The sequence below is a fragment of the Pseudomonas sp. NFACC37-1 genome, from assembly GCF_900101575.1.
Lineage (GTDB): Bacteria > Pseudomonadota > Gammaproteobacteria > Pseudomonadales > Pseudomonadaceae > Aquipseudomonas > Aquipseudomonas fluorescens_AA.
This window is the reverse complement of the sequence record NZ_FMUZ01000010.1, coordinates 1-55,946: the sequence shown is the minus strand read 5'-3', so window position 1 is coordinate 55,946 and position 55,946 is coordinate 1. Positions and strand designations below refer to the sequence as shown.

At 61.3% G+C, this 55,946-nt stretch carries 58 protein-coding genes (1 of these 58 running past the window's edge); 16 read left to right on the top strand and 42 right to left on the bottom strand.

Annotation, left to right across the window (positions count from 1 at the left end; genetic code table 11):
• From mltG to BLP82_RS13435, 9 genes are all read right to left on the bottom strand, one after another.
• Window positions 1-712, bottom strand: the 5' portion of a protein-coding gene (gene mltG, locus BLP82_RS13475; RefSeq protein WP_092168516.1) for an endolytic transglycosylase MltG. 449 nt of this gene lie to the left of the window's left edge; only the first 712 of its 1,161 coding nucleotides appear in the window; it begins with the start codon at window positions 710-712; the stop codon falls past the left edge of the window.
• A gap of 3 nt (window positions 713-715) precedes the next feature.
• A complete protein-coding gene (pabC, locus tag BLP82_RS13470) occupies window positions 716-1,531 on the bottom strand; it encodes an aminodeoxychorismate lyase (RefSeq protein ID WP_092168513.1) in 816 nt (271 codons plus the stop codon).
• A complete protein-coding gene (gene fabF / locus BLP82_RS13465; protein ID WP_060741232.1) occupies window positions 1,531-2,775 on the bottom strand; it encodes a beta-ketoacyl-ACP synthase II in 1,245 nt (414 codons plus the stop codon). The genes pabC and fabF overlap by 1 nt, the downstream gene beginning before the upstream one ends.
• A gap of 108 nt (window positions 2,776-2,883) precedes the next feature.
• Window positions 2,884-3,120, bottom strand: a complete 237-nt coding sequence (gene acpP, locus BLP82_RS13460) for an acyl carrier protein (protein ID WP_003175607.1) — start codon at window positions 3,118-3,120, stop codon at window positions 2,884-2,886.
• A gap of 191 nt (window positions 3,121-3,311) precedes the next feature.
• A complete protein-coding gene (fabG, locus tag BLP82_RS13455; protein WP_092168510.1) occupies window positions 3,312-4,055 on the bottom strand; it encodes a 3-oxoacyl-ACP reductase FabG in 744 nt (247 codons plus the stop codon).
• Window positions 4,056-4,070: 15 nt separating this feature from the next.
• Complete coding sequence (gene fabD / locus BLP82_RS13450; RefSeq protein ID WP_072406322.1) at window positions 4,071-5,009, bottom strand: ACP S-malonyltransferase; 939 nt, start codon at window positions 5,007-5,009, stop codon at window positions 4,071-4,073.
• Between the two features lie 123 nt (window positions 5,010-5,132).
• Window positions 5,133-6,143 carry a phosphate acyltransferase PlsX gene (gene plsX, locus BLP82_RS13445; protein ID WP_092168507.1) on the bottom strand — a complete coding sequence of 337 codons (1,011 nt, stop codon included), beginning with the start codon at window positions 6,141-6,143 and terminating at the stop codon, window positions 5,133-5,135.
• Window positions 6,144-6,147: 4 nt separating this feature from the next.
• Complete coding sequence (rpmF, locus tag BLP82_RS13440; RefSeq protein WP_003179396.1) at window positions 6,148-6,330, bottom strand: 50S ribosomal protein L32; 183 nt, start codon at window positions 6,328-6,330, stop codon at window positions 6,148-6,150.
• Window positions 6,331-6,343: 13 nt separating this feature from the next.
• Window positions 6,344-6,871, bottom strand: a complete 528-nt coding sequence (locus BLP82_RS13435) for a YceD family protein (RefSeq protein WP_003204262.1) — start codon at window positions 6,869-6,871, stop codon at window positions 6,344-6,346.
• A 105-nt stretch (window positions 6,872-6,976) separates the two neighbouring features.
• Between BLP82_RS13435 and BLP82_RS13430 the strand changes: the two genes are divergently transcribed.
• The gene (locus BLP82_RS13430; RefSeq protein WP_092168504.1) at window positions 6,977-7,555 is read left to right on the top strand and encodes a Maf family protein; all 579 of its coding nucleotides are present in this window, start codon (window positions 6,977-6,979) and stop codon (window positions 7,553-7,555) included.
• 211 nt (window positions 7,556-7,766) lie between these two features.
• Here BLP82_RS13430 and BLP82_RS13425 read toward each other — a convergent pair whose 3' ends face one another.
• The 3 genes from BLP82_RS13425 to rluC are packed head-to-tail and all read right to left on the bottom strand — an operon-like array spanning window position 7,767 to window position 10,385.
• Entirely contained in the window at window positions 7,767-8,756 is a 990-nt protein-coding gene (locus BLP82_RS13425) for a S49 family peptidase (RefSeq protein WP_060741227.1), read from the bottom strand.
• A 20-nt stretch (window positions 8,757-8,776) separates the two neighbouring features.
• The gene (locus BLP82_RS13420; protein ID WP_092168501.1) at window positions 8,777-9,439 is read right to left on the bottom strand and encodes an HAD-IA family hydrolase; all 663 of its coding nucleotides are present in this window, start codon (window positions 9,437-9,439) and stop codon (window positions 8,777-8,779) included.
• Window positions 9,429-10,385 (bottom strand): 23S rRNA pseudouridine(955/2504/2580) synthase RluC, encoded by a 957-nt coding sequence (gene rluC / locus BLP82_RS13415; RefSeq protein WP_060743156.1) that lies wholly within the window; start codon window positions 10,383-10,385, stop codon window positions 9,429-9,431. Before rluC ends, BLP82_RS13420 begins: the two co-directional genes overlap by 11 nt.
• A gap of 699 nt (window positions 10,386-11,084) precedes the next feature.
• Between rluC and rne the strand changes: the two genes are divergently transcribed.
• Window positions 11,085-14,282: a ribonuclease E gene (rne, locus tag BLP82_RS13410; protein ID WP_092168498.1), complete on the top strand. Its 3,198-nt coding sequence runs from the start codon at window positions 11,085-11,087 to the stop codon at window positions 14,280-14,282.
• A gap of 206 nt (window positions 14,283-14,488) precedes the next feature.
• Here the strand turns inward: rne and BLP82_RS13405 are convergent, their stop codons facing one another.
• The 12 genes from BLP82_RS13405 to BLP82_RS13350 form a co-directional block, all read right to left on the bottom strand.
• On the bottom strand, window positions 14,489-15,079 hold the full coding sequence (locus tag BLP82_RS13405) for a nucleotidyltransferase family protein (RefSeq protein WP_092168495.1): 591 nt from the start codon (window positions 15,077-15,079) through the stop codon (window positions 14,489-14,491).
• Between the two features lie 20 nt (window positions 15,080-15,099).
• Entirely contained in the window at window positions 15,100-16,071 is a 972-nt protein-coding gene (locus BLP82_RS13400) for an XdhC family protein (protein ID WP_092168492.1), read from the bottom strand.
• A complete protein-coding gene (locus BLP82_RS13395; RefSeq protein ID WP_092168489.1) occupies window positions 16,071-18,386 on the bottom strand; it encodes a xanthine dehydrogenase family protein molybdopterin-binding subunit in 2,316 nt (771 codons plus the stop codon). Before BLP82_RS13395 ends, BLP82_RS13400 begins: the two co-directional genes overlap by 1 nt.
• Entirely contained in the window at window positions 18,383-18,853 is a 471-nt protein-coding gene (locus BLP82_RS13390; RefSeq protein ID WP_092168486.1) for a (2Fe-2S)-binding protein, read from the bottom strand. Before BLP82_RS13390 ends, BLP82_RS13395 begins: the two co-directional genes overlap by 4 nt.
• 279 nt (window positions 18,854-19,132) lie before the next feature.
• Complete coding sequence (gene murB / locus BLP82_RS13385; RefSeq protein WP_092168484.1) at window positions 19,133-20,152, bottom strand: UDP-N-acetylmuramate dehydrogenase; 1,020 nt, start codon at window positions 20,150-20,152, stop codon at window positions 19,133-19,135.
• Entirely contained in the window at window positions 20,149-20,613 is a 465-nt protein-coding gene (locus BLP82_RS13380; protein ID WP_092168481.1) for a low molecular weight protein-tyrosine-phosphatase, read from the bottom strand. Before BLP82_RS13380 ends, murB begins: the two co-directional genes overlap by 4 nt.
• A complete protein-coding gene (gene kdsB, locus BLP82_RS13375) occupies window positions 20,613-21,377 on the bottom strand; it encodes a 3-deoxy-manno-octulosonate cytidylyltransferase (protein WP_092168478.1) in 765 nt (254 codons plus the stop codon). Before kdsB ends, BLP82_RS13380 begins: the two co-directional genes overlap by 1 nt.
• Window positions 21,374-21,559 (bottom strand): Trm112 family protein, encoded by a 186-nt coding sequence (locus BLP82_RS13370; RefSeq protein ID WP_003179363.1) that lies wholly within the window; start codon window positions 21,557-21,559, stop codon window positions 21,374-21,376. The genes kdsB and BLP82_RS13370 overlap by 4 nt, the downstream gene beginning before the upstream one ends.
• Before the next feature lie 23 nt (window positions 21,560-21,582).
• Window positions 21,583-22,593, bottom strand: coding sequence for a tetraacyldisaccharide 4'-kinase (lpxK, locus tag BLP82_RS13365; RefSeq protein ID WP_092168476.1), 1,011 nt, complete (start codon window positions 22,591-22,593; stop codon window positions 21,583-21,585).
• The gene (locus BLP82_RS13360; protein WP_053123850.1) at window positions 22,593-23,021 is read right to left on the bottom strand and encodes an ExbD/TolR family protein; all 429 of its coding nucleotides are present in this window, start codon (window positions 23,019-23,021) and stop codon (window positions 22,593-22,595) included. Before BLP82_RS13360 ends, lpxK begins: the two co-directional genes overlap by 1 nt.
• A complete protein-coding gene (locus BLP82_RS13355) occupies window positions 23,018-23,653 on the bottom strand; it encodes a MotA/TolQ/ExbB proton channel family protein (RefSeq protein ID WP_170842311.1) in 636 nt (211 codons plus the stop codon). The genes BLP82_RS13360 and BLP82_RS13355 overlap by 4 nt, the downstream gene beginning before the upstream one ends.
• A 95-nt stretch (window positions 23,654-23,748) precedes the next feature.
• On the bottom strand, window positions 23,749-25,995 hold the full coding sequence (locus tag BLP82_RS13350; RefSeq protein WP_092168473.1) for a DNA internalization-related competence protein ComEC/Rec2: 2,247 nt from the start codon (window positions 25,993-25,995) through the stop codon (window positions 23,749-23,751).
• A 146-nt stretch (window positions 25,996-26,141) separates the two neighbouring features.
• Here BLP82_RS13350 and BLP82_RS13345 point away from each other — a divergent pair, with 146 nt between their 5' ends.
• Window positions 26,142-26,657 (top strand): DUF2062 domain-containing protein, encoded by a 516-nt coding sequence (locus BLP82_RS13345; RefSeq protein WP_046063671.1) that lies wholly within the window; start codon window positions 26,142-26,144, stop codon window positions 26,655-26,657.
• A gap of 171 nt (window positions 26,658-26,828) precedes the next feature.
• On the opposite strand, the gene BLP82_RS13335 is transcribed toward BLP82_RS13345, so the two are convergent.
• The 4 genes from BLP82_RS13335 to BLP82_RS13320 form a co-directional block, all read right to left on the bottom strand.
• Window positions 26,829-27,608 carry an ABC transporter permease gene (locus tag BLP82_RS13335; RefSeq protein ID WP_170842314.1) on the bottom strand — a complete coding sequence of 260 codons (780 nt, stop codon included), beginning with the start codon at window positions 27,606-27,608 and terminating at the stop codon, window positions 26,829-26,831.
• 2 nt (window positions 27,609-27,610) lie between these two features.
• Window positions 27,611-28,543, bottom strand: a complete 933-nt coding sequence (locus BLP82_RS13330) for an ABC transporter ATP-binding protein (protein ID WP_092168464.1) — start codon at window positions 28,541-28,543, stop codon at window positions 27,611-27,613.
• A 135-nt stretch (window positions 28,544-28,678) separates the two neighbouring features.
• The gene (locus BLP82_RS13325; protein ID WP_092168738.1) at window positions 28,679-29,302 is read right to left on the bottom strand and encodes a glutathione S-transferase family protein; all 624 of its coding nucleotides are present in this window, start codon (window positions 29,300-29,302) and stop codon (window positions 28,679-28,681) included.
• Between the two features lie 44 nt (window positions 29,303-29,346).
• Window positions 29,347-30,006, bottom strand: coding sequence for a transglutaminase-like domain-containing protein (locus BLP82_RS13320; RefSeq protein WP_092168461.1), 660 nt, complete (start codon window positions 30,004-30,006; stop codon window positions 29,347-29,349).
• A gap of 372 nt (window positions 30,007-30,378) precedes the next feature.
• On the opposite strand from BLP82_RS13320, the gene BLP82_RS13315 reads away from it, so the two are divergent.
• Together BLP82_RS13315 and BLP82_RS13310 are read left to right on the top strand one after the other, a co-directional pair.
• Complete coding sequence (locus tag BLP82_RS13315) at window positions 30,379-32,826, top strand: acyl-CoA dehydrogenase (protein ID WP_092168458.1); 2,448 nt, start codon at window positions 30,379-30,381, stop codon at window positions 32,824-32,826.
• Between the two features lie 116 nt (window positions 32,827-32,942).
• Complete coding sequence (locus tag BLP82_RS13310) at window positions 32,943-33,350, top strand: PA2817 family protein (RefSeq protein WP_003204309.1); 408 nt, start codon at window positions 32,943-32,945, stop codon at window positions 33,348-33,350.
• A gap of 168 nt (window positions 33,351-33,518) precedes the next feature.
• On the opposite strand, the gene BLP82_RS13305 is transcribed toward BLP82_RS13310, so the two are convergent.
• A complete protein-coding gene (locus BLP82_RS13305) occupies window positions 33,519-34,517 on the bottom strand; it encodes a LysR family transcriptional regulator (protein ID WP_092168455.1) in 999 nt (332 codons plus the stop codon).
• 90 nt (window positions 34,518-34,607) lie between these two features.
• On the opposite strand from BLP82_RS13305, the gene BLP82_RS13300 reads away from it, so the two are divergent.
• The 5 genes from BLP82_RS13300 to BLP82_RS13280 all read left to right on the top strand — a co-directional run bounded on the left by BLP82_RS13300 (window position 34,608) and on the right by BLP82_RS13280 (window position 38,524).
• Window positions 34,608-35,234, top strand: coding sequence for an alanyl-tRNA editing protein (locus BLP82_RS13300; protein ID WP_092168452.1), 627 nt, complete (start codon window positions 34,608-34,610; stop codon window positions 35,232-35,234).
• Window positions 35,235-35,429: 195 nt separating this feature from the next.
• Window positions 35,430-35,759 (top strand): hypothetical protein, encoded by a 330-nt coding sequence (locus tag BLP82_RS13295; RefSeq protein ID WP_092168449.1) that lies wholly within the window; start codon window positions 35,430-35,432, stop codon window positions 35,757-35,759.
• Window positions 35,760-36,238: 479 nt separating this feature from the next.
• Complete coding sequence (locus tag BLP82_RS13290; protein WP_060741210.1) at window positions 36,239-37,462, top strand: type II and III secretion system protein family protein; 1,224 nt, start codon at window positions 36,239-36,241, stop codon at window positions 37,460-37,462.
• 56 nt (window positions 37,463-37,518) lie between these two features.
• Entirely contained in the window at window positions 37,519-38,232 is a 714-nt protein-coding gene (locus tag BLP82_RS13285) for a tetratricopeptide repeat protein (RefSeq protein ID WP_092168735.1), read from the top strand.
• 22 nt (window positions 38,233-38,254) lie between these two features.
• A complete protein-coding gene (locus BLP82_RS13280) occupies window positions 38,255-38,524 on the top strand; it encodes a DUF3613 domain-containing protein (RefSeq protein WP_053123871.1) in 270 nt (89 codons plus the stop codon).
• Window positions 38,525-39,452: 928 nt separating this feature from the next.
• Here BLP82_RS13280 and BLP82_RS13275 read toward each other — a convergent pair.
• From BLP82_RS13275 to BLP82_RS13220, 12 genes are all read right to left on the bottom strand, one after another.
• Window positions 39,453-40,418 carry a type II secretion system F family protein gene (locus BLP82_RS13275; RefSeq protein ID WP_072406368.1) on the bottom strand — a complete coding sequence of 322 codons (966 nt, stop codon included), beginning with the start codon at window positions 40,416-40,418 and terminating at the stop codon, window positions 39,453-39,455.
• Window positions 40,419-40,445: 27 nt separating this feature from the next.
• On the bottom strand, window positions 40,446-41,432 hold the full coding sequence (locus BLP82_RS13270; RefSeq protein ID WP_092168446.1) for a type II secretion system F family protein: 987 nt from the start codon (window positions 41,430-41,432) through the stop codon (window positions 40,446-40,448).
• Window positions 41,429-42,871 carry a TadA family conjugal transfer-associated ATPase gene (locus BLP82_RS13265; protein ID WP_092168443.1) on the bottom strand — a complete coding sequence of 481 codons (1,443 nt, stop codon included), beginning with the start codon at window positions 42,869-42,871 and terminating at the stop codon, window positions 41,429-41,431. The genes BLP82_RS13270 and BLP82_RS13265 overlap by 4 nt, the downstream gene beginning before the upstream one ends.
• A gap of 3 nt (window positions 42,872-42,874) precedes the next feature.
• On the bottom strand, window positions 42,875-44,095 hold the full coding sequence (locus BLP82_RS13260; protein ID WP_092168440.1) for an AAA family ATPase: 1,221 nt from the start codon (window positions 44,093-44,095) through the stop codon (window positions 42,875-42,877).
• Window positions 44,089-44,583, bottom strand: a complete 495-nt coding sequence (locus BLP82_RS13255) for a TadE family protein (RefSeq protein ID WP_060741203.1) — start codon at window positions 44,581-44,583, stop codon at window positions 44,089-44,091. The genes BLP82_RS13260 and BLP82_RS13255 overlap by 7 nt, the downstream gene beginning before the upstream one ends.
• Window positions 44,583-45,062 (bottom strand): TadE/TadG family type IV pilus assembly protein, encoded by a 480-nt coding sequence (locus BLP82_RS13250; RefSeq protein ID WP_060741202.1) that lies wholly within the window; start codon window positions 45,060-45,062, stop codon window positions 44,583-44,585. The genes BLP82_RS13255 and BLP82_RS13250 overlap by 1 nt, the downstream gene beginning before the upstream one ends.
• Before the next feature lie 8 nt (window positions 45,063-45,070).
• Window positions 45,071-46,387, bottom strand: coding sequence for a TadE/TadG family type IV pilus assembly protein (locus tag BLP82_RS13245; RefSeq protein WP_092168437.1), 1,317 nt, complete (start codon window positions 46,385-46,387; stop codon window positions 45,071-45,073).
• A gap of 71 nt (window positions 46,388-46,458) precedes the next feature.
• The gene (gene cpaB, locus BLP82_RS13240; RefSeq protein ID WP_092168434.1) at window positions 46,459-47,274 is read right to left on the bottom strand and encodes a Flp pilus assembly protein CpaB; all 816 of its coding nucleotides are present in this window, start codon (window positions 47,272-47,274) and stop codon (window positions 46,459-46,461) included.
• Between the two features lie 15 nt (window positions 47,275-47,289).
• Window positions 47,290-48,618: a P-loop NTPase family protein gene (locus BLP82_RS13235; RefSeq protein WP_092168431.1), complete on the bottom strand. Its 1,329-nt coding sequence runs from the start codon at window positions 48,616-48,618 to the stop codon at window positions 47,290-47,292.
• Between the two features lie 2 nt (window positions 48,619-48,620).
• A complete protein-coding gene (locus BLP82_RS13230) occupies window positions 48,621-49,151 on the bottom strand; it encodes an A24 family peptidase (RefSeq protein ID WP_092168428.1) in 531 nt (176 codons plus the stop codon).
• Between the two features lie 26 nt (window positions 49,152-49,177).
• Entirely contained in the window at window positions 49,178-49,372 is a 195-nt protein-coding gene (locus BLP82_RS13225; protein WP_060741197.1) for a Flp family type IVb pilin, read from the bottom strand.
• A gap of 156 nt (window positions 49,373-49,528) precedes the next feature.
• Entirely contained in the window at window positions 49,529-49,723 is a 195-nt protein-coding gene (locus tag BLP82_RS13220) for a Flp family type IVb pilin (protein WP_008070254.1), read from the bottom strand.
• A gap of 299 nt (window positions 49,724-50,022) precedes the next feature.
• Between BLP82_RS13220 and BLP82_RS13215 the strand changes: the two genes are divergently transcribed.
• Window positions 50,023-50,892 (top strand): response regulator transcription factor, encoded by an 870-nt coding sequence (locus BLP82_RS13215; RefSeq protein WP_092168425.1) that lies wholly within the window; start codon window positions 50,023-50,025, stop codon window positions 50,890-50,892.
• Window positions 50,893-51,025: 133 nt separating this feature from the next.
• On the opposite strand, the gene BLP82_RS13210 is transcribed toward BLP82_RS13215, so the two are convergent.
• Window positions 51,026-51,457, bottom strand: coding sequence for an Lrp/AsnC family transcriptional regulator (locus BLP82_RS13210; protein ID WP_060741195.1), 432 nt, complete (start codon window positions 51,455-51,457; stop codon window positions 51,026-51,028).
• A 198-nt stretch (window positions 51,458-51,655) separates the two neighbouring features.
• Between BLP82_RS13210 and BLP82_RS13205 the strand changes: the two genes are divergently transcribed.
• From BLP82_RS13205 to BLP82_RS13185, 5 genes are all read left to right on the top strand, one after another.
• Window positions 51,656-52,369: a YczE/YyaS/YitT family protein gene (locus BLP82_RS13205; protein ID WP_060741194.1), complete on the top strand. Its 714-nt coding sequence runs from the start codon at window positions 51,656-51,658 to the stop codon at window positions 52,367-52,369.
• 102 nt (window positions 52,370-52,471) lie between these two features.
• Window positions 52,472-53,956 carry an AmmeMemoRadiSam system radical SAM enzyme gene (amrS, locus tag BLP82_RS13200; RefSeq protein WP_092168422.1) on the top strand — a complete coding sequence of 495 codons (1,485 nt, stop codon included), beginning with the start codon at window positions 52,472-52,474 and terminating at the stop codon, window positions 53,954-53,956.
• Window positions 53,953-55,098 carry a trans-sulfuration enzyme family protein gene (locus tag BLP82_RS13195; RefSeq protein ID WP_092168418.1) on the top strand — a complete coding sequence of 382 codons (1,146 nt, stop codon included), beginning with the start codon at window positions 53,953-53,955 and terminating at the stop codon, window positions 55,096-55,098. The genes amrS and BLP82_RS13195 overlap by 4 nt, the downstream gene beginning before the upstream one ends.
• 61 nt (window positions 55,099-55,159) lie before the next feature.
• Window positions 55,160-55,651 carry an aminotransferase class I/II-fold pyridoxal phosphate-dependent enzyme gene (locus BLP82_RS13190; RefSeq protein WP_256576596.1) on the top strand — a complete coding sequence of 164 codons (492 nt, stop codon included), beginning with the start codon at window positions 55,160-55,162 and terminating at the stop codon, window positions 55,649-55,651.
• 47 nt (window positions 55,652-55,698) lie between these two features.
• Window positions 55,699-55,946 (top strand): transposase family protein (locus BLP82_RS13185; RefSeq protein WP_170842310.1); only part of this gene is annotated, 248 nt, incomplete at its 3' end.

Below are 55,946 nucleotides of genomic sequence, written 5' to 3'. Positions count from 1 at the left end.
GGCGCATGCGCCGTACGAAGACGCCGGCAATCTGCCCGCGTTCCTGGGGCACGCCGGTTTCCTTCTCCACCAGGGATGCCATGATCAGCGCCTGGTACGGCAAGGTGTAAGGCACATCGGCGGAACGCTGTGCCCACTCTTTGGCGAGCACGTCTTCCAAGCGGTCGTAGGCCTTTTTCAGCAGGTCGACATCCGAGGTACCGCGCACGAAGCGATAGGTGTCCGGGAAGAACCGCCCCTCGGGAAATACGCCCGAATGACCGAGACGATCCATGACCTGGCTGTCGCTCAGGTCGGTGAGGGTCTGCTGGAGCTTTTCATCCTTGGCCAGTGCGGCGCGCACCTGGCGGAAATTCCAGCCCTCCACCAGCGTCACGCTGTACTGCACCACTTCGCCGCGCTTCCAGACGGCGATCAGGCCTTCCATGGTCATGCCTGGCACCATACGGTATTCGCCGGAGTGCAATGGCTGGCCGGCAAGATTGAAGCGCCAATAGATCCGCAGCCAGAAAGCGTCCTTGATCAAGCCATCGGCTTCGAGGCGCTTGAGGGTTCCGGTCGGGGTGGTCCCGTTGGGCACGTCCAGCAATTCTTCCTGGGTGATGTTCAGCGGCTGTTGCAGCGCCGAATGAATCTTCCAGGCCGAAGCACCCAACAACAGCCCTGCCAGGACCAGTCCGGTCTCCAGCAGCAGCAAGAATTTACGTCTCACGAATCAAACATCCAATAGCGCACGGGCAAGGGTCTGCAGTTTACGGGTGAGCGGGCCAACCGACCAGCGCGCCGAACCGCATCCGCGCACCGGCCACACGCCATAAACGCTATTGCAGACGAAGACTTCATCGGCCTGGTGCAGCTGTTCGAGGCTGATGTCGCTGATTTGCGTGGCGATGCCTTGGGACTTGGCTTGAAACAATAATTCGGCGCGCATCACCCCGGCCACACCGCAACGGCTCAGGTCCGCCGTGAACAAGACACCATTGCGCACCAGGAACAGGTTGCTGAACACACCTTCGATCACCCGTCCGGACACGTCCAGCATCAAGCCTTCAGCGTACTGCGTATCGCGCCATTCGGCACGAGCCAGCACTTGTTCCAGGCGATTGAGGTGCTTGAGCCCCGCGAGCAAGGGCTGCTCGGACAAACGCACGGTGCAGGGAAACAGCAGAATGCCGTGGTCGCCATGGACGGCGGGATAGGCGGCCGGCGGACTGCCTTGCAGGATGCGCCTGGCCGGCGTCGAGGGATCAGCGGCATAACCGCGCAGGCTGTCGCCACGGGTCACGATCAACTTCAGCACGCCGTCGCCCAGGTCGCGGGCGTAGGCGTCCAGCTCTGCGCTCAACGCGATCATGTCGACGTTGAGCGCCAACCGCTGGCAACCTGCTTCCAGGCGCTGCAGGTGACGCTCCAGCAACAGCAGGTTGCCACCGTGCACGGCGATAGTCTCGAACAACCCATCCCCGTAAGCCAGGCCGCGATCTTTCAGCGACAGGACGTCGGCTGGCTGACCGTCGACCCAGCTTTCCATCAACCGGCGAACCGGCGGAACACCAGCGAACCGTTGGTCCCGCCAAAGCCGAAGGAGTTGGACAGCACCACATCGATGTCCATGCTGCGGGCAGTGTGCGGCACGAAGTCCAGGTCGCAGCCGTCGTCCGGCTCATCGAGGTTGATGGTCGGCGGCGCCGTCTGGCTGTTGATCGCCAGTACGCTGAAGATCGCTTCCACCGCCCCAGCCGCCCCCAGCAGGTGACCGGTCATGGACTTGGTCGAGCTGACCGCCAGCTTGTAGGCGTGCTCGCCGAACACGGTCTTGATCGCCTGGGCTTCGGCCAGGTCGCCGGCCGGTGTGGAAGTACCGTGGGCGTTGATGTACTGCACCTGTTCGCCGTTGATTTTCGCGTCACGCAAGGCATTGGCGATGCAACGAGCCGCACCGGCGCCATCGGCCGGTGGCGAAGTCATGTGGTATGCGTCGCCACTGGTGCCGAAGCCGATCAGTTCGGCATAGATGGTCGCGCCGCGCGCCTTGGCGTGCTCCAGCTCCTCGAGCACCAGCGCACCGGCACCGTCGGACAGTACGAAGCCATCGCGGCCCTTGTCCCATGGCCGGCTCGCGCGGGCGGGCTCGTCGTTGCGGGTCGACAGCGCACGGGACGCGCCGAAACCGCCCATGCCAAGACCGCAAGCGGCCATTTCAGCGCCACCGGCGATCATCACGTCCGCTTCGTCGTACATGATGTTGCGCGCGGCCATGCCGATGCAGTGGGTACCGGTGGTGCACGCCGTGGCGATGGCGTAGTTGGGTCCCTGGGCACCCAGGTGGATGGACAGGAAACCGGAAATCATGTTGATGATCGAGCCCGGCACGAAGAACGGAGAAATCCGTCGCGGCCCCGAATCGTGCAGCGTGCGGCTGGTTTCTTCGATATTGGTCAAACCGCCAATACCCGAACCCATGGCCACGCCGATGCGTTCACGGTTGGCGTCGGTGACTTCCAGGCCAGCGTTACGCACCGCCTGGAAACCGGCTGCCAGGCCGTATTGAATGAACAGGTCGAGCTTGCGGGCTTCCTTGACCGACAGGTATTCCTCGACATTGAAGCCCTTTACCGAGCCGCCAAAACGGGTGGAATAGGCAGAAAGGTCGGTGTGTTCGATCAGACCAATGCCACTGCGGCCAGCCAGAATGCCCTGCCAACTGCTCGGCACATCCGTGCCCAGTGGCGACAACATACCCATACCGGTGACTACGACGCGTCTACGCGACACAGCACTCTCCTTTTTCTAATGACGACTTTGCATCAGGCCTAAAGAAAAAACCGCACGCCGTGACGGCAGTGCGGTTTTTCCATGACAGCTAGCGACGACTGAATACGATTACGCCTGGTGGCTGGTAACGTAGTCGATAGCAGCTTGTACAGTAGTGATCTTCTCAGCTTCTTCGTCAGGAATCTCGGTCTCGAATTCCTCTTCCAGAGCCATCACCAGCTCAACGGTGTCAAGGGAGTCGGCACCCAGGTCTTCAACGAAGGAAGCGGTGTTCACAACTTCTTCTTCTTTAACGCCCAGTTGCTCGGCAACGATTTTCTTGACGCGCTCTTCGATGGTGCTCATACCTTGTTTTCACTCCTAATGGACAAATTCAGGCAGCTGGCCGGTGGGTAAGTGTATAGAAGAACTTTTCGGTTTTTCAACCGAAAGCTTCACTCCTCAAACCCCGCGGCCCGCCGTCTATAAATTGATTGCAGCTTTATAACGGATTTTAGACAGCTCGTATGACATTTTTTTGAAGCAATCCGTCACATTTAACTCATGTACATCCCGCCGTTCACCGGGATTGTAGCCCCGGTCACGTATGCCGCACCGTCCGACGCAAGAAAAGCGACCACGGACGCGATTTCTTGAGCTTGCCCCAGACGACCCAGCGGAATCTGTGTCAGCAACGCTTCGCGCTGTGCTTCCGGCAGTTCACGGGTCATGTCGGTGTCGATGAAACCCGGTGCAACCGAGTTTACCGTAATCGAGCGCGAACCCACTTCACGCGCCAGCGCACGGCTGAAACCTTCCAGACCGGCCTTCGCCGCAGCATAGTTTACTTGGCCTGCGTTGCCCATGGCACCCACAACCGAGCCGATACTGATAATTCGCCCCCAACGCGCCTTGGTCATGCCACGCAGAACCCCCTTGGACAGCCGATACAGGCTGTTCAGGTTGGTATCGATCACATCGAACCATTCGTCATCTTTCATGCGCATCATCAGGTTATCGCGGGTGATACCGGCATTATTGACCAGGATCGCCGGCGCGCCGAACTGCTCCTGAATGCTTGCCAGCACCGCCGCAACGGATTCGTCGCTGGTGACGTTCAGCTCGAGGCCGGTGCCCTGGATGTCGTTTTCCTTCAGGGTCGCGGCGATACGCTCTGCGCCCGAAGCGGAAGTCGCGGTGCCGATGACGATGGCGCCTTGACGACCCAGCTCAAGGGCGATGGCCTGGCCGATGCCACGGCTTGCACCGGTCACCAGTGCAACTTTACCTTGCAGACTCATGCAAGTTTCTCCTGTTCAGGCCTGCGCTGCACGGGCGGCAGCGAAGGCATCTGGGGTATTGAGGTTGGAAGTCGACACGCCTTCGGCGCAGCGTTTGTTCAGGCCCGCCAGCACTTTGCCAGGACCGCATTCGACCAGTTCGGTCGCGCCCTTGGCTGCCAGGGTCTGCACCGATTCGACCCAGCGAACCGGCTTGTAGAGTTGCTCCAGCAGATCACGCTTCAAGGTCTCGAGATCAGGCGCCACGTCGGCGCTGACATTCTGCACCACGGGAATCTGCGGGGCCTGCCAATCGATGGCAGCGATGGACTCGGCAAAGCGCTCGGCGGCCGGACGCATCAGTTCACAGTGCGACGGCACGCTGACCGGCAGTGGCATGGCGCGCTTGGCACCACGGGCCTTGCAGCCCTCGATGGCACGCTCGACAGCCGCCTTGGCGCCGGCGATGACCACCTGACCCGGAGAGTTGAAGTTCACCGCGCTGACCACTTCGCCTTGCGCCGCCTCGGCACAGGCTGCCAGTACATCGGCGTCTTCCAGGCCGAGGATCGCGGCCATGCCGCCCTGCCCGGCCGGAACGGCTTCTTGCATCAACTGGCCACGACGCTCCACCAGTTTCACCGCGGCGCCCAGGCTCAGGCTGCCAGCGGCCACGAGGGCACTGTATTCGCCAAGGCTATGACCGGCGACGAATGCCGGGCGCGCGCCGCCTTCAGCCAGCCAAAGGCGCCACAAAGCGATCGAGGCGGTGAGGATGGCCGGTTGGGTCTTATCGGTTTGATTGAGCCGCTCTTCCGGCCCTTGCTGGGTCAGTGCCCACAAGTCATAGCCGAGCGCATCGGAAGCTTCTTTGAATGTTTCGAGGACCAGCGGGTATTGCGCGCCCAGCTCGGCCAGCATGCCGAGGGACTGCGAGCCCTGCCCTGGAAAGACGAATGCGAGGGAAGCAGACATGAAAACAAAGCCCCTAATGATCTTGTCGTCAAAAATTGACGCCCCTGGGGGCGCTAGCAAACTGAAAGTTGGATGGCGGGTTGAACCGACCGGTCACATTTAAGCATTGTCGGACGAAAACGCCTAAGTTAACAAATCCTCGAGGCGACCGTGCAAGCGCTCCGGCAGGTTCTCCTGGATCTCGATCACCGCTCGGTTGATCGCACTTTGGAAACCCTGCACACCCGCCGACCCGTGACTCTTGATCACGATACCTTGCAACCCGAGGAAACTCGCACCGTTGTGCCGCGCCGGCGCCAGGTCCGCCTGCAAGCGACGCATCAACGGCAGCGCCAGGGCGCCGACCACCCGCGAAGCGAGGCTTTGCCTGAACAAGGTCTCGATGCGCTGGCCGATCATGGTCGCCAGCCCCTCGCTGGACTTGAGCAGGATATTGCCCACGAAACCGTCACAGACCACCACATCGGCCTCGCCACGGTACAGACCATCGCCTTCGACGAAACCGATGTAGTTGATGCCCCGCGCAGCCTGCAACAACGTGGCCGCCAGCTTGACCTGCTGATTGCCCTTGATGTCTTCGGTGCCGATGTTCAGCAACGCCACGCGAGGGCGCACGATGCCCAGGGTTTCAGCCGCGACCGAGCCCATCACCGCGAACTGCAGCAGATGCTCGGCACTGCAATCGACGTTCGCCCCCAGGTCGAGCAACTGACAGAACCCACGCTGGGTCGGGATCGCCGCCACCATCGCGGGCCGGTCGATACCCGGCAAGGTCTTGAGTACATAGCGTGACAGCGCCATCAGCGCACCGGTATTGCCAGCACTGACACAGGCCTGGACCTTGCCATCACGCAGCAGCTCAAGGGCCACCCGCATCGAGGCGTCAGGCTTGCCGCGCAGGGCCTGGGCTGGCTTTTCGTCCATGGTGATGACTTCGGACGCCGGGACAATCGTCAGGCGCGCGCGATCCACAGCCGATTGGCCGCTGAGCATGTCTTCCAGGAGGGGGGATTGACCGACGAGGGTCAGGTGCAGCGAGGGCGTAGCATTCAGACAAGCAAGGCTGGCCTGAACAATGCTGCGGGGACCGAAGTCCCCGCCCATTGCGTCAATCGCGATGACTTGAGCGGACAAGTGATTACTCGTCGGCGCCCTTGTCGATCACTTTACGACCACGGTATACGCCTTCTGGCGATACGTGGTGACGCAGGTGAACTTCACCAGTGGTTTTTTCTACGGACAGGGTGCTAGCCTCGAGAGCGTCGTGCGAACGGCGCATGTCACGGGCAGAGCGGGATTTTTTGTTCTGCTGAACAGCCATAATTGATTAACTCCTAAACGTTTGGGTCACGCTTTAACTGCGCCAATACACTGAACGGGTTGGACCGCGTTACCTCGTCCTCGCTCGGTTCGGGCTCATCTGCTCCCGCCGGCTGCTGGCATTCTTCCGGATGATGAGCAGGCACAATGGGCAAGGCGAGCAGAAGCTCCTCCTCGATCAGTGACTGCAGATCCAATGGATCTTCGCCCAGTTCCAGCACGTCATAACCTTTCGGCAACGACTGGGTATTCGCACCCTCCTTCACCACGGCGTAACTGCATTCGCTGTGGATCGGCAGGGTGACCAGCTCAAGACAACGCTGGCAAACCATTTTGACTTCAGTGTCGATAAAGCTGTGGATTACCACAGATTTACGTTCATCTCGTTCAAAAACGAATTTGGCCTGGACCGTACCGACATCGTCGGAAAGCGGGTCGCAGAGTCTCTTCAAATCGGCCAGCAGCAGTTCACCTTGAAGGGTGGTGCCACGGTCAGCCAATTTGCGCGGGTCAACGTGAGGTGGAATCGGGTCATTCAACATAGGCGCAGCATTATAGGGATGCCCCCGGCCATGTCAAAGGAAATTCAGCCCTGTCCGTCACTTGCGTGCCTCGCTAGAATTCGTCCCCGACTCCTGGAGATGCCCATGCTGCCTTTATTACTTGCCTCAAGCTCGGTCTACCGCCGGGAATTGCTCGCCCGCCTGGGGCTGCCGTTCGTCTGCAGCTCACCCGATATCGACGAAAGCCATCGGCCCGGCGAACCCGCCCTTGAACTGGTCAAACGCCTGGCCCGGGAAAAAGCCCTGGCATTGGCCCAAAGCTATCCAGGGCACCTGATCATCGGCTCAGACCAGGTCGCCGTGCTCGGCGAGCGCATCCTGGGCAAGCCTCACACCTTCGAGAACGCCCGCGAACAGCTGTTGGCCGCCAGCGGCGCCAAGGTCACGTTCCTGACCGGCCTGGCGCTGCTCAACAGCCAGACAGGCGCCTGCCAGGTCGATTGCGTTGCATTTACAGTCAATATGCGCACCCTGGATCCAGGCCGCGTCGAACGCTACCTGCGCGCCGAGCAACCCTACGATTGCGCCGGCAGCTTCAAGGCCGAGGGGCTGGGCGTAAGCCTGTTCCAGAGCACCGAAGGACCGGACGCCACCAGCCTGGTCGGGCTGCCGCTGATTCGCCTTGTGGACATGTTGCTGGCCGAGGGTGTGCAAATCCCCTGAAGCCTGGGCATTGAGAGCAACCACTGCTAAATACAAAACTTGTAAATACAAAACTTGTGGCGAGGGGATTTATCCCCGTTGGCGCGAAGCGGCCCTATCAATGGAGCCGCGCACCGAGGCGACAGACTAAGGGGCGCTTCGCGCCCCAGCGGGGATAAATCCCCTCGCCACAGAGGCTGTCAGCCTCTCCTGCATTGAAGCGCCAAGACAATCAGCGCAACGCCGGACCCTGGAACCCCATCCACATCGCCAGACGCTCGGCGATGCTGGCGCCCAGTTTTTTCGAGAAACGGTCGAGCGGCGACTCTTCAATGGTGAAATCCACCAACTCCTTCTCGCCAATCACGTCCCGAGCCACCGAGCTGGCGCTACCCAAGCCATCGATCAAGCCCAGCGGCAACGCCTGCTCGCCCGACCAGACCAGCCCGGAGAAGAGCTCCGGGTGTTCCTTGTCTTTCAAGCGCTCGCCCCGCCCCTTCTTGACGCTGGCGATGAACTGCTTATGGGTAGTGTCGAGCACCCCCTGCCAGAACGCCGTTTCCTCAGGCTTTTGCGGCTGGAACGGATCGAGGAAGGATTTGTGCTCGCCCGCGGTATAGACCCGGCGCTCCACCCCAAGCTTGTCCAGCGTCTGGACGAAGCCATAACCCGCCGCCGTCACGCCAATGGAGCCTACCAGGCTGGCCTTGTCGGCATAGATCTGGTCCGCCGCACTGGCGATGTAGTAGGCACCGGAGGCACCGAGGTCGGAAATCACCGCGTAGACCTTGATATCCGGATGCGCCGCGCGCAAGCGGACGATTTCGTCATAGACGTAGCCGGCCTGCACCGGGCTGCCACCCGGACTGTTGATGCGCAGCACCACGCCCTTGACCTTCGAATCTTCGAACGCGGCCCTCAGGCTGCCGACAATATTGTCCGCACTGGCCGCCTCTTTGTCGGCAATCATGCCTTCGATGTCGATGACCGCCGTATAGGCCGAACCACCCCCCGGACTCTTCTTGCCATCAACCGCCTGGAAGATCAACGCCAAGCCGAAAAACAGATAGATGAAGACCAGGCATTTGAAGAAGATCCCCCAGCGCCGCGCACGACGCTGCTCCTCCACCCCGGCCAACAGGGTCTTTTCCAGCAGCTTCCAGCTTTTTTCGTCACCGTTGTCAGCGCTCGCTTTGGCCGGTGCCTTCCATTCATCGGTCATACATGCATCCTCAACAGACTTTAATCGGCGCGCTGGCTCAGCCAGGCGTGCAATTCAGGAAAATGATCAATCGCCAGTCGCGGCTCGAACGCCTTGAGCGCCTCGATGGACTGCGCACCATAGCTGACAGCCACCGAACCCATGCCGGCATTGCGCGCCATCTGCAGGTCGAACGAGGAATCCCCCACCATCAACGCCTGCGCAGGCAGCACCCCACAATGAGCCAGTATCTGCTCGAGCATCAGCGGATGCGGCTTGCTGGCCGTCTCATCGGCGGCACGGGTGATATCGAAATAATCGTCCCAACCATGGGCCTTCAATACCCGATCCAGCCCGCGACGGGCCTTGCCGGTCGCGACCGCCAAGCGATAACCCTCGCCCTTCAAGGTTTCAAGGGTATGAACCACGCCCTCGAACAACGGCGAAGGCTCGGCCTCCAGTGCAATGTAGTGATCGGCATAGTGCTGGCGAAAAACCACCAGCTCATCGTCGTCGATCTCCGGGTACAAACTGCGAATCGCTTCCGGCAACCCCAAGCCGATGATGCCCTTCACCGCAAAATCGTCGCACCGGGCAAAACCCGAGCGATCCGATGCGACATGCATCGACTCCACGATCCGACCGATGGAATTGGCAAGAGTGCCGTCCCAATCGAATATCAGCAATTTGTACTCAGGATGCACTCAGCCGCTCCACCGTCTTGGCCCACATGTCATCCACTGGGGCCTGCAATTTCAGCTCGCCGCCATCGGGCAGCGGCACGGTGAGCATATAGGCGTGGAGAAACAGGCGCTTGCCGCCCAGGTCGCGGATTTCCTTGGTGAAATCGTCATCGCCGTATTTACTGTCACCGGCAATGCAGTGGCCGGCGTGCAGGGTATGGACGCGGATCTGATGCGTGCGCCCGGTCACAGGCTTGGCCTCGACCAAGGTGGCGAAGTCGTCGAAACGGCGCAACACCTTGAACACCGTCAGCGCCTCCTTGCCCTCCTCATTGACTTCGACCATGCGCTCGCCGGAGCGCAGGTTGCTCTTGAGCAGCGGCGCACGCACTTGTTTGATGGAGGTTTCCCAGCGGCCACGCACCAGCGCCATGTAGCGCTTGTCGACGCCGTCGCCGCGCAGTTGCTCGTGCAAGTGGCGCAACATGCTGCGTTTCTTGGCGATCATCAGCAGGCCGGAGGTGTCGCGGTCGAGGCGATGGACCAGTTCCAGCTCCTTGGCGTCCGGACGCAACTGACGAAAGGCTTCGATCACACCGAAATTCAGGCCGCTGCCGCCGTGAACCGCAATGCCCGCGGGCTTGTTGATCACGATCAGGGCCTTGTCTTCGTAGACGATCGAGGCTTCAAGGCGTTGCAACAATCCCTGGGCCAAGGGCACCGGCTCATCGCGCTCGGGCACACGAACCGGCGGCACGCGCACGATGTCACCGGCCTGGAGCTTGTATTCGGGCTTGATCCGACCTTTGTTCACCCGCACTTCGCCTTTGCGCAAAATGCGGTAGATCAAGGTCTTGGGCACGCCTTTGAGCCGGGCCAGCAGGAAATTATCGATTCGTTGGCCGGCATATTCCGGCGAGACCTCGAGCAGTTGAACGCCAGGGGTCGAAGGGGCAGTAGTTGTCATGGCGGCGATCATAACAATTTTTTATGGAATTGAAGCACTTAATCATTGCTGCTATAGTCGCGAACGCCGCCAAAAGTGGCTGGACAGTGGACCAGCGGTCAAAAACCGGCCCTGACCAACGCAATTCACGAGGACGAGAGGCCGTCCTACGGGGCTTTCGCTACGTAACGGTAGAGTTTTCAGGTGTAACGAGCGCAGGTGACATGAGGCCTGAAATACGCCGCAAAGCAGAGTTTTGACTCGCCTTGCGCGCCACATTCACGGCCAGTTCACAAAGTGCAGTCAGCTGCGAACGACCCCGAGCGAGAGCTTCGGAAACAACGCCTAAATTAGCCATGATGCGTGACCTCCCCTTCCGGAGCTCACGGTAAATGCCAACCCGCTGCGGATTCTGCGCGCGGCAGCACCCGAATTATCAGGGATACGTGTAGGGTGGAGACGTACAACCGTCGGACTGTGTAGCACTAGGCTTATATTTAGACGCTTCATCTCGTCCACAGACGCCGGTTGATTCCTCCTCCTGACTGAGTGCTTGAGTACCAGCAAGCAGGACGCGTCCGTCGCGACTTCGCCATCATTGGGCCGAACTCGCTGGACACTGGAATGGCCTCGCCATCTCCAGGACGCACCTGACACCGACCGTGAGAAGTCGTGTGTGCCGAACGCCGTTTCCGGCAGCCCGGAAACCGACGGTACTACATGAAAAGAATGCTGATTAACGCAACTCAACCCGAAGAGTTGCGTGTTGCACTGGTAGACGGCCAGCGCCTCTACGACCTGGATATCGAATCCGGTGCACGCGAGCAGAAGAAGGCCAACATCTATAAAGGCCGGATTACTCGCATCGAACCAAGCCTTGAGGCTGCCTTTGTCGATTTCGGCTCCGAGCGCCATGGCTTCCTGCCCCTCAAAGAAATCTCCCGCGAATACTTCAAGAAGGCCCCTGAAGGCCGCGTCAACATCAAGGACGTCCTGAGCGAAGGCCAGGAAGTCATCGTCCAGGTCGAAAAAGAAGAACGTGGCAACAAGGGCGCCGCCCTGACCACCTTCATCAGCCTGGCCGGCCGTTACCTGGTCCTGATGCCGAACAACCCGCGTGCCGGCGGCATCTCCCGCCGCATCGAAGGCGAAGAGCGCAACGAACTGCGCGAAGCCCTCAACGGCCTGGTCGCGCCAGCCGACATGGGCCTGATCGTGCGCACTGCCGGCCTGGGCCGCAGCAGCGAAGAAATGCAGTGGGACCTCGACTACCTGCTGCAACTGTGGACCGCCATCAAAGAAGCCTCGCTGGATCGTTCCGCGCCGTTCCTGATCTACCAGGAAAGCAACGTGATCATCCGCGCCATCCGCGATTACCTGCGCCAGGACATCGGCGAAGTGCTGATCGACAGCGTCGAAGCCCAGGACGAAGCCCTGACCTTCATTCGCCAGGTGATGCCGCAGTACGCCAGCAAGATCAAGCTCTACGAAGACAGCGTTCCGCTGTTCAACCGTTTCCAGATCGAAAGCCAGATCGAGACCGCCTTCCAGCGCGTCGTCGAACTGCCGTCCGGCGGCTCCATCGTCATCGACCCGACCGAAGCCCTGGTGTCCATCGACATCAACTCGGCCCGCGCCACCAAAGGCAGCGACATCGAAGAAACCGCCCTGCAGACCAACCTTGAAGCCGCCGAGGAAATCGCCCGTCAGTTGCGCCTGCGCGACATCGGCGGCCTGATCGTCATCGACTTCATCGACATGACCCCGGCCAAGAACCAGCGCGCCGTGGAAGAAAAGGTCCGTGAATGCCTGGAAGCCGACCGTGCCCGCGTACAGGTCGGTCGCATCTCGCGCTTCGGCCTGCTGGAAATGTCCCGTCAGCGCCTGCGTCCATCCCTGGGCGAAAGCAGCGGCATCGTTTGCCCGCGTTGCAACGGCACCGGCATCATCCGTGACGTCGAGTCGCTGTCCCTGGCGATCCTGCGCCTGATCGAAGAAGAAGCCCTGAAAGACCGCACCGCCGAAGTTCGCGCCCAAGTGCCGATCCCGGTGGCCGCGTTCCTGCTTAACGAAAAACGCAACTCGATCACCAAGATCGAACTGCGCACCCGCGCCCGCATCGTCATCCTGCCGAACGATCACCTCGAGACGCCGCACTTCGAAGTGCAGCGCCTGCGCGATGACAGTCCGGAAGCCCACACCAACCAGTCCAGCTACGAAATCGCTGCCGCCGCCGCCGAAGTGGAAGAAGTCCAGCCGGCCGCCGCCACTCGCACCCTGGTTCGCCAGGAAGCCGCGGTCAAGACGGCTCCGGCCCGCGCCAACGCTCCGGTTCCGACCGAAGTGGCCGCTCCGGTTGCCGCCCCGGCCGCAGCCCCCGAGCCAAGCCTGTTCAAAGGCCTGGTGAAGTCGCTGGTCAGCCTGTTCGCCACCAAGGAAGAACCCGCTACCCCGGCCGTCGTCGCCAAGCCTGCCGCTACCGAGCGTCCTGCCCGCAACGAAGAACGCCGCAACGGTCGCCAGCAGACCCGCAACCGCAACGGTCGTCGCGATGAAGAGCGCAAGCCTCGCGAAGAACGTGCACCGCGTGAAGAACGTGCGCCACGTGAGCCGCGTGAAGAACGCCAGCCGCGCGAAGCCCGTGAGGAAGCACCAGTCGTAGCCCGCGAAGAACGCGCACCGCGTCCGCCCCGTGAAGAACGCCAGCCACGCGCACCGCGTGAAGACCGCAAGCCACGTGGCGAGCGTGAAGAACGTGTTCGTGAACTGCGCGAGCCACTGGATGCCGCCCCGGCCGTGGCTGCCGCCACCGCTGAAGAGCGTCCAGCCCGCCAGCCTCGTGAAGAACGCGCACCGCGTCCTCCACGTGAAGAACGCCAGCCACGCGCCGAACAGGCAGCCGCCGCTGCCAGTGAAGAAGAAGTGCTGAACGCCGAAGAGCAGTTGCAGGAAGATGGCCAGGACACCGCCGAAGGCGATCGTCCACGCCGCCGCTCCCGTGGCCAGCGTCGTCGCAGCAACCGTCGTGAGCGTCAGCGCGACGCCAACGGCAACGTGATCGAAGGTTCGGAAGAGTCCGAGTCCACCGAGAACGCCGAAGCGCCAAGCGCCGCGGACCTGGCCGCCGGCCTGGCCGTGACCGCGGCCGTTGCCAGCAGCGCGATCAGCGCCCCGGCTGAAGCCCAGGCTCACGAACAAGCCGAACGTGCCACCGCTGCGGTGGAAAACGCGCCGGTTGAAGCGCCTGTAGTCGAAGCCACCACCCCGGTAGAAGCCACCGCCTCGCCAGAAGTGGAACTCGCACCGGCCCATGACGCCCAGCCTGAAGCCGAAGTCGCCGTCGAGCCTGCACCGGTCGTCGAGGCTCCAGTCGTTGCTGCCGAACCGGTCGTCGAAGCACCGGCCGAGGAAAAGGCACCAGAGCCTGTCCGCGAAGAGCAGACTGCGTTCAACTGGACCGCCGAGCCAGCCGCACCGGCACCTGTTGTCGAGCCTGAGCCGGCACCAGAGCCCGTGAAAGCGGTCGAGCCAGAAGTGATCGAGCCTGCTCCAGTGGTCGAGGCACCGGTGGTTGCCGAAGTCCCGGCCCCGGTGGAAGAGCCTGCACCTGCCAGCGCCCTGACCGCGAATGGCCGTGCACCGAACGATCCACGTGAAGTGCGTCGTCGCAAGCGTGAAGCCGAGCGTCTGCAGAAGGAAGCCGAACAAGCTGCCGCTGCCGCCGCTCAAGCGCCTGCTGCCGAGCCTGCGCCAGTCGTGGAAGAAGTCGCCGAGGCAGCCCCTGCCCCTGCCCCGGTCGCCGAAACCCCGGTTGAATCGGCTCCGACGTTCGACGAGCCTCAGCACACCGCTGAAGAAATCGCACCACGTCACACTGAAGCCCTGGAAAAAGAGCACGAGCCTAAACCTCACGCCTGATTCCACCGCCCAGTAAAAAGCCCCGCCTGGTAACCCCAGGCGGGGCTTTTTTATGCCTTCAGAGTTATCCACAGGGGACTGGAAGCGGACAAAAGTCCAATGTGGGAGCGAGCTTGCTCGCGATGGCGCCGGGTCAGCTTGCATCAATGCTGAAGTCAGACCGCTTTCGCGAGCAAGCTCGCTCCCACAGGGTTCTGCGTCGCCTGTTATTTGAAGACCAGTGCCTCTGGCACATCCACATCCCACGTCACGCCAGGGTCGTCCACCGGCACTTCGACCACTTGCGCCCCGGCAAACAATACCTTGGCTCCCCGATCGCCGGTGAGCGCCATCAGTTTCGGCCCAAACTCACCACCGAATCCAACCGGATGCCCGTACTCACCGGCCAGGACCGGCACGCTGATGCCGTCCGCGCGAATCCCCGCCGCCACCTGCTCGATGCTCGACGGCAGGATGAAGGGCATGTCACCCAGCACCATCAGCCAGCCATCAAGCTCAGGGCAGGCCTGAACACCGGCGGCAATGCTGTCGCCCAGGCCGGGGGAGTCCAGTTCCACGAAATCGCAGCCATAGGCCTGGGCCATGCGAATGGCTTGCGGCCGGTCCTTGCTCGTCACCAGCACGCGCTTTTCCAGGGAGGCTGGCAGATTCACCAGCACCTGCTCGATCACCGAGCGCACGGCACCGTCACGCCCGGTGCAATCGGCGAGCAATTTATCCTTGCCGGGGCCTGCAATCCGGCGAAAACGGCTGCCCGTTCCGGCCGCCAGGATGATCACGCCAATCGACTCGCTCATACGCCCTCCTTACCCACGGCTTACAGCGGTTTTTTCTGCCGCAGTTCCACGCCATTCTTGATGGCCACGATTTCGGCCAGCAGCGACAAGGCGATTTCCGCCGGGGTATGGCTGCCGATATGCAAGCCGATCGGTCCATGCAAGCGCTCAATCGCCTCCGCAGACAAGCCTAGCTGAGCCAGGTTGTCCCGGCGTTTCTGGCTGTTGACCCGCGAACCCAGGGCGCCGACATAAAAAGCCTTGGAGTCCAGTGCCGTGAGCAGCGCCATGTCGTCCAGGCGTGGATCATGGGTCAGCGCCACAATGGCCGTGCGCTCGTCGGTCTGGATGCTCAACACGGCTTCGTCGGGCATCCCCGGGACGAAGCGCCCATGCTGTTCCTCCCAACCATAGACGAACTCCTTGCGCGGATCGCAAATCAGCACTTCGAAGTCCAGCAACCGGGCCATTTCCGCCACGTAGCGCGACAATTGCCCGGCCCCGATCAGCAGCAACCGCCAACGCGGGCCGTAAATGGCCCGCAGCACCTGCCCATCGAACACCAGCACGTCGGTCTTGATGGCCGGGGTCAGGACCACGTTGCCACTGGTCACCGTCAGTTCACGGGCGACAATTTCATGGGCTTCGCAGCGCTCCAGCAGTTCGGCGACCCACTGTGGATCGCCCACCCGCTCTTCGGTCAGGCGCAGGGTGCCGCCGCACGGCAGGCCGAAGCGCGCCGCTTCTTCGCGGGTGACGCCATAGGTGATCAGTTGCACCGGCGGACCGTCCGCCGGAATACGGCCGTCGTGCAGCCGGGCGATCAGGTCATCCTCGACACAACCGCCCGACACCGAACCGATCACCACGCCATCTTCGCGCAAGGCCAGCATCGCCCCCGGCGGCCTTGGCGCAGTGCCCCAGGTCTGGACCACGGTGAACAACACCACTCGCTGCCCGGCGCGGCGCCACTCGAGCACGCTGCGCAGGACATTCAGATCGACGCTGTCCATCAGGCCTTGGCCTGTTGCCAGCCTTGCAGCTGATAGCGCACAGGCAGGTTACGGATACGCTGGCCGGTGGCGGCGAAAATCGCGTTGCACAGGGCCGGCGCAATCGGCGGCACGCCCGGCTCGCCAACCCCACCCAACGGCACCTCACCCGGCGGCGTGACCAGGTGCACGGCCACTTCCTTGGGCGCCAGGGACATGCGCGCCACTTCGTACATATGAAAATTGTCCTGCTGCACCTTGCCATCCTTGAAACTGATTTCGCCCACCATGGCATTGCCCAGGCCCATGACGCAGGCGCCTTCGAATTGCGAGCGGATGCGCTCGGGGTTGATCTGCGGGCCGCAGTCCACGGCGATGTCCGCCTTGTGCACGATCACCGTGCCATCGTCCTTGACCTCCACCTCGAGCACCGCCGCCACGTAGGTGACGAAGCTGTAGTGCACCGCCAGCCCCAGGCCACGGCCCTTGGGCAGTTCCCGGCCCCAACCGGCGGCCTTCGCGGCGGTTTCCAGCACCGTGCGGATCCGCGCCGTATCAATCGGGTAACGCTCGGGGGATTCGCCGTAGTTCCATTCTTCGCTCAAAGTGCGCGGATCGATCTTACGGTCCGGCCCGAGCAATTTGACCTGGTACTTCAGCGGATCCTGGCCGGCTTTGTGGGCCAGTTCGTCAATGAAGCTCTGGATTGCGAAGCCGTGAGGAATGTTCGACACCGAGCGATACCAGCCCACCCGGGCATGGGCCACCGCCTCGGGGTTCTCCAGGCGCAGGTTGGGAATGGCGTAGGCCATGTTGGTCACGCCCATGCCTATTTCGAACGGTGCCTCGTGAGTCATGCCCGGTGCAAACAGTGCGGTGATGCTCGGGGCTACGGTGCGGTGCAGCCAACCGGACGGCATGCCGTCCTGGTTCAGGCCGGCCTTGAGGTATTCGGCCGATACGGTATGGAAGTACGAGTGATGAATGTCGTCCTCGCGGGTCCATTGCACCCGTACTGCCTGGCCGGGAAACTCCTTGGCGAGGACCGCCGCCTCGACGACAAAGTCAGGTTTCGACTTGCGTCCGAAACCGCCGCCCAGCAACGTGATGTTCACCGTGACCTTCTCGAAAGGAATACCCAGGCGTTCGGCGACACGTTCACGGGTCACCTGCGGCGCCTGGCTTGGCGCCCAGGCCTCGCATTGGCCGTCCTTGAACCGGGCGACGGCAACCATCGGTTCCATGGGGGACTGGGACAGGTGCGGCAAGTAATACGACGCCTCCAACGTCGAATCAGCCTTGGCCAGCGCATCGTCGAGGTCACCGCTGCTGCGCACGACTTTTCCAGGCTTGAGGGCGGCCGCTTCCAGTTCCTTGCGATAGACAATGGAGTCATAACCGGCATTCGGGCCGTCGTCCCACTGGATTTTCAGCGCCTCGCGGCCCTTGATCGCCGCCCAGGTGTTCTTCGCCACCACCGCTACGCCGCCCAACGGCTGGAATTCCGAGGGCAGCGGACGGCCCTCTATCTGGACCACCTTGACCACGCCCGGTACCTTCAGCGCCGCGCTGCTGTCCACGCTCTTGACCTTGCCGCCATAGACCGGCGGACGCGCGATGACCGCATAGAGCATGCCGTCGAAATGCACATCGGCACCAAACACCGCACGACCGTTGACGATGTCCGCGCCATCGATGGCCCGGCTCGCTTCCTTGCCGATGTAGCGGAACTCCGATGGCTGCTTGAGACGCAAGCTGTCACGGGCCGGCACCGGCAAGGCACTGGCGGCGGCTGCCAATTCGCCATACCCCAATTCACGTCCCGAAGGCTGGTGCAGCACTTTGTGCAGTTGGGCATGGCATTCACCCACCGGGACCTTCCACTGGGCAGCAGCGGCCAGTTCCAGCATGGTCCGGGCGGCAGCCCCGCAACGGCGCATCGGCTCGTACCAGTGACGCATGCTGCGCGAACCGTCGGTGTCCTGGTTGCCGAAACGCGCCTCATCGGCCGGCGCCTGCTTGACCTTGACCAGCGCCCAGTCAGCGTCCAGTTCGTCGGCGACCACCATGCTCAGGCTGGTGCGCACGCCCTGGCCCATTTCCGAACGGTTGCAGATCACGGTCACGCTGCCATCGGCGGCAACGCTGACGTACACCTTCGGGTCGTCGACCGCGCCATGGGGCATGCCCTCGGCGCCGAATTTCTTTTCCTCGGCAAAGGCATCCGGCAGGCCCCACGTTGCCGCCAGCACCAGCACGCCGGTGGCGCTCGCACCCTTGAGGAAACCACGGCGGCTGAGGTTGCTCAGCACGAAATCATCGGGCAAGCGGCTCATGCCTTGGCCTCCTTCAGGTGAGTGGAAGCCTGGCGGATCGCGGTCTTGATCCGGTTATACGTGCCGCAGCGGCAGAGGTTGCCGACCATAGCTTCTTCGATCTGCTCATCGCTCGGGTTGGGGTTGGTCTTGAGCAATGCGGTGGCGGACATAATCTGCCCGCCCTGGCAGTAACCGCACTGAGCCACCGCCGTGTCGAGCCAGGCCTTCTGGACGATTTGCCCGACCGGGTCGGCATGAAGCCCGTCGATGGTGCTGACGTCCTGCCCTTTCACCGAGCCGATTGGCGTGATGCAACTGCGCGCCGGGGCGCCGTCGATGTGGATGGTGCAGGCGCCACACAGGCCCAGGCCACAGCCGAATTTGGTACCGTTGTAACCGGCCACATCCCGGATAGCCCACAGCAGCGGCATGTCCTCGGTCACATCCAGTTGATGGTCTTTTCCATTGAGTTTCAGGGTAATCATGGGCACGCCCGCACATTATTCGAGTGATGGGGTCGAGCAATCTGCCGCTTGGGTAACGGGTCGGTTGTCGCAGACTGGCTCAGGCTGATCGGGCTCTCTTATGCAGTCGCACACAGGCGTCTGCACCGGGCCTTTAGGATGCGATGGTCGCATCGTTAGCGAACTAAATTAACCCAGGATCAAGCAAAACGCCCTGCACAATCCTGCACAAATGATCTGTGCGTGATTGTGGCAGGGCGTTGTTCAGTTGATCGCGAGCAAGCTTTGCTCCCACCGCGCTCAGTACCGATTGGGCTCCATTTCCAGCTCGACCTGGAAACGTTCGGCAATGTCTTTCTGGATGCGCAAGGCCAGGTCCAACAGTTGCGGGCCCGTGGCATTGCCGTAGTTGACCAGCACCAACGCCTGCAACTTATGCACACCCGCATCACCCTCGCGAAAGCCCTTCCAGCCGGCCCGTTCGATCAGCCAGCCGGCGGCGATTTTCATCTGCCCTTCGGGCTGTGGATAAGCCACAAGATCAGGGTATTGCTGCTTGAGATACGCCACGTGCGTGGCCGGCACCAGCGGGTTCTTGAAGAAGCTGCCGGCATTGCCCAGCATGGCCGGGTCGGGGAGTTTTTCGCTGCGGATGCTGCAAATGGCCCGGCTCACATCCGTGGGCGTCGGCTGATCGATGCCCTGTTCGGTCAGTCGCTGGCGAACCGGGCCGTACTCCAGATGCAAGTGTGCGGCGCGGCTGAGGGCAAAGCGCACCCGCAGGATCAACCAGCGACCCGCTTGCTGTTTGAACAGGCTGTCGCGATAAGCAAACCGACAGTCTTCAAGGGTGAAGTCCCTCAGCTCGCCGGTCTGGCGATCCAGGGCGGTGAGGCCGGCGAAGACATCCTTGATCTCCACACCGTAGGCGCCGATGTTTTGCATCGGTGCCGCGCCTACGGTACCGGGAATCAGGCTGAGGTTTTCCAGGCCCGACCAGCCTTGCGCCAACGTATGTTGGACGAAGGGATGCCAGGGTTCCCCGGCTTCGGCCTCGATCACCACCCGTTCGCCATCATCGCTGAGCAGGCGGATCCCCTGGCTGGCCATGCGCAGCACCAAGGCGTCGATGTCGCCGGTCAGCAACAGGTTGCTGCCGCCGCCGATCACCAGCAGCGGCACGGCATGCTCGCTGGCATAGGCCAGCGCCTGGCGAACATCGCCATCGTCGCGGGCTTCGGCGAACAACCGGGCGCTGACGTCCACGCCAAAACTGTTGAAGGGCTTGAGGCTGACGCCCGCCCGTACCTGCAAGGTCATAACCGCCCCTTCAATTCGATCACCAGGCGATCGGTGGCCCGCTCGATCAAGTCCAACACCTGCTCGAAGCCCTGCTCGCCGTCATAGTACGGGTCAGGCACGTCATCAAGTTCGGCTTCGTAGCGCCGCAGGAACAGATCCAGCTCGGCCTTGCCATTGGCCGGTTGCAGGGCCTGGAGATTGCGCAGGTTGCTGCTGTCCATCGCCAGGATCAGGTCATAGGCGGCAAAATCGGCGCGGGTCACCTGTTGCGCGCGCTGGGCCGACAGGTCGTAGCCACGCTTTACGGCCGCCGCCTGGCTGCGCTTGTCCGGGGCCTTGCCGACGTGCCAGTCACCGGTGCCGGCGGAAGCGACTTCCACCTGCCCGGCCAGCCCGGCCTCTCGCAACTTGTGGCGCAAGATGCCTTCGGCGGTGGGCGAGCGGCAGATATTGCCGAGACAGACGAACAGGACCCGCATCAGGCCTCCAGCAGGCGGCGAACGCGCTCGAGGTCTTCGGCGGTGTCGACACCGGTCGGTGGGGCGATCAGCGCATCGGCGACATGGATCCGCACGCCATGCCACAGCGCTCGCAGTTGTTCCAGGGCTTCAGTGTTTTCCAGCCAGCACGGCCCCCAGGCGACGAAGTCCTGGAGGAAGCCGGCGCGGTAGGCGTAGATGCCGATGTGACGACGGTACGGCACGCCTTGCGGCATCACGTCGCGACCTTGGGCGAAGGCATCCCGCGCCCAGGGCAACGTCGCACGGCTGAAGGTCAACGCCAGGCCATTGAGGTCGCTGACCACCTTGACCACGTTGGGATTGAACAGGGCCTGCACATCCTCGATCGGCTCGGCCAGGGTGGCCATGCGCGCTTCGGTGTGGGCCGCGAGGTTGGCGGCGACCTGATCGATCACGCTCGGCGGGATCAACGGCTCGTCACCTTGCACATTGACCACAATCGCGTCGGCGGCAAGACCGAGCTTCGCCGCGACCTCCGCCAGGCGATCGGTACCGGAATTATGGTCTTCGCGCGTCAGCACGACCTCGGCGCCAAAACCTTTGCAGGCCTCGACGATACGCGCATCGTCAGTGGCCACCACCACGCGCTGGGCGCTGCTTTTACTGGCTTGCTCCCAGACATGCTGGATCATCGGCTTGCCGGCGATCGACAGCAACGGCTTGCCGGGCAGGCGTGTCGAGGCGAAGCGCGACGGAATGACAACGGTAAAGGCGGTGGTCATTTATCCAGACGCTCGTCGGTGGTCAGGGTGCGGGCTTCGCTTTCGAGCATCACCGGGATGCCGTCGCGAATCGGGTAGGCCAGGCCGGCACCCTTGCTGATCAGTTCGGTCTTGTCGGCGCTGAGCTTGAGCGGACCTTTGCAGACCGGGCAGGCCAGAATATCGAGCAGTTTGGTGTCCATGGAATTCCCCTGGGTAAAAGGTGTTAAGGCAAGAGCCGATCCGGCAACAGGCGCATCAACTGCGTATCGAACCAGGCCGCGAAGGCCGGCGACGGCGCGGCGTCCACCGCCAGGTACCACCAGTCGGGCGCGGCGAAGGCACGGCATTTGACCGCGTCTTTTTCCGTCATGACCACCGGCAGGGATGGCTTGAAGTTCAAGGCCTGGGCGCTGTATTCGGCATGGTCGGCAAACCCGTGCGGTATTGGCCGCCAGTGTAGCGTTTCGAGGGTCTTGAAGAAACGCTGGGGGTTGCCGATGCCGGCCACGGCGTGCAGGGCCTGGCCGGGTGGAAAATGGTCGAGGGGGCAGCGTTCGCCACTGGCTAGGTTCACCAGTTCGGTGGGGCGCAATTGGAAGGCAAAGCCGTCTTCGCGGTCGGCACTGGCGCCGTTGTACAGCACGGCGTCGACCGATTGCAGGCGCTCGACCGGTTCGCGCAACGGCCCGGCGGGCAGGCAACGCCGGTTGCCCAGGCCGCGGGCGCTATCGATCAGCACCAGCTCGAGGTCCCGGGCCAGCCGATAATGCTGCATGCCGTCGTCGGACAGGATCAGGTCCAGCGGCTCGGCCTCCAGCAGCGCCTGGACCGCGCGGCTGCGGTCGGGATCGATCATCAACGGCACGCCCGTGCGCTGGACGATCAACAGCGGCTCGTCCCCCGCGACGTCGGCGCCCTGCCCGGCCGCGACCCGCCATGGCAGTTGCGGCGGCTTGGCGCCATAGCCCCGGCTGACCACCCCGACCCGCAAGCCACTGCGCTGGCAGTGCTGGATCAGCCACAGGATCAACGGCGTCTTGCCAGTGCCACCCACGGTGATATTGCCCACCACCACCAACGGCACGGGGGGCTGGTAGATCTGGCCTTCACCCGCCAGGAAACGCTCGCGCTTGCTCACCACCACCCGCCGGTACAACCACTCCAGCGGCCGTAGCAGGGTCAGGGCCGGGTGGCCTTCGTACCATGCGGCAAGCAATCGATCGGACATGGCCATCAGGGTGCGGGAGCCGCCTCGACCGTGGTCATGCGCAGATGGCTGAAACCGAGCTTGCCGGCCGCGTCCATGGCGGTGATCACCGATTGATGAGGGGTCTTGCCGTCGGCACTGATGGACAGCGGCAGGTTGGTGTCGCCGCCGGATTCTTTCTGCAGGGCCTCGATCAGGCTCGCCAGGTCGCTCTTGGGCAGCAACTGGTTATTCACCGAAAACGCCCCTTCGGCGCTGATGGTGACTTCCAGGTTCTTCAATTGCTGGTCTTCGGCCGGCGAGCCGCTGACGGCTTGCGGCAATTCCACCTTGAGCTGGGTTTCCCGGGTGAACGTGGTGGTCACGACGAAAAACAGCAGCAGGATGAACACCACGTCGATCAGCGACGCGAGGTTGATCTCGATGTTTTCCCGTGGCTTGCGGCGGAATTTCACTGCTTGCCCCCAGCCAGGTCCACGTCACGGTCACCCTGCACCACCTCGACCAGCTTGATGGCTTCCTGCTCCATGCCAACGACCAACTCGTCGACGCGGCGTTGCAGGAACCGATGGAAGAACACGGCCGGAATACCCACCATCAGGCCGGCGGCGGTGGTGATCAGGGCCTTGGAAATCCCCCCGGCCAGTACCGCGGCATTGGTGGTCATGCCAGAGCCGGTAAACGCGCTGAAGATGTCGATCATGCCCAGCACAGTCCCCAGCAGGCCCAGCAGCGGGGACATAGCGGCGATAGTGCCCAGGGTATTGATGTAGCGCTCCAGCTCATGGATGACCCGGGCGGCGGCTTCCTCGATGCACTCCTTCATGATCTCGCGACCATGCTTGGAGTTCGCCAGGCCGGCGGCAAGGACTTCCCCCAAGGGCGAACTGGCCCGCAGCTCCTTGAGCTTGTCCTTGTTCAGTTGCTTGTCCTTGATCCAGACCCAGACCTGCCCGAGCAGATGCTCCGGGGTCACGCGGCTGGCCCGCAGGGTCCACAGGCGTTCGGCAACGATACCCAGTGCCGCGATGGAACTCAGAATGATCGGCAACATCATCCAGCCGCCGGATTTGACCAATTCCCACACAGTGACTGCCCCCTCGAAAAAGTGCGCCACTTTATCACACAGACTCGCCTTGCAGACCCGCCCCGCCGATAAGCGCATCAGCCGATTGCCCTGGATCAATGTTGCCCCAGTGGCCCGACGGCGGGCGGATCGCGCCAGTAACGTCGGTGCCCGGCCTCGGTGCGCGGCACCTCGAACGCGCCCAGTTGCAGACGAATGGCGCCCTGCTCGGCGCTATCGTAGACCGCCAGGCCCGAGCGGCGGTAGCGGGCCATCACTTGGGGATGGGGATGACCGAACGCGTTGCCCTGCCCTCGAGAGATCAACACCGAATGCGGCTTGAGGCGCGACAGCAACGCCATCGACGACGAACTGCGGCTGCCGTGATGAGGCGCGGCCAGCCACTGGATCGGTAGCGCCAGGGCCTCGTCGAGCAAGGCGCGCTCGGCAGGGGTGTCGATATCGCCGGTCAACAGCAGGCGCTCGCCGCCGGCCTCCACCAGCAGGACGCAGGACTTCTGGTTGCTTTCGACAGCAGATGCCCAGCGCCACAGCTCGAACCCGACGCCATCCCACTCCCAGCGCCTGCCGCTGTCGCAAGGCCCGGCTTGCAGTTCATCGGGCAGCGCGTCGGGATCGCCACTGATGACTTCCATCGTCGGCAGCCCATTGCGCACTGCTTGGGCACCGCCGGCATGATCGGCATCGGCATGACTGAGGAGCATCAGGTCCAAGCCGTGCACACCGAGCTTGCGCAAGGTCGGCAGTACGACGCGCTCGCCCGCATCGGCCTCGCCAAAGCGCGGCCCGGCGTCGTAAAGCAGGCTGTGATGCCGGGTGCGTACCAGCACCGCCAGCCCTTGGCCCACGTCCAGTTGCCAGACCTCGGCGTGCCCTTGCGGCAGGTGTTCTCGCGGGGGAAACACCATCAACAGCACCATCGGCCACCCCAGCACACGCAGCGGCACGCCTTTGGGCAGCAGCAGCAAAAATGCCCCTGAAGCGGCGATGCCCAAGGCCCACGGCGGGATCGCAACGGGGACCCAGGCGGGTATTCGTCCGGCAATCAGCCCCAGCCCCTTGAACAACAGATCGAGCAACCCGCCGGCGATCCACAGCAGGCCTTCACCGATGAGCGGTACTGGCAAAAACGCCGTGCCGAGCAGCGCTGGCGGCAAGACCAGCAGGCTGATCCAGGGCACCGCGAGCAAGTTCACCAGCGGCCCGCTGAGGCTGACCGGCAAGCCCACGATCAACAGCAACGGACACAGGCCGACCGCAACCAGCCACTGGGCACGGGTCCAGGTTTGCCACCAGCGCCAGGGCCCCAGGCGAGCGCCAAAGATGAACATCAAGATGGCCACGGCCGCAAATGACAACCAGAACCCTGGCCGCAGGCTGGCGAGTGGGTCGAACACCAGCACCCCGACGAAGGCCAGCAGCCATGCCCACCACGGATCCGGCTGTTTGAAACGCAAGCGCCACAGCAACACCAGGCCAATCATCGCGCAGGCCCGTCGCACCGGCACCTCGAAACCGGCGAGCAAGCCGTAGCCCAGGGCGGCGCAAAAGGCCAGCGCACAAGCCCAAGGCAACCACGCCAGCCCCGCCGGCCACAGGCCATAACGCGCCGCGCCGGCCACCAACAGATACACCAGGCCGGCCAGCAGGCCGATGTGTTGCCCGGAGATCACCAGCAAATGAACGGTGCCAGTGTCTTGCAAAACCTGCCAGTCCTCGCGACTCAGCCCGCCGCCGTCGCCCAGGACCAATGCCGCCAGCGCGCCGGAGCGGCCGTGGGCGTCGACCTGTACCAGCGCCTGGCGCACCTCGTCACGCCAGGCGCCCCGGGCCGCTTGCAGGAGCCGCCCGTCCTTGACCGTACCGGTTGCGCCAACGCCACGGCTCAACAACCAGGCGGCGTAGTCGAAACCGTGTGGATTCAACAACCCGGCGGGCCGCTTGAGCTTCACCGCCAATCGCCATCGTTCGCCACTGTTGATGGGCGGTCCCGCGAACCAGGCCAGGCGCATCGTTGTCGGTAATCGGGTACGACGTGAATGGACATCGGCCAGTTCGAAGCGCACCACGCCATCGCCCTGTTGCGGCAAACCGACGACGCGCCCTTCGACCCAGCGGGTTTCTCCGTCCAGGGCGGCGGGCAATCGATTGTCCAGCGCCCACTGCGCCGACAGGCAGGCCCAGGCCAGCCCGAACAGGAAAAAACCCAGCGGGTAGGTTCGAAACGGCAACACCATCAGCGCCAGCACCGGCATGGCTGCAACCAGCCACAACGGCGGCAGTACCGGTAAACAAATCGGGGCCAACAACCCCAATGCAAGCGCGACTAACCCTGTGCGCATAACCCGTCCTTGAGAGTGCCCCTCTTCAGGCATAGACGGTCAGCGGCACCCCCGGCGTTATCAATTGTCACAAAGTCTGAATCTGCCAGCCGTAGAATCCAGACATACTTGCGGCCTTTACTGCGTTGAACCGACCGAGAAGCCTTATGCCCCGGCGCCTATTCAAACGTTACATGCCAGACCCAGAGAGCATTCGGGAACATAAGTCCTTACGTTTTCTCGGCACCCTGCTGCACGACCCCAACCTTTGGCACCTCAATCGGCACTCCGTGGCCCGGGCGATGGCTGTTGGCCTGTTTGCCGCATTCCTGCCAATCCCGTTGCAAATGTTGCTGGCCGCCGCGCTGGCCGTCACGGTGCGCGGCAATATGCCGATTGCGGTGAGCCTGGTGTGGCTGACCAATCCGATCACCATGCCTGCGGTGTTTTTCTGCACCTACCAGACCGGTGCCTGGCTGATGGACGTGCCTGCCCGGACACTGCCCGAAGAACTGACCTGGGAATGGATCAGCGGCCAGTTATCCACCTTGTGGCAGCCATTCCTGCTGGGCTCGGTGGTGACCGGCCTGGTGCTCGGTGCCCTGGCCTACTTCGTCACCATGAGTTACTGGCGCTGGTGGGTGGCCAGACAGTGGCGGCGGCGCAAGAAAAGCCGGATGTGAGATGCAAAAAAGGCCTCCTGGGAATGGAGGCCTTTTTTGTGGTGCATGGACTGCGTCCACCCAAATCCCCTGTGGGAGCGAGCTTGCTCGCGAAAGCGGTGGGTCAGCTTGCATTGATGCTGAATGTGCCGCCGTCATCGCGAGCAAGCTCGCTCCCACTGGGGGCTGGGGTCAGGTGCGCATACCGCGCCCGCTGACCAGCAACCGCGCACAGCCGATATAGAGCACCACGGTGGCCACCAGCATGAAGGTGATGGCGATGCTGATCTTGATGTCCGACACCCCGAGGATCCCGTAACGGAACGCGTTGACCATGTGCAACACCGGGTTGGCCAGGGACACGGTCTGCCAGAACGGTGGCAACAAGGAGATCGAGTAGAACACCCCGCCCAGGTAGGTCAGCGGCGTGAGCACGAACGTCGGGATAATCGAAATATCATCGAAGTTGCGCGCAAACACGGCATTGATGAACCCCAGCAGCGAAAAGATCGTGGCCGTGAGCACCACCACCAATATCGTCACCCCCAGGTGATGCACCTGCAGATCGGTGAAGAACAACGACAGCAGGGTCACGATCAGGCCCACCGCCAGGCCGCGCAGGACACCGCCCAAGGTGTAGCCGATGAGGATCGTATGGGGCGACACCGGCGAGACCATCAGCTCCTCGATCGAACGCTGGAACTTGCTGCCGAAGAAACTCGACACCACGTTGCCGTAGGAGTTGGTGATCACCGACATCATGATCAGCCCCGGCACGATGTAGTCCATGTACGTGAAGCCACCCATGTCGCCGATCTGCCGGCCGATCAGGTTACCGAAGATCACGAAGTACAAGACCATGGTGATGGCCGGCGGCAGCAGCGTCTGCGGCCAGATCCGCATGAAACGCCGGACTTCACGGTAAACGATGGTATTGAGGGCGATGAGGTTGGGGCGCAGTTCGGAACTCATGCTCATACCGCCACCTTCGCCAGATTCTTCTCCACCAGGGACACGAACAACTCCTCGAGGCGATTGGTTTTGTTGCGCAGGCTCAGCACTTCAATGTTTTGCAGGGCCAGTTGGGTGAACAGCCCGGTGATGCCCACGGCTTTGTCCACCTGCACTTCCAGGGTACGGCTGTCCACCAGGCGCGCCGGATAGCCGATGAGCTGGGGCGCGGTCTTCAGGTCGTGTTTCAGGTCCAGCAGGAAGGTTTCCACATGCAGTTGGCTGAGCAACTGGCGCATGCTGGTGTTCTCGACAATGGTGCCGTGGTCGATGATGCCGATGTTGCGGCACAACTGCTCAGCCTCTTCCAGGTAATGGGTGGTGAGGATGATGGTGATGCCTTTCTGGTTCAGTTCGGTCAAAAAGCTCCACATCGAACGACGCAGTTCGATGTCCACGCCAGCGGTCGGTTCGTCGAGGATCAGCAGGCGCGGCTCATGCACCAGCGCGCGGGCGATCATCAGGCGACGCTTCATGCCGCCGGACAGTGAACGGGACGGCACGTCACGCTTGTCCCACAGGCCCAATTGGGTCAGGTACTGCTCGGCGCGCTCGTTGGCGATCTTTGGCGGAATGCCGTAGTAACCGGCCTGGGTCACGACGATGTCGAAGGTCTTTTCGAACTGGTTGAAGTTGAATTCCTGGGGCACCACGCCAATGCAGCGCTTGAGGGCTGCGGGCTCGCGGTCCAGATCATGACCGAACACGTTCACCGTGCCGCTGGTCTTGTTCACCAAAGTGGAAAGAATGCCGATGGTGGTGGATTTGCCGGCACCGTTAGGGCCGAGCAAGGCGAAGAAATCACCTTCGGCGACGTCCAGATCGATACCACTCAAGGCCTGGAAACCGTTGCCGTAGGTTTTGGTTAGCTGCCGGATGGACAGAGCGGAACTCATATCGGATTACGCACCAAGAAGGGAGGGAAGAAAAGAATAGATAAGGGCGGGCGGCGAGCAATGCAACACGGCGCACCAAGGCAATGGTGCTTGGCGTCGCCGCACAAGTACAGTCAAGCGTGTTGATAGTAGGTATTAAGTCAACGCGGTCATGACGGCTTTGCGATAGGCCGGGCGCTGCTGCAACCGCGCGTACCAGGCCTGTACGGCAGGCCGCTCGGCGCGCTGGATGGGCATCTCGAACCAGGCATAAATGAAACTGCCCAGGGGAATGTCGCCCACGCCGATTTCATCACCCGACAGGTAAAGCTGTGCACTCAAGGTCCGCTCGACCATGGCCAGCAGATCGTCGCACTCCTTGATCGCCGCGTTGATGGCCGTCCAATCCTGTTGTTCGGCCGGGGTGCGCAAGACGCCCCAGAACACCGTGCGAAACGGTGCGGCAAAGCTGGACGTGGTCCAGTCCATCCATTTTTCAGCCTGGGCCCGGGCCTGTACGCCAGCAGGATACCAAGCCGAACCCGACGCATGACGAGCCGCCAGGTAACGCACGATGGTGTTGGACTCCCAGAGCACGAAGCCGTCGTCCTCGATCATCGGCACGCGGCCGTTGGGGTTTTTCGCGCGGTACTCGGGCGTGTCCACCACACCGAACGCCCCGCCCGCATCGATAGCCTCGTAGGCCAGCCCCAACTCCTCCGCGCACCATAATGCCTTGCGCACATTCGATGAATTTTTCCGGCCCCATATCTTCAGCATCACGGCGTCCTCGATGGATAAATGCCGCAGCAGCATACGCCGGATCAGGCGCGACTCAAATCGCCCTGCATGTCGCCGAGCAAGCGCGGCACCTGTTCGCCGAACAGGTGCGGGTAGCACTTTTCCAGGTGTTCGAAGAAGAATGCCTCGGGCACGTCGGCGAACTGGCCATGGTCGGTGATGTACTCCATCAGCTTCGCCCCTTGCCGATTGAACGGGTGGAAGACGCTGTCGTGGCGACCGTCGAATTCGAGCGGGGCCACGTCGAACAACGCGCACAAGCCCTGGTTGAAAGCTGGCGTGGCCTTGACCCAGCGGTCGTTCAGGTACAGCTCGGTATAACCGTGCATGGCGAACACGTCGCTCCTGAGCAACTCCAGCAGACGCGGGGTGGACAGGTGGTTGCGTACATCCGCCAGGCCGATGCGCGCCGGGATGCCGCAATGCCGGGCGCAGCCGGCCAGCAAGGTGGCCTTGGGCACGCAATAGCTTTCCCTTGCAGCCAGCGCATAGCTGCCGCGCAGGGTCGCCGGGTCGCGACTGAAGGTATAGGGGTTGTAGCGCACCGCCTCGCGCACGGCGTAATACAGGCTGACCGCCTGGGCCCGCGGGTCGCGCTCGGCGCCGCGGTGGGTTTCGGCGAAGTCGATGACCGCGGGATGATCGCTGTCGATGAAGCGGCCGGGGTTCAGATATTGCTGCATAAAGGAAAGGCCTCTGGAAAAACATCACCCCCGCGTAGGAGCTGTCGAGTGCAACGAGGCTGCGATCTTGTCCCAGACAGTTGAATCGCAAGCGAAAGATCAAGATCAAAAGATCGCAGCCTTCGGCAGCTCCTACGGAGGGCTTGCCTCGAGTTTATCCACAGCCCCGGCTCAGGGATAACGGCATTCCGGCCAAACAATGGCGTTTTCTCACCTTGTTAACGAACGATTTCCCGCGGCTGTTGCCAACCAGACTGGCGCAATGCAACCAGGGTTTCCCACGAAATCAATCACATCGCGCCGACTGCCGGTTTTGCAGATGCCGTCTAAGCTCTGAAGGTCGGTTTTGCCTTGGTTCACGGAGGATTACATATGCTGTTGTTGTGGATACTGGTCCTGGTTGTCGGGATCGCCTGGCTGGCGCATCGGCGTACCGCCCCGCTGCCCGCGCTGGGTATCGTCGCGGTCTACCTGTTGGCCATGGGCATTTTCAGCCACGCGCCCGGCTGGCTGATGCTGATCCTCTGGGTGGTGCTCGCGGCTGTCGCGGCCCCGCTGCTGCTACCGGACCTGCGCCGCAAATATTTCAGCGCGCCGATGTTCGACTGGTTCCAGAAAACCCTGCCGCCCATGTCCGAGACCGAGCGCGACGCCATCGATGCCGGCACGGTGTGGTGGGATGGCGAACTGTTCAGCGGCCGCCCGGACTGGGACGTGCTGCTGGCCTACCCCAAGGTGCAACTGACCGAGGAAGAGCAGGCGTTCCTCGACGGCCCTACCGAAGCCCTCTGCGCGATGGTCAGCGACTGGCAGATCGGCCAGGCCATGGACCTGCCCCCTGCAGCCTGGGCCCATATCAAGGAGCACGGGTTCTTCGCGCTGATCATTCCCAAGGAATATGGCGGCAAGGGCTTCTCCGCCTATGCCCACTCCCAGGTCGCGATGAAACTGGCCACGCGCAGCGGCGACCTGGCCTCCACCGTGATGGTCCCCAACTCCCTCGGCCCGGCGGAACTGCTGCTGCACTACGGCACCGACGAGCAACGCGACCATTACCTGCCGCGACTGGCCCGCGGCGACGATATCCCCTGCTTCGCCCTGACCGGGCCGCTGGCCGGCTCCGACGCCGGGGCGATGCCCGACACCGGCATCATCTGCAAGGGTGAATGGGAGGGCCAGGAAACCCTCGGCCTGCGCCTGAACTGGGAAAAACGCTACATCACCCTCGGCCCGGTGGCCACGCTCCTGGGCCTGGCCTTCAAGGCGTATGACCCCGACCACCTGCTGGGTGACGAAGAGGACCTGGGCATCAGCCTCGCCTTGATTCCCACCGACACCCCAGGCGTGCATATCGGCCGCCGTCACCTGCCCCTGGGCGCCGCGTTCATGAACGGACCGAACTGGGGCAAGGACGTGTTCATCCCGCTGGACTTCCTCATCGGCGGTCAGGCGATGCTCGGCAAGGGTTGGATGATGCTGATGAACTGCCTGTCGGTCGGGCGCTCGATTTCCCTGCCCGCGGTGGGCACCGGCGCTGCGAAGTTCACCAGCCTGGTGACGGGCCAGTACGCCCAGGTCCGCGAACAATTCAACGTACCGTTGTCGGCGTTCGAAGGCATCCAGGAAGCCATGGCGCGCATCGGCGGCAACGCCTGGTTGATGGATGCGGCACGCATGCTGACCGCCAACGCCGTGGACCTGGGGGAAAAACCTTCGGTGCTGTCGGCCATCCTCAAGTACCACCTGACCGAGCGTGGTCGCGAGTGCATCAGCCACGCCATGGACGTACATGGCGGCAAGGGCATCATCATGGGCCCGAACAATTACCTGGGTCGCAGTTGGCAAGGTGCGCCAATCTTCATCACGGTCGAAGGCGCGAACATTCTGTCGCGCAACCTGATGATCTTCGGCCAGGGCGCCATTCGCTGCCATCCGTTCGTCCTCAAGGAAATGGCCCTGGCAACCCGTGAAGACAAGGACCAGGCACTGATCGAGTTCGATGCCTTGCTGCTCAAGCATATCGGTTTCGCCGTCAGCAACGCCGCCAGCACCCTGGTGCTCAACCTGGGCTTGGGGCATTTCGAGAAGGCCCCCGGCAATGCCTTGAGCCAGGGTTATTTCCGCGCCCTCAACCGGCAGGCCGCGGCATTCGCGCTGCTGGCGGATTTGAGCATGATGCTGCTGGGCGGAGAGCTCAAACGCCGCGAACGCTTGTCGGCCCGCCTGGGCGACGTCTTGAGCAACCTGTACCTGGCGTCCGCCGCGCTCAAGCGTTATCACGACCTGGATTCGCCGGACCACATGACGCCGCTGTTCACCTGGGCCATGGAAGAAAGCCTCGGCCAGTCGGAACGTGCGCTGGATGAACTGCTGAGCAACTTCCCGAACCGGGTACTGGGTTGCCTGTTGCGCCTGGTGGTGTTCCCCTTCGGTCGGCGTCACAAGGGCCCGAGCGACAGGCTCGACGCCGAGGTGGCCGCGGTCATCGGCCGGCCCAAGGGCGATCCGACTCTCGAAGAGTTGCTGCAGGGTTGCTATCGCCCGCAATCGACCGACGATCCGGTGGGCGCCCTGCAACATGCCGCCGACCTGCTGGCCGCCGCTCATCCGCTGCACAAGAAACTGCACGGTGCGCTCAAGCAGGGTCAGCTCAATCCGGCGCCTGGCGAACCCCTCATCGATGCGGCCTTGGAGGCCGGCGTGCTGCAAGCCGGTGAAGCGCAGACCTTGCGCGCGGCCGAGGCGGCGCGGCGCAAGGTCATCGACGTGGATGATTTCGACAAGGCCGAACTGACACTGGCGCCAGACAAGGTCCGTTGATACTGACGGCCAGGTACGCCGTCACCTGTAGCTCTTCACCTACAGCTCTTCATCTATAAAAGCGGGCGCAAGGGCTTTATACTCCTGCGCCCGTTTTGCTCTTGAGGACTTATCTCGTGTCCAATGTCGTTGCCGATCACCTTGTCTTGCTTGACCACTTGCGCAGCATCCTGGTCGCCGTGGGTGAGGCCGAACAGGTGCCCGAAGAAAGCCACGCCTTGTTCCTGGAGCGCTTCGACGAGTTGCGCGCGCAATTGCCCGTCGACCCGATCGAAAGCCAGTACCTGGGCCAGGACCTCCTGTGCCAAGTGATCGTGCGTTACCCACAGATCGCCCACCTGGTGCCTCGCGACCTGCTCTGGTACTTCGCCGGTGACTGCCTGCACTACATGCCTGACGAAGAAATCGCCCTGTACCAGGCCCTGGAAGAACGTCGCTTCGAAGCCGAGCAAAACGACGAGCCTTTCGACTGGAACCAGGAAAAGCAACTGCTGGCGATGTCGGACCAGGACAGCAAGCACTGATTGCGATCCGTCATGCGAAAGGCCCGCACGGTTAAACCGGCGGGCCTTTTTTTGGTCTTGCCGGAGTGTGTTGCCTGGATGGGCCTCATCGCGAGCGAACTCGCTCCCACAGAAGGTCATGATCAACCGCAGCCAGTGTGGGAGCGAGCTTGCTCGCGATGGGGCCCGTCAGAACAACCCATCACTTTCCGGCAACTCATAGTGCGCCGCGACCTTGCTGGAACGCTCCCCTCCCGCCACCTTGTTCAAGGTCGGCTCCTTCGCCAGGCACTCCACCAGATAATCAATGAACACCCGCAGCTTCGGTGGCAGGTAGCGGGTCGGCGAATGCAGCAACCACAAGCCACCGTGGTACGAAGCGAGGAACGTCCAGTCGGCCAACACCTGCACGATCAACCCCTGCTCCAAGGCGTGACGGGCGGTGAAATACGGCAGGCTACCGATGCCTATGTGCTGCAAGACCGCCCCCAACCGCACCCCCGTGTGATTGGCCGCGTAGCGTCCGCGTACGCCTACGGTGACCGACTTGCTGCCTTTCTTGAATTTCCAACGCGCGTCATTGGGCGATTCGCCCAAGTAAATGCAACTGTGCTCCAGCAAATCGTGGGGATGCGTGGGAACACCCTGTTCCGCCAGGTATTGCGGCGTGGCGCAGAGCAGGTGGTCAATAGTCAGCAACTGGCGCCCCACCAGCCCGGCCGATGGTTGATCGGTAATCCGGATGGCCAGGTCGACGTGATCATCGATCAGGTCGACTTGCCGATCCTCCAGGAACAACTCCACATCGACCTTCGGATAACGGCGCAAAAATTCAGGCATGTGTGGATGAATCACGAAACGCCCCACTGCCTTGGGCACGCTGACGCGGATGCGCCCTTCCGCTTCCTGGGTGAACTGGCCGCTGATTTCCATCACCGACCGAGCCGCGGCGACCATCTCCTGGCAGCGCTTGAACACCTCTTCCCCGCCATCGCTCAAACGCAACTTGCGGGTGGTGCGCTGCAGCAATCGGGTCGCCAGGGCCTTCTCCAGGCGAGAAATGCTGCGGCTGATGGCCGACGGCGATGAGCCTGACTGGCGGGCCGCTTCGGAAAAGCTGCCGGTCTCCACGACCTTGACGAAGACCGCCATTTCGGCGAGCAACGGCAACGGTAGATTTGTGCTCATGACGCAACAGTCCTTTGAAATTTGAACGGATTATCACCCTTTTCCACGCTACCTATAATCCCGTCACAATTTCTGATGTGGGTATGGACCATGACGCTTCGCCTTTTTTTCCATAGCGATGACCTCAAGGCCAACGTGGAAGTCCTGGACTGCAGCCCCCAGGAAAACGAATTCGCCGTGGTGCTGCGCGCCACCCTGTTCCACCCCAAGGGCGGCGGGCAGCCCTGCGACACCGGATGGATTGACGACGGCCAAGTACTGCGCGTCGTTCAAGACGGGCAACAGATCATTCATTACGTCGACCGCCCAGTAGCCCCGGGCATGGCCACGATCCGCGTGGATGAGCAGCGGCGGCGGCTGAATTCACGCCTGCACTCGGCCGGGCACCTGATCGGCCATTTTGCCGAAAGCCGTGGCTGGAAACCGATCAAGGCCCACCACTGGCCCGGCGAAAGCCGTGTGCAATTCCAGCCTGGGGAAAATCCTCAGGAACTGGACAGATCAATCATCCAGCAAGGCATCGATGAGTGGATTGCCGAGGATTTGCCTCGCCTGATCGCATTGCGCGAAGGCTCGCGAGAAGTCGGTTTCGGTGAGCTGTCTGCCTATGGCTGCGGCGGCACTCACGTACGGCGCCTGCAGGAACTGGGAGCAGTCACTATCGCCTCGCTTTCACAAAAGAAAGGCACCTTGTCGGTTCACTACCACGTGGACTGATACCCGCCGTGGCCCGCGGCTCTCGGGCCTACTCGCCCCAGACGGATCGGCCCCCCGGTCCTTGGCGTCGAGTACCTCGATCAGCGGCGCGTTCTGCTTCCCAGGTAACCCTTCATGCTTCTCCACTACCCACCACGAGAAAGGCTCTTTCCCTCATGGGCAGGTTTCTTCGCGCGCTCAAAAGAGAGGCACACCATGTCCGGTTCGCTCAAACTGCAAAGACTATCCCTTCTTCAATTGCCCATAGTGTTCACTCCTGAGGCCTGGCAGCGTGCAGTACTGCTTGAGCATGCAAATCACTCTGAAAAACTGCTGTTCGATCGACTGAGCAATGTATTGCGCGCAGCTTTCGAAACTCGCCGGGCCTATCCACACAACCCCTATGTGGTCTTCGAGGTCGCCCAAATCGGCTCAACGGATCACCCACACCACGCCCCGTTGCTGCGACTGAGCCTTAGCCTGATCCACGAGCCAGACCAGCCTGAGGCACTGCTGATAGCGCTTGCAGGAGAGCACCAGCGCTAAGCCGTAAAAAATATACACCACGGGGCGATCCTGATTTTTCGTCGCAAGGCGGCCCTCTTTCTCATGTAAATCTGTCACGCAAAAAACACGTAAAAGACAAATTATTGACGGCCATCCGATCACCAATTTTCCTTCCGTCACTTTTTAGTCGTTTTTTTGTTTAAGGCGTGGCGCTTTGCCATGCTTGAACTACCTTCAAAAAGAAGCGAGAACAAGGCAAGGGTAATCACCCTTCAGACGACCTGATTGACATCGGTCTCCTTGCTCGACAACCCGGATATTCCGGTTCCCATAAAGCTTTTTCGTAAGCTGCCTGCCGTTCGGTCAGGCCGGTGTAATGCGCCCGTTTGTTTGTAGCAACGAGGCCTGTGCCCGGACCGCTGAAGGGTTGGATGAAATAGAAGGGGCAGCCCGGGCCTCTCAAGTGATCCGTGGCACTGGTTAAGCCTAAGGATGGCCTCTCTATCGAGGATCACTTCATGACCCAGCGCACCGCCCCCGTTTTAAAACATTTCATTCATGGCCTGTTCTGGATGGGCCTTGGCCTGGATGCGGCTCAGGCCGCAGCGGCAAATTGTTCGCAACTGGACAATTTGCCGGCAACCTTCGAGGTCGGCCAAGGGCTCCAGAGCGAACTGCGTATCCTCGCCCCCGTGACGAAATTGGCTGTCGGCGACCCGAAAATTGCCGATGTGCAACCCAGTGGCAGCGATGCCTTCATCCTCACGGGCCTGGCGCCCGGCGCCACCAGCCTGATGGTCTGGACCGACTGTTCGAAAATACCGCGACAGAGCATGGTCTTTGTCAAAGGCCGGGCCACTGAGGCGCTGACGGGCGCTGCGAGCATGCCTTCCGAAGACCCGATGCTGCTTGCCCAGGTACAGACCGACATCCGTTTCGTTGAAGTCAGCCGGACCAAGCTCAAGGAAGCCTCGACGTCGATTTTCGGCAGCCGTGGCAATTTCCTGTTCGGCTCGCCGAGGACCTTGCCCACCATCGGCGGCGTAGTCCGGCCTTCATTGCCGGTCAATAACGACATGTTCAACCTGTCTTTCGCCACCGGTAAGACCCTGTTGATGATCAACGCCCTGGAAGGCAGCGGTTTTGCCTATACCCTGGCGCGGCCGAGCCTGGTCGCCCTCAGCGGGCAAAGCGCGAGTTTCCTGGCCGGCGGCGAAGTGCCGATTCCGGTACCCAGTGCCGGCAGCGACAATGTGTCCATCGAGTACAAGGAATTCGGTATTCGCCTGACCCTGACCCCCACCGTCATTGGCAAGAATCGCATCGCCTTGAAGGTGGCACCGGAAGTCAGTGAGCTGGATTTCACCAACGCGGTGAACATCGCCGGAACATTGGTGCCCGCACTCACCGTGCGCCGTACCGATACCAGCATCGCCCTGGCCGATGGCGAAAGTTTCGTCATCAGCGGCCTGATCAGCACCCGCAACAGCGCCCAGGTGAACAAGTTTCCAGGGCTGGGCGACGTGCCGATTCTCGGCGCGTTCTTTCGTGACAACTCCATCAACCGCGAAGAGCGCGAACTGCTGATGATCGTCACGCCGCACCTGGTCCAACCGTTGGCGGCCGACGCGCAACTGCCGACCTTGCCGGGTGAGCAACTGCGCAATTACGACCCGAATTTCTACCGTATGTACTTCCTCGAACATGGCGAGTTCGACAACCGCAGCGGGCTTTCCCAATGAGCCGGCGCCTGGTGTGCAACGCGTGCGACCTCCAACGGTTCGCCAAGGGGTATTCCATGAAAACAGTGATCGCATTAGCGGCGTCCTTGATGCTTGCCGGTTGTGCCAGCAGCGGCGTGGTGGCTTCACGCACGGCCGATTGCGCCAAGCCCGGGGCCGACCAGGAACTGGCCTTGAACATGGCCGAAGACATGGCCAACGAGGGCCGCTTATACGCCAGCCTGGCGAACCTCGAACGCTTGCCCGAGGACTTGGTCCAGGTCCGCCTGCGCAAGGCTCGGGTACTGCGCCTGATGGGCCGCAACGAGGCCGAACCGTTGTACAAAAGCCTGCTGGGGACATGCCTGGCCGCTGACGGTGAGCATGGCCTGGGTCAATTGGCGGCCGCCAGGAATGACAATTCGGCCGCCACGCAATACCTCGAACGCGCCGCGAAGATGGCCCCGACCGAAGGCAAGATCCGCAATGACCTGGGGGTTGTCTACCTCAATCAGCGACGCATTGCAGAAGCCCGCTTCGAGTTCATGACCGCCATGGAGCTCCAGCAGTCCGACACACTGGCCGCGCTCAACATGGTGACCCTGCTGATTTACCAGGACAACTGGAAGCAGGCCGCCGAGCTCGCGAACATGGCCAAGCTCAGCCCCCAGCAAGTGGCAGATGCCCAAGCCCGTGCCGAAAAAATCAGGGGTTCGGCCACTCAGGCAGCGACGTCACCCGCCAACCACCTGGCCGAGGTTGTCGATGTTTCAACCGGCGCGGTCAAGTAGAGCGTTACGAGGAGTTCAAGAAATGATGACCAAACAATTGATGATCGTGTGTATGGTGAGCCTGTCCACCGCCGCCTGGGCCATTGAGCCTGGCCCCTCCTCGGCCGCACAGCAAGGCACCGAGAGCTGGATGCAACTGCAGATTCGCGGCGTGGTGGCCTCCACCAACCTGCAAACCGCCTCGGCCGCCGAACGCGAGATGGCCATGCAGCGTTGGCTCAACAGCTTCAACTACCCGATCCCGGAATTCTTTGACCAGGACTCGGCAGGAGAAATCACCAGTAGCAAATGAACCACGCAGAAAACGAAAAGATCGCAGCCTTTGGCGGTACCTGCCTCCGAATCAGGACGGGAACTGTCGAAGGCTGCGATCTTTTGATTTGAACGTATCAATTGTCGCTTATGGCGAGGGAGTGACTGCCGCGTCTTCGACGCTGCGTTGTCGCGTGGGAACTGGAGCCACGCCCACGAAATCGGGTCTTTGATCGTTCCCACGCTGCGTGGGAATACATCCCCTGACGCTCTGCGTCACCTTGCAGAAGCGGAACGCGGAGCGTCCCTGGCGGCATTCCCACGCGGGAGCGTGGGAACGATCGAATCCAGACAACCTGACACAACGAGGTGTTGATCGCTCCCACGCTCTGCGTGGGAATGCATCCCCTGACGCTCTGCGTCACCTTGCAGAAGCGGAACGCAGAGCGTCCCTGGCGGCATTCCCACGCAGGAGCGTGGGAACGATCGAAACCTGTGGGAGCAAGCTTTGCTCCCACAGATCTGATGGGGTGTACGACCGGGAGAGCCAGGTCGGCTACTAGGCCGCCTCGGGGTGGACGTTGATCTCGGGCGCCCCGTTAACCACGATGGCCGAACGTAGGTATTGCGTAGTGGGCATCCCGGCATGGATGCCGGGATAGCCGCGCTGGGCCATGGATGGCCCTTCGCGGCGGGCCCACGGAGCAATGCCTTCGTTCGGGCATGCCGAGCCTAGGCGAGGCACCGAGTGGTGGGGCAAAAAGCGCTTTGCTTACTTTCGCCTGGGCCGGCTTCCGGATTTTCGAAAGTGAGTCGCCGTCAGGGCGAAACCCTAAGCAGCCGTTACCGCAGCAATGGACATGTACTCAGTCAACAAGAGCAACTCCAGCCGTCAGGCCGCCTTCGCGAGCAAGCCCGCTCCCACAATGGGCCTGTGGTGAACACAAGACTCATGGACACTCACCGACCTACATATTCCCGAAGGCCCTGAACACACCAATCATGGCCGGGCCGATGGCGACCAGGAAGAAGCTCGGCCACAGGCAGAAGATCAGCGGGAAGATCAGCTTGGTGCCGATCTTGGCGCCCATTTCTTCCGCGGCCTGGGTACGCCGGTCGCGAAACTCATCGGCGTAGATTCGCAGGGTATCGGCCACGCTGGTGCCGAAACGGATACTTTGCGCCAACAAACTGACCAGGCCCTGGATATCCTCCAGGCCGGTGCGCACGGCCAGTTGCTTGAGCGCCTCGGTACTGGTGATGCCCGCCCGGATCTGCGCATTGACCAACGCCAGTTCCTCGGCCAGCTCAACCTGGCTGACCGACATCTCTTCAGCCACCCGTTCAATCGTCGTGGGCAGGGCCAGGCCCGACTCGACGCAGACCACCATCAGGTCCAGTGCATCCGGGAACGCCGCGCGCAGCCGGCCTTGGCGCGCCTGCTTGCGTTTACCGACGTAGATCGCCGGCAGCAACCAGCCGATGCCTGCGATGAGGGTTACCGCCAGTAGACCAATGGCCACTGAAACCTTGACCATCGGCAGCAGCAACAACGCAATGCCGACCAGCAACAACGGCAACATCAGGCGCACGGCCCAATACATCTGCACGGCCGAGGCAGAGCGGTAACCGGCGTGGGTGAGCAAGGTCTGGGTAGCAGACGTGTGGGCCTGGTCGGTGGAGGCAAAACGTTGGCCGACCCGTTCCAGCAAGAGCTGCAGGTTACCCGGCGCCTCCTGCCCCGTCGTGCTTCCAGCGTAACCGCGCTTGATCAGCGCCAGGCGCCGCTGCACCGGATCCTGCAGGCCCAGCATCAAGAGCAGGAGCGCGACGGCCGCCAGCACCGTGCTCAGGCCAATCGCGGCGATGAACAACAGCCGTGCCAGTTCTTCGTTACCGGTCAACCGACTCAACAATCCGAGCAAAAAGTCCATGACTGAAACCTCTCGGCGCAACAGCGCTTAAACCTGGATCCGGATGATCTTTCTTATCCAGAAAATCCCGATCAACATGGCGCAGAACGCGCCGATGATCAGCTTGTGCCCTATGGGGTCATTGATCAGCACGGGCATGTAGCTGGGGCTGGTGAGCACGATGGCGATCGCCAGCACGAACGGGATCGCCACCAGCACCCACGCCGACATGCGCCCTTCCGCCGACAACGTCTTGATCTTGCGCTGGAACCGGAAACGCCCGCGAATCAGCCGACTCAGGCGCTCCAGCACTTCGGTCAGGTTGCCGCCGGTCTCGCGGTGGATGAGGATCGAGGTCACCAGCATCATCACCGTCATGCTCGGCATCCGCTCCAGCAGCCCGAGCATCGCCCGGCGCACGTCGTTGCCATAGTTGATGTCGGAAAACGTCATGCCGAATTCCTGGGCGACCGGCCCCTTGTGCTCCTCGGCGACCAGACGCAGGGTTTCGTTGAACGGATGTCCGGCGCGCAAGGCACGGCACATGGCGTCCAGCGCATCCGGCAAACCCTCCTCGAACGCGGCGAAGCGCTTGTTGCGGTCACGCAGGATTTTCAACACCGGCGCCCAGGTCAGCGCAAAGGCCGCCAGCAGTGCCATCCACCAGACCAACGAAACCATCAGCACCAAGGCACCGGCCGCCACCCCCAGGATCAGACCGAGCAGCATGACCCGATAAGCCCGGTATTCATGGCCGGCCTGCTCGATCAGTTGCGTCAGGTTGGCCATGAACGGCAGTTGTTCCAGGCGGGCTTCCAAGGGTGACAGACGCGTCAGGTATTTCTGCCGCAACACGGTCTGCATGTTGGGCAAGTGGTTGGCCTTCTCCAGCACGTGCAGGCGCCCACGAATACGCTTGCGCATTTTGCCGGCTTCGCCGAACACCGGCACCACCACGCCCTGGGACAGCAGGAACACGGCGATGAACACCATGCCAAGGAAGATCAGGATGAACTCACTGGGGATATTGTTCATGACGTGCGGCCCTCCATCCACTCAGGACGAAACAAGGTCAGCGGCAACTCGATGCCGCGCTTGGCCAGCACATCGCGGAAGGCCGGGATCATGCCGCTGGGCCGATATTCCCCGAGCACCTCGCCGTGCTCGCCGATACCCTGGCGCACGAAGGAGAAAATTTCGGTCATGGTAATGACCTCCCCTTCCATCCCGTTGATCTCCTGCATGCTCACCACGCGTCGCTTGCCGTCTTCTTGACGCTCCAGTTGGATCACCACATCGATGGCCGAGGCAATTTGTTGACGCATGGCCTTGATCGGAAATGTCGCCCCGGTCATCGACACCATGTTCTCGATTCGCCCCAGCGCATCCCGTGCGGTGTTGGCATGAATGGTGGTCAGCGAACCGTCATGGCCGGTGTTCATCGCCGTGAGCATGTCCATCGCTTCGGCGCCACGCACCTCACCGATGACAATCCGGTCCGGGCGCATGCGCAGGCTGTTTCGCACCAATTCCCGCTGGCTCACCTCGCCGCGCCCCTCGATGTTCGACGGCCGGGTTTCCAGGCGCACCACGTGGGGCTGTTGCAGTTGCAGCTCGGCCGAATCCTCGATGGTGACGATGCGCTCGTTGTGGGGGATGAAACTGGAGAGCACGTTGAGCATGGTGGTCTTGCCGCTGCCGGTCCCGCCGGAGATCAGCACGTTCAGGCGCCCGCGAACAATAGCCTTGAGCAGCAAGGCAATGGCCGGGGTCATGGTGCCGACCTGGATCAGGCTGTCGGTGTTGAGCAGGTCCACGGCGAAGCGCCGGATCGACATGCTCGGACCGTCGATGGCCAGCGGCGGGATGATCGCGTTGACCCGCGAACCGTCCTTGAGCCGGGCGTCCACCAACGGTGAAGACTCGTCGATACGGCGCCCCAGGCTGGACACGATGCGGTCGATGATGTTCAGCAAATGCTGGTCGTCGCGAAACCGCACGTCGGTGCGTTGCAGCTTGCCGAAGCGCTCGACATAGACCGAGGCAAACCCGTTGACCAGGATGTCGGACACGCTATGGTCGGCCAACAGCGGTTCCAGCGGCCCGAGGCCGAGTACTTCGTCGGTGATCTGCTTGATGATCAATTGCCGGCTGACGGTGCTCACTGGCGCCGAATGTTCCTCGAGCAGGCGCTGGCAGATATCGCGGATCTGCCGCGCGGCCTCGGCCTGCTCGAGGGCATCGAGCAACGACAGGTCCATGACCTTGAGCAGTTGCTGGTAGATCTTTTCCCGCCATTCGGCCTCCACGGGCGTGACCTGGCTGCGGGTTTCATACAGCACGTCCGGGATGGCCTGCTCCCAGGCCATCAAGGCGTCCGTCGGGTCCGGCAAGTCATCGCCGGGCTGGGCGCCCGCGGCGGTGCCAGGTTTGGCGGGCTGTTTGCGCAAGCGGTTACGAAAGTCGCTGATCATGGGTCATCCCCCGAAAAAACGGTTGAAGGCACGTTTAAGCAAGCCCTTGTCCGTGGCCATCTGGTGACCGACCAGGTCTTCGGTCAAATCGCGCAACGCAGCGGTGATTGCCGCCTTCGGCGCATGCAGTCCCAACGGCACGCCAGTGTTCTGACTCTGGCTGACCAGGTTGAAGTCATTGGGCAATTTCGACAGGTTCGTGCAGCGCAGGGCCTCGCCGATGTCCTTGAGACTGACGGCGGCGTTTTTGTCATAGCGGTTGATCACGATCTGCAACTGCTCCCCACGCACGCCCAGGTCTTCGCGAAGGATCCGCACCAGAGCGCTGGCATCACGCAGGTGGCTGACGCTCTGTTGCACCACCACGTACACCCGGTCCACCTGTTCCAGCACCGAGCCGGTGAGGTGATCGATCTGCCGCGGCAGGTCCACCACTACCCAGTCATAGCTAGCGCGGGCCAGTTGCAACAGGGCGTCGAGCTGCTCGGGTTGAGCATCCTGGGGCAGGCACAACTCACCGGCCCGGCCTCCCAGGACGTGCAGGGTCGGACTGAAGTGGCTGCAAAAACCCCGTAGCGCGACGCTGTCCATCTCATCGATCTGCTGCAGCACTTCCAGATGACTGTGGGACTGCGCCACGTCCAGGTAATGGGTCACGCTGCCAAATTGCAGGTCCATGTCCAGCAACAGCGTATTGCCTGCCCGGGCGCTGAGCTGCTGGGCCAGGTTGCACGCCACCAGGGTTCCGCCCGAGCCGCCCTTGGCGCTGATCACCGCGATCAGTTTCCCTTCGTTGCCGTTGCCGAGACGGACTTCCGCCACCAGGCGATTCAGCGCCGCCACCAGTTCCGTATCGGCGACGGGTTCGGGCAGCACATCCCGGGCACCGGCCTGCATCGCCAGGCGCATGCCCTCCTGCTCGCCCAAGGGACCGCACACCAGCATCGGCGGACGCTCATGGGCAGGGCGTTGCAGCAACGCCGACAGTTCCTCGCGCCACAGATGGCTGACGCGCAACAGCAGCAGGTCAGGCATGCGGTCCAGGCCGTAGAGCGGATCGACATGGCCGTTGCTGACCAGGCGCGTGCTGACCTCAAGGCCAGGCATGCGCTGGCAGACACATTGCAGGTCGCGCAGGGACGTAGCATCGCGACTGCTGATCAGTATCCGCAGCCCGGCTCTGCCGGTGGTGGTCGAAAGCGGATTTTCCCTGGTGTTCAGCATGGTGTGATCTCCCCGGAATCGGAATGACGCCCAAGGCTTTCGCGTGGCAAGGTTGCCCTGAACGTGGGCAAGGTAATGGGCACGCCCAAGCCGGGAATGAACAGGTTGAAAACAAAGTTCTGCACGCTCAGCCGGACATAGCGAATGGCTCGAAAGCCGGTGGCGCCGGACGTGTCGGTGGGGTTCGCTACCACGGCGCCGTTGACGTCCAGGTAGGTCAGCGCCAGGTTCGAGGTCGCCAGGTTGCTGATCAGTTGGCTGGTGCCGGCGTCCGTCGCGGCGTTGAAGATGGCCCGGCGCAAGACCACCGGATCGCTGACATTGCACACCGCCGCCAGCCGCGCACCACGGCGCGCCGCTTCATCCAGCGCATTGACCGTAAAGTACAGCCGGCCCATTTCCACCACGCCGAACAGCAGGATGAACACCAGCAAGCCCACGAAGGAGAACTCCACGATGTAAGTGCCGCGCATGTGCTTGTGATTCATCACAGCGCCCTCATGACAGTGGTCGCCACCAACTGGATGCCCAGTGGAATGGCATTGCCGAAAAAACCCGGGATCGAACCCGCGCAGTTGCCCGCGCCAATCACCGGGCAGAAGGTGTAGGTAATGGTGACGCGCACATGATCGATGCCCTCGGCGGCGACCTGCACATTCGCCGTGGTCAAGCCTGATACCACGGCGGTTCCCGTCGCGCTGGGCACGCCATACACCGCGACGTTTTTCGTCTGGGTCAGGAGCGTGCTGCCCAAGGCGACAGTGCCAAGGGTGGAGTTCCAGGCCTGGCTGGCGACGAAGCGGTCGGCATCGCGGCTGGCCTGCAACAGCACGTTGTACTGGTAGAGCATGCGGCCGAACTCGCCGAAGGCCAGCAGCAACAACAGCAACAACGGCAGCACCAGGGTGAACTCCACCAGCGCCACGCCTTGCTGGGCTTGCGCGGGTTTGAACTGAGAAAGTCCCATGACGCCTCCTACGAGTCGGTGCTCGGAGTGCCGCTGCCGTTGAGATAGGTTTTGTAGAGCTGGATGATCTGCGGGCCGGCATCGGTGGAGGGTGTAGGACCGGGTACGTTGTCGCCTTCGCACTCCTGGACGAACTGGCCAAAGATGATGGACTCCGAACCACCGCCGTCCACTGGCTGCACGACGAAGTAGCAGCCGAACCCCAAGACTGGAATCGACGTCGAGCCGCTCAGTTTCCCGGCGCAATCGCCAATCACGATCTTCAACATCCGGCGCTCGAAAACCCCGTTGCTTTGGCAACCGCTGGCGCCTCCCGCCACACAGGCGGCGACCTTGGCCCGCCAGTCGTTGTAGTCCTGTATCGCCTCGCCACCCGACGAGAGATCGCCGTTGCTCGAGGTAATGGGCTGGCCTTTGTATTGCGCCTGGGAGAGCGCATCGTTGTAGGTGATCGCCGGGGTGCCTGAGGCCGTGACCAGGTCCGGCGGGTAGTCCGAAGAACTGACCGGACCATTGTAGATACCGAAGCGCGTGTTCAAGCCCTGGGAAGTAGGGCCGGCTTTATTGCCCGGCGCCGTCTGGACGTTGCTCCCGACACTGCGGCAAACCGAGCCACCGCCGGCCAGGTCCTCCCGGACTGCACTGCCGCCCGAGCCGAAATCCAGCAATTGGAAATTGCCCGGCCCAATGGGCGATATATTCCCCGCCGCCGTCTTCAAGACCTCCAGGTCGCCAAATTGGTATCCCCAGAAGTTGCCGGCGCCAGGGTTGTATTGAGTGGGATCGCCACAGACCATCAACGGCGCCAGGTCACAAGGCGAGGTGGGGCTGGGACCTGCCGTTGCAATCGCCGCCACGCGCTTGTTGCCCAAGCCGGCGCTGCCCATCGTTTGCACGAAACTCCAGAAAAAACCGTTCAATTGATAACTGGACACCGACACCCGCACGTATTTGGCATCGGCAGGCCCGGGATAGGAGAACGGGCCGTAGACGCTGCTGGACAGTTCCACCACGGCAAACGCGCCCGGGTTGCCGGCGATCGCGGTGGCCAGTTCGGTGTTGCCGGCGGCGTTGGCATTTCTGTTCAACGTGTCCAGGGCCGCCGCGCGGGTGCTGCTGGCCATGTTGATGCCACCGCTCACCTGGCTCAGGGTCTTGGCCCCGCCCAAGGCCGCGGCATCCACCGCATTTTGCAGGCGCGTCTTGTTCAGCAGCATGTGCCCGCCATCCAGGGCCAAGGCCGCCATCATGGAAATCGCTACCAGCGCGATCACCATCAGTACACTCACCGCCCCTCCCTGGCGCCGGATATTGGCATTCATCATCGAGCCCTCATCTACAACGTTTGAGGATCGGCATCGCCACGGCCCCGACAGGCCTGGCATGGAGGCGTCATTCAGCGGACATTGATCACGCTGCTTTCAACGCCGCGGATCAGCGTGATCGCCCCGCCTTGCGGCTTGGCACTGCGTTGCACCACAGGTTTTGGCACCGGGGCGGCCGCCATGGCCATGACCGGCGCAGGGGCTGGCGGCGCAACGGCCACGGCCTTCTTCTCCAGGTTCAATGGGTTGCGCAGCGCCAGTTGCAGCTTGCCTTCGGTTTGCGCAGTAACCAGCGCTTCGGCTTCGGTGGCCGACATTTCCAGGGTCACGGCCCGTACTACCACCGGCTGGGTCTTGTCGGTGCCCGCCGTCTGGTCCACCGCCAGCACCCGCAGGTTTTCCAGGATGGTCCGGGACGTGGCGCTGTTGCTGCCGGCGCTGGTGGTCTTGGTCGCCAATACATCGACCCGGTTGCCCGGCAAGAGAAAGCCGCCCACGCCGACCACATCATCCACACGAACCGAAATGGCGCGTTTGTCCGGCGCGATCAGCGAAGCCAGGGTGCTGCCGCCCAAGTGCTCACTCAGACGCGCGCCCCGCACGATGTCGCCGCGCAGAATGTCGAAGGTGGCGATCTTGCCCACGGCCTTTTCGCTGGCATCGAAAGCGTCGTCCGGGATCGTATCCATGGGCATGCGCACCGTGGTGACTTGCTGGGCCTCGACCATTTGCCCGAAGGGGATTTCCACCGTGGCGACCACCACGCTTCGCAAATGATCATCGGGGGACGCGTTGAGTCGTGCGCTCAGCCAGGCGTCAGCCATCCATGCGGCACCAAGGCCCATTACCAGGGAAACGCCAATCAGCGGAAGCGTACGAGAGCTCATGTCGGTATCTCCAGATCAAAGGAAGTCGAGCTGAACGAAGTAGTTGTGCCAGGCCCATTCCAGCTCTTGCGGCAACAGGGGGCCGGAACCGCCCAGGTAACGCTGGCGATCGAGCGCCATGTTCAACAGGTCACGGGGGTGGCATGGCACCAGCGGCATGCCTTCGCTTGCATACAACCGCTGCAGGACATAGCGCACCAACAGCGGGTCATGCGGGATGCCCAGGCGCTCGCACTCCTGGCGCCAGATGCGCTCGTAATCATCGGGCTTGAGGTAGCCGAACTGCACTTTGTAGCCAATGCGCCGCAGGAAGGCCTCGTCGGCCAGTTCGAGGGGATTGAGGTTGGTGGAAAACACCAGCACCAGGTCGAACGGCAGCTCGCAATGCCGACCGCCGCCCAGGTTGATGAAGTCGCGCTTCTCCTCCATCGGCACGATCCAGCGATTGAGCAACTCCGCAGGGGCCATGCGCTGGCGCCCCATGTCATCGATGATGAACAGGCCGTTGCTGGCCTTGAGCTGCAACGCCGCCTGGTATTGCCGGGTGAACGGGTCATAGCGCACGTCCAACTGCTCCATGCTCAGCTCGCCGCCGGTGATGACGATCGGGCGTTTGCAGCACAGCAGCCGACGGTCGATGCCTTCGTTGAGCATCAGGTTGTTCGCTTGGCCATTGTCGTCCAGGCGCTGGTGCACCTGCGGGTCGTAGATCTCGATCACCGACTCGTTGATGACGATGGCATGGGGCACCCAGATGGCCTCGGCGAACAGCCGGATCAATCGGCTGCTCACATAGGTTTTTCCGGTGCCCGCCGGCCCGTAGATCATGATCGCCCGCCCGGAATTCAGGGCGACGCCCAACTGGTCGAGCATGCCTTGGCTCAGCACCAGGCCGGCCAAGGCCTGGTTCATGTCCTTGGCGGTGATGCGACCGTGGTGGATGGTCTGGATCTTGATCAGCGAGCGATACGTGCTCACCGGGAACGGCGCAGCGCCGATGTAGCCACTGCGGGCCAGGGCGTCACGGGCCGAACTGCGACCGCGCTCGGTGAGGCCATAACGCAGCGTCTGCCCACCGGTTTGCCCCAACTGGCCCAGCACTTCGACACGACCGTCCTTGCGCAGGAACGCCAGGACCTCCTCCAACACCGCGCCGGTCAGCGCCAGGCGCTCCACCAGCCGCGACATGTCCAGCACACCGGCGTCGTGCAGATGCTTGCACACCAGCTCACCCAGGAAACTGTCGGTCAGGCCTGTATCGCGAATGGTGCATGGCTGGGGTGCCAGGCGTTGTACCGCTTCCCGTTCGCTGGGGTAGGCATCGCTATCGTTGATGACGTGCATGACTAGACTCCCCAGCCGCCGGCAACCAGTTGCCAGTAAACGCTGTTCAAAGTGCCGATCAGGATCGCAATCGAATAGGGGAAGGGTTTGCCTGCCACTTCGTCCGAAGTCGGCGCCAGATAGGCCTGGGCTCGTACAATCAACCAGTAACGTCCAAGGGTCTGGAGCAGTTGGCCGCGGGCCAGGACGATCAGGAAACCGCACACACCGCCGGCGATCAGGCTGAACAGCGCCGCCCACAGTGCGTAATGAAAAGGCAGGAAGCTGCCGACCATGGCCATCAGCTTGACGTCACCGGCGGCCATGCCGCCGACGGCGTACATGGGCAGGAACAGCGCGAAACAGATCAGCATGCCCAACAGGCTGTCGCCCAGGCCACCGATCCCGCCGGTATACACCTGGCCAGCCAAGCCCAGGGCAAGGCCCAACAGGACCAGCGTGTTGGGGATGCGGTGGCGAAGCAGATCGCTCACCACCGCCACACCCAGCAGTCCCAGCAGCAGTACCGTCGACACCAGCAGTTCCATGGACATGATGCGTCTCCCTGGGGGGATTTTCGTTAGCAGGCGACGTTGCTATTGACGACCTGGCACAGTGCCCGGATCTTGGTATCCACGGCGCCGCCCAGAAGAACGAAGGCCGCCGCTACCAACACCGTGATCAAGCCACCCGCCACCGCGTATTCAACGATGGTCAGGCCGTCTTCATCTTTGGCGAACTTGCTGATCGAGTTGCTTATTGTCTGGAGAGTCATTTCATGAACCTCACGCGGGTCAGAAGTACTGTTACGAACTTGATGGGAGGGGACAGCGCGAAGTCCATTTGATTGATTCGTTGTACTCACTGCATGAGAGTCGCAAGCGGTTTTCCTTGAAAGTGACCGTGCCCCCTTCACTGCAAGTCGCCGCTGTCAGCAGGCAACGTTGCCGTTGACCGCCTGGCACAGCGCACGGATCTTGGTGTTCACGGCACCGCCCAGAAGCACGAACGCGGCGGCTACCAACACGGTGATCAACCCACCGGCCACGGCGTATTCCACAATGGTCAGGCCATCTTCATCTTTGGCGAACTTCAGCACCGAAGCCTTGATTGTTTGAAGAGTCATTTCGCACACCTCATCGGGTTGTTTATCAAGGGCAGTACATTGCGAACTGCCTGATGCAACCCTAGTCAGCAGGTGATCATTGCCGTTAGGAGGATTTTGCACATCGCTAGGATTTTTTTGCGTCGCACAGGACAGGTGCCGGGACGGGAAATCCAGCCCTGGGACAGCGGGAACGGGCGTCCCATGACGCCGGATGGCGCTAAACGATCGGACTTTTATAAAAATTTATTCGGCGAAATGATGGCACAGTGGCAATACTGCTAGCTAAAGGGCAGCAAGCACCTGTGGGTAGTCGTCCTATGGCGTCAAATCCGACTGCAAAGCCAAAGCTGTTATGGGTCGATCTGACCCATGACCGGTCCACCCCGGAACTCGTCTCCCTGTTCCAGGACACGTGCGACTGCACGCTGGCAAAAAACGCCATGCTGCCCAGCGCGGAACAGGTCGACATGATCTGCATCCATTTTGATCGCCCGGACACGCCGGGCCTGCGACGCCTGTTGGAGATCAAACGAACCGCTCCTGGCACGCCCATCACCATGTTCACCGTGCAACACTCCGAAGAGCTGGCGGTGTGGGCCATGCGCTCCAGCGTCTGGGAATACATGGTGCTGCCCTTGTCCGTCGCCGAGAAAAAGCGCTACCTCACGGCCGTGGTGCAACTGTGCGAGCTGCGCCGCAATGCCAATGGCCGAGCAAAGACCTCGCAGATCGACCACTCCCCGACCCTGCCGGACAGCATTCGCCTGACCGCCGGGCACCAGAAGCACCAGGCCCTCAGCCACATCATGCTGTACATCGACCAGCATTTTCGCGACAGCATCGATCAGCGCGACCTGGCCAAGCGTTGCGGCATGACGACGTTTCGTTTCAGCCGGGTGTTCAAGGAAGCCAATGGGCTCGGTTTCACTGACTACGTGCTGAACAAACGCATGAGCTTCGCCAAGGAGTTGCTCGATAACAGCCAGATGCCCATCACCAGCATCGGCTACGAGGCCGGCTTCAAGGACCCGTCCTACTTCGCTCGCGCCTTCAAGCAATACGCCAGTTGCACGCCCAGTGAATACCGTCTCGCGTACCAGATGCGCAACGCACATCCGGCACCGGAGCCGGCGGATGAGGCCGCCCTGGAAGCGATTGAAAACCTGGTGCACAGCCTTGAGGGGTAAAAGGTTTTGTACCGTTATCGCCATCTTTCCATAAGCATCCCCATTCGTACCAGAGCTAGACCGGACGCCCATGGCCGGGGAGCGACCTCGTCGATAGAGCACTCCCCCGCCTCTGCCTGACAGGCGCCCCGACTCACGGGGCGAGTTTTCTTCTCTCGATAGGAATGGACAGGACAATGCTGGTCCGCGTCTCACCGTACGCGTTGATTTTCGCAATAATGTCCTCGATCTCAGCCATGGACCTGGCGTAGATGCGGATCAGATAAGAGTCATTCCCCGTGATGTGCAGGCACTCGACGACTTCGGGTATGTCGGTGAGTGTCGCTATCAACTTGGCCTTCGCCGGCTTGAGGGTGGTGATGCCAACGACAGCCGATATGCCATACCCCAGCTTGGTTGGATCTAACTGAGCGCAATAGCCCTTGATGACCCCGGAGTCTTCAAGTTTGCGCAACCTGTCATTGGTGGCAGGAATAGAAAGCCCCGCGTGCTTGGAAAGCTCTGTGATGGAAATCCGACCACAGTCCTGTACCTTACCCAGGATTTTGACGTCTATACGATCCATGTGCGTTTTCCCCGGTTAAAAGTATAAATTTTAATGAAAAGCCCGCGTTTTTCATTAAAAAAAGCATGCACCAAAATAAAGCATGGCGCTAGTCTATTTCCAGCCTGAAAAACCTGAAAAGAATCCGGGCAATCAACGGCCCTGCTCTTTAGCGTGACGCACTCATAATAAAATATTCTCTCCAGGGATGGTGTTTGCATGGAAGATGAAAAGAAAAAGTGTGAAAAAAAACCTCACCCGCTCGTCCAGCACATTGGCACGCAAGTCCTAAGTCTCCGGCATTTCAAGAAAGATCAGTTACTGATGTACCTGATGGGCGTCGGTTTCTTTTCGTTGGGTGCCAAGTGTTTCATCATCAGCCAACTGGGTACTGACCCATTAGATGTCCTGATCATCTCGATCGATAAAATACTCATGCTGGGCATGGGCGTTTGCTCGGCTATCGTATCGCTGTTTTTCCTGACATGGTGGGTGCTCTGGAACAAAAAATACCCACCGATAAGTCCCTTCATTACAACGACGCTGACCGGGCTGCTGATCGATCTCTGGTCGTGGCTGGGGCTCGGGGAGTATTTGATCGTCAGAATGAATGAGTACGCGTTGTTGGCCTCGGGGCTGATGCTGTGCGCCTATTCCTCCGCTTTGATCATCATGAGCGGTATCGGCATCAGGATCATGGACCTGGTGGTATTGACCATGGTATCCAAATGGAACTGGTCGTTCACCAAAGCCAAAATGATTATTGAAATCGGCATCTTTTCGAGCGGTTGGCTTTTAGGTGGGCCCTTCGGTATCGGCACGATTGCATTTCTGCTGGTGATCGGCCCGCTTATTCAACCGTTCATGAACATGAATGCCAAGCGCTTTGCACTTAAAAACTATGGATTGATGAGCGCTTCATCCGCTTACTAATAAATCTACAACCATGACTGCCCTGCAGGGCGGCAGGATCGTTTCGCCTCGCCTTTTTAAACCGATGCTATTGATGGCAACTTCCATGATGAGGAGTGAAAGATGGACACTACAAAAAATAAAAACTGGACCTTGGAAAGCAGCCCGGCAAAACTGGAAGAAATACTCCCCGGGGGTGCTGTGAAGTGTCATCTTTCCCCGCGCAACTGTGTTATCCAGGAAGGCAAGTTAGGTTTTTGCAAAGTGCGCGGAAACCGTGGGGGCAGGCTCGTTACATTAAACTACGGTAAAGGCGTTCACAGCACCGAAGAGACAATCGAAACCGAAGCCGTTTTCCACTTTGCCCCGGGGGAGCGAATCTTGTCCCTGGGTAATATCGGCTGCATGCTCAACTGCGGTTACTGTCATAACTGGAAGACATCGCAGGCCAAGTACGTCACCGACAAGGACGTTTACTACTACACCCCCGAGCAGGTGGTGGAAACCGCACTCAAGCACGGCATACGCGTCATTTCCTGGACGTATAACGACCCCGTTGTCTGGCACGAATTCATCCTCGACACAGCAAAACTGGCCAAGGAAGCGGGCCTGATCAACCTCTATAAATCGGCATTCTTCATCAGCGAAGAGGCCATTGATGAGTTATTGCCGGTCATCGATATTTTCTCGATTTCGCTGAAATCCATCTCCCCGGAATACTACCGCAAGGTCACCACCGGCTGGGTAGAGCCCGTTTTGGCAGGTATCAAGAAAGTCTATGACGCCGGCAAATATGTCGAGGTCAGCACCTTGATGGTGACCGACATCAGCGACGACGAGGAAACGGCCAGGAAAATCAGCCAGTGGGTCTTGGATGAACTGGGCCCGAACGTACCGCTGCACTTCGTCAGGTTTCACCCCGATTACAAAATGAGCAACAGCATCCGTACGCCTGTGGACAGGCTCCTGAAGGCTCGGGACGTTGCTCGGAGCATGGGCGTTGAGCATGTCTACCTGGGTAACGTGAATGACGTCGAAGGGACCAATACCAGTTGTAACCACTGTAACGCCCTGCTCGTTACCCGTTATGGCCTGAACGCTGAAATCATCGGTCTGGACAGCAAAGGATGCTGCTCTCAGTGCGGACATGATGCGCATTTCAAATTGCTGGGTGAACACCAGGCGAACGCCCCTGTCGAGTTGCGCGAGGACGCGTTGAGCGCCTACGAGAAGCGAAAGTTCGAATGGCACGGAGACATTGTCTCGCTGCACGCCCAAGTGCTGAATACCGAAGACTTCGAACAGACCGTCTACCTGCGACGCAATTATACGGACGGGCACAACAGCGATTGGAAATCACTGACCTTGCGCCCCCATGAAAGCTATCGATTCATCGTTGCCAAGGCTCGTATCGATGAAACAGGCCCTGAAGTCTGGCTCCCCAACGGCGTGAACTCGAACCTTCATGAAGTCTTCGACAGGGCCCACTTCCCGACAGAGTCGATTGAAGAAATCGGTATTTCGCAAAATGACATCACCCCGACCGTGGGTTACGAGGGTAAGCAAAACATGTATGAACAGGTCATCAAACTGGTCAGCCAAGCATGAAAGTGTCTACTGAAATACTTCATATCAAGGTGGATGACCGGGACGCCCACCCTTCGGTAACGCCTATTTATCAGTGCAGCGCTTTCAACGCTGACTCGGCCTTCTTCTACTCAAGGAAAGCCAACCCCAACGTGACGGAACTGGAACAGGTCGTCGCGTCCCTGGAGGGCAGTGAACATGCCCTGGCCTACAGCACCGGGATGAGCGCGATCTACATGGTGTTGGAACTGTTGAAACCGGGTGCTTCGCTGGTCATCAACAAATACATCTATGGCTGCTCCTATAAATTGTTCCAGCGCTATGCGGCACGTATCGGCGCACACCTGACGATTCTGGACCTCACCACGGCAGAGGGGCTGAAGGCCTTGCCGGCGAACGTCGACATGGTCATTTTCGAAACGCCGACCAATCCCTTCCTGAAAGACATTGATATCCATGGGGTCAGCAGGGCCGTCAAGCAACACAACCCGCAGGCGCTGGTGGTCGTTGACAATACCTGGGCCACACCGATATTTCAGAAGCCGTTGAATTTTGGCGCCGACATTTCCCTGTACAGCGCAACCAAATACTTCTCTGGACACAGCGATGTCATGGGCGGCCTGGTGCTGGTCAACAATGAAACGATTTACAACCGTCTCCTTGAGGGTCGCTTTTATTCAGGCACGATACTCACCCCCAATAGCGCCTGGTTGCTGCGTAGAAGCATGCAGACGTTCCACCTGCGCATGGAAAAACACAGCCAGACGACGGCAAGCATGTTCAACTATCTGCGCGAGTTGCCTTTTATCGAGCATGTCTATTACCCACGCATCGATGGCCAGCAATTGACCGGTTATGGCGGCATTGTGTTTGTTGATATTCGGCCCGATCTGGTGCCCTTTTACAAAACGTTCACCAGCGCGCTCAAATGGTTTGGCACAGGCACCGGAATGGCCTGCGTGACCTCGATGGTCGCCCAGCCCTTCAGTGGCAGCCACGCCTCGATGACGGATCAGGAAAAAGCGGACATGGGCATCGAGAAAGGCCTGGTTCGATTGTGCTTTGGCCTGGAGGATCTTGAAGACCTCAAGGAGGACCTGCTCCAGGCATTCGAATCCATGGAAAGCAAGGTCGATCAGAAAAGCTCACTCAATCCTGCATAGCGTGTCATCACAAGCAACGAGCCTTCAGTGGCTCGTTGCTTTTTTTTATGGAGAAGCGAAAGTGTCCAGCGCATTCGAAAACCCGATATTCGAAGACCCCACCCTGAACGTTATCCACCTTCTAAACTCCATCGCCCAGGAAAATCCGGAGGCCATTTCACTGGCCTCCGGTCGACCCGATGACCAGCAGTGCGACCCGTCGCTCATCGACCGGGGCCTGGCCCAGTACAAACTTCACGTTGCCGGCACGGGGCACTCACTGGCGACGCTGCTTTGCCAATATGGAAAAACCTCGGGGATCATCAATGAAACAATCGCCACCTATTTGCAGGCGGATGAAGGGATAACAGTCTCCAACCCTGAAAGCATCGTGGTGTGCCTGGGGTTCCAAGAAGCCTGTACCTTGACGCTCCTGTCCATTTTTGAAGGCGGTGGGATTTTATTGGTGCCTGACCCGGTGTTTTCAGGGATCACGGGCATCGCAAAACTGCTGGGCATAAAAATGGTTCTTCACGGAATCCCGGGAAACACAGAAACAAGAACGCCGATTTGATTGATGATGTTCGTGCGAGCAAACACATCTAACAAACCGGCGTTCTTATGCGCGATATTAATACTTTCCTTCCTTTTTGGGAGGGCTTTTCTGTCGTCACGATCAAGCCTGATGGCGACGCGCTTCAGATCGACCTGATTCCCCATCCCACCCGATTCCCATCCTGCGGCGGGTGCCAGAAAACCTGTTCAAGCACTCATGAGTATTGCGAGCGTACCGTTCGTGACTTGCCGATTCTCGGTCGTGCGGTACGCCTCCGCGTTTTGCTCAGGCGTGTTGGCTGTCGTGACTGCGG

Excerpts from the sequence above, each read along its gene's own strand:
- pabC (WP_092168513.1), bottom strand. The coding sequence starts at position 1,531 with ATGGAAAGCTGGGTCGACGGTCAGCCAGCCGACGTCCTGTCGCTGAAA.
- acpP (WP_003175607.1), bottom strand. The coding sequence starts at position 3,120 with ATGAGCACCATCGAAGAGCGCGTCAAGAAAATCGTTGCCGAGCAACTG.
- fabG (WP_092168510.1), bottom strand. The coding sequence starts at position 4,055 with ATGAGTCTGCAAGGTAAAGTTGCACTGGTGACCGGTGCAAGCCGTGGC.
- fabD (WP_072406322.1), bottom strand. The coding sequence starts at position 5,009 with ATGTCTGCTTCCCTCGCATTCGTCTTTCCAGGGCAGGGCTCGCAGTCC.
- rpmF (WP_003179396.1), bottom strand. The coding sequence starts at position 6,330 with ATGGCTGTTCAGCAGAACAAAAAATCCCGCTCTGCCCGTGACATGCGC.
- BLP82_RS13435 (WP_003204262.1), bottom strand. The coding sequence starts at position 6,871 with ATGTTGAATGACCCGATTCCACCTCACGTTGACCCGCGCAAATTGGCT.
- BLP82_RS13430 (WP_092168504.1), top strand. The coding sequence starts at position 6,977 with ATGCTGCCTTTATTACTTGCCTCAAGCTCGGTCTACCGCCGGGAATTG.
- BLP82_RS13425 (WP_060741227.1), bottom strand. The coding sequence starts at position 8,756 with ATGACCGATGAATGGAAGGCACCGGCCAAAGCGAGCGCTGACAACGGT.
- rluC (WP_060743156.1), bottom strand. The coding sequence starts at position 10,385 with ATGACAACTACTGCCCCTTCGACCCCTGGCGTTCAACTGCTCGAGGTC.
- rne (WP_092168498.1), top strand. The coding sequence starts at position 11,085 with ATGAAAAGAATGCTGATTAACGCAACTCAACCCGAAGAGTTGCGTGTT.
- BLP82_RS13405 (WP_092168495.1), bottom strand. The coding sequence starts at position 15,079 with ATGAGCGAGTCGATTGGCGTGATCATCCTGGCGGCCGGAACGGGCAGC.
- BLP82_RS13400 (WP_092168492.1), bottom strand. The coding sequence starts at position 16,071 with ATGGACAGCGTCGATCTGAATGTCCTGCGCAGCGTGCTCGAGTGGCGC.
- BLP82_RS13395 (WP_092168489.1), bottom strand. The coding sequence starts at position 18,386 with ATGAGCCGCTTGCCCGATGATTTCGTGCTGAGCAACCTCAGCCGCCGT.
- BLP82_RS13390 (WP_092168486.1), bottom strand. The coding sequence starts at position 18,853 with ATGATTACCCTGAAACTCAATGGAAAAGACCATCAACTGGATGTGACC.
- murB (WP_092168484.1), bottom strand. The coding sequence starts at position 20,152 with ATGACCTTGCAGGTACGGGCGGGCGTCAGCCTCAAGCCCTTCAACAGT.
- BLP82_RS13380 (WP_092168481.1), bottom strand. The coding sequence starts at position 20,613 with ATGCGGGTCCTGTTCGTCTGTCTCGGCAATATCTGCCGCTCGCCCACC.
- kdsB (WP_092168478.1), bottom strand. The coding sequence starts at position 21,377 with ATGACCACCGCCTTTACCGTTGTCATTCCGTCGCGCTTCGCCTCGACA.
- BLP82_RS13370 (WP_003179363.1), bottom strand. The coding sequence starts at position 21,559 with ATGGACACCAAACTGCTCGATATTCTGGCCTGCCCGGTCTGCAAAGGT.
- lpxK (WP_092168476.1), bottom strand. The coding sequence starts at position 22,593 with ATGGCCATGTCCGATCGATTGCTTGCCGCATGGTACGAAGGCCACCCG.
- BLP82_RS13350 (WP_092168473.1), bottom strand. The coding sequence starts at position 25,995 with ATGCGCACAGGGTTAGTCGCGCTTGCATTGGGGTTGTTGGCCCCGATT.
- BLP82_RS13345 (WP_046063671.1), top strand. The coding sequence starts at position 26,142 with ATGCCCCGGCGCCTATTCAAACGTTACATGCCAGACCCAGAGAGCATT.
- BLP82_RS13335 (WP_170842314.1), bottom strand. The coding sequence starts at position 27,608 with ATGAGTTCCGAACTGCGCCCCAACCTCATCGCCCTCAATACCATCGTT.
- BLP82_RS13330 (WP_092168464.1), bottom strand. The coding sequence starts at position 28,543 with ATGAGTTCCGCTCTGTCCATCCGGCAGCTAACCAAAACCTACGGCAAC.
- BLP82_RS13325 (WP_092168738.1), bottom strand. The coding sequence starts at position 29,302 with ATGCTGAAGATATGGGGCCGGAAAAATTCATCGAATGTGCGCAAGGCA.
- BLP82_RS13320 (WP_092168461.1), bottom strand. The coding sequence starts at position 30,006 with ATGCAGCAATATCTGAACCCCGGCCGCTTCATCGACAGCGATCATCCC.
- BLP82_RS13315 (WP_092168458.1), top strand. The coding sequence starts at position 30,379 with ATGCTGTTGTTGTGGATACTGGTCCTGGTTGTCGGGATCGCCTGGCTG.
- BLP82_RS13305 (WP_092168455.1), bottom strand. The coding sequence starts at position 34,517 with ATGAGCACAAATCTACCGTTGCCGTTGCTCGCCGAAATGGCGGTCTTC.
- BLP82_RS13300 (WP_092168452.1), top strand. The coding sequence starts at position 34,608 with ATGACGCTTCGCCTTTTTTTCCATAGCGATGACCTCAAGGCCAACGTG.
- BLP82_RS13295 (WP_092168449.1), top strand. The coding sequence starts at position 35,430 with ATGTCCGGTTCGCTCAAACTGCAAAGACTATCCCTTCTTCAATTGCCC.
- BLP82_RS13290 (WP_060741210.1), top strand. The coding sequence starts at position 36,239 with ATGACCCAGCGCACCGCCCCCGTTTTAAAACATTTCATTCATGGCCTG.
- BLP82_RS13285 (WP_092168735.1), top strand. The coding sequence starts at position 37,519 with ATGAAAACAGTGATCGCATTAGCGGCGTCCTTGATGCTTGCCGGTTGT.
- BLP82_RS13280 (WP_053123871.1), top strand. The coding sequence starts at position 38,255 with ATGATGACCAAACAATTGATGATCGTGTGTATGGTGAGCCTGTCCACC.
- BLP82_RS13275 (WP_072406368.1), bottom strand. The coding sequence starts at position 40,418 with ATGGACTTTTTGCTCGGATTGTTGAGTCGGTTGACCGGTAACGAAGAA.
- BLP82_RS13270 (WP_092168446.1), bottom strand. The coding sequence starts at position 41,432 with ATGAACAATATCCCCAGTGAGTTCATCCTGATCTTCCTTGGCATGGTG.
- BLP82_RS13265 (WP_092168443.1), bottom strand. The coding sequence starts at position 42,871 with ATGATCAGCGACTTTCGTAACCGCTTGCGCAAACAGCCCGCCAAACCT.
- BLP82_RS13260 (WP_092168440.1), bottom strand. The coding sequence starts at position 44,095 with ATGCTGAACACCAGGGAAAATCCGCTTTCGACCACCACCGGCAGAGCC.
- BLP82_RS13255 (WP_060741203.1), bottom strand. The coding sequence starts at position 44,583 with ATGAATCACAAGCACATGCGCGGCACTTACATCGTGGAGTTCTCCTTC.
- BLP82_RS13250 (WP_060741202.1), bottom strand. The coding sequence starts at position 45,062 with ATGGGACTTTCTCAGTTCAAACCCGCGCAAGCCCAGCAAGGCGTGGCG.
- BLP82_RS13245 (WP_092168437.1), bottom strand. The coding sequence starts at position 46,387 with ATGATGAATGCCAATATCCGGCGCCAGGGAGGGGCGGTGAGTGTACTG.
- cpaB (WP_092168434.1), bottom strand. The coding sequence starts at position 47,274 with ATGAGCTCTCGTACGCTTCCGCTGATTGGCGTTTCCCTGGTAATGGGC.
- BLP82_RS13235 (WP_092168431.1), bottom strand. The coding sequence starts at position 48,618 with ATGCACGTCATCAACGATAGCGATGCCTACCCCAGCGAACGGGAAGCG.
- BLP82_RS13230 (WP_092168428.1), bottom strand. The coding sequence starts at position 49,151 with ATGTCCATGGAACTGCTGGTGTCGACGGTACTGCTGCTGGGACTGCTG.
- BLP82_RS13225 (WP_060741197.1), bottom strand. The coding sequence starts at position 49,372 with ATGACTCTCCAGACAATAAGCAACTCGATCAGCAAGTTCGCCAAAGAT.
- BLP82_RS13220 (WP_008070254.1), bottom strand. The coding sequence starts at position 49,723 with ATGACTCTTCAAACAATCAAGGCTTCGGTGCTGAAGTTCGCCAAAGAT.
- BLP82_RS13215 (WP_092168425.1), top strand. The coding sequence starts at position 50,023 with ATGGCGTCAAATCCGACTGCAAAGCCAAAGCTGTTATGGGTCGATCTG.
- BLP82_RS13210 (WP_060741195.1), bottom strand. The coding sequence starts at position 51,457 with ATGGATCGTATAGACGTCAAAATCCTGGGTAAGGTACAGGACTGTGGT.
- BLP82_RS13205 (WP_060741194.1), top strand. The coding sequence starts at position 51,656 with ATGGAAGATGAAAAGAAAAAGTGTGAAAAAAAACCTCACCCGCTCGTC.
- amrS (WP_092168422.1), top strand. The coding sequence starts at position 52,472 with ATGGACACTACAAAAAATAAAAACTGGACCTTGGAAAGCAGCCCGGCA.
- BLP82_RS13195 (WP_092168418.1), top strand. The coding sequence starts at position 53,953 with ATGAAAGTGTCTACTGAAATACTTCATATCAAGGTGGATGACCGGGAC.